General features: G+C 71.3%; 43 protein-coding genes and 1 pseudogene (2 of these 44 only partly in view). 26 read left to right on the top strand and 18 right to left on the bottom strand.

From position 1 onward, the window contains the following. The 3 genes in view from LV75_RS02480 to LV75_RS02490 are tightly spaced (at most 1 nt apart) and all read left to right on the top strand, a layout consistent with a single transcriptional unit that may run on beyond the window. A protein-coding gene (locus LV75_RS02480) for an amino acid adenylation domain-containing protein (protein WP_253884936.1) crosses the window boundary here: on the top strand, positions 1-945 show its 3' portion. Its footprint begins 501 nt before the window's first position; 945 of the gene's 1,446 nt are visible here — the last part of the coding sequence; its start codon lies off the left edge, out of view; its stop codon occupies positions 943-945. After that, positions 942-1,469 carry a mycothiol transferase gene (locus tag LV75_RS02485; protein WP_253884937.1) on the top strand — a complete coding sequence of 176 codons (528 nt, stop codon included), beginning with the start codon at positions 942-944 and terminating at the stop codon, positions 1,467-1,469. Before LV75_RS02480 ends, LV75_RS02485 begins: the two co-directional genes overlap by 4 nt. Position 1,470: 1 nt before the next feature. Continuing rightward, the gene (locus tag LV75_RS02490) at positions 1,471-1,947 is read left to right on the top strand and encodes an HAD domain-containing protein (RefSeq protein ID WP_253884938.1); all 477 of its coding nucleotides are present in this window, start codon (positions 1,471-1,473) and stop codon (positions 1,945-1,947) included. Between the two features lie 40 nt (positions 1,948-1,987). On the opposite strand, the gene LV75_RS02495 is transcribed toward LV75_RS02490, so the two are convergent. Genes LV75_RS02495 through LV75_RS02535 form a run of 9 tightly spaced genes read right to left on the bottom strand, consistent with a single transcriptional unit; the run spans position 1,988 to position 16,340 of the window. After that, complete coding sequence (locus tag LV75_RS02495) at positions 1,988-2,542, bottom strand: NADPH-dependent FMN reductase (RefSeq protein ID WP_253884939.1); 555 nt, start codon at positions 2,540-2,542, stop codon at positions 1,988-1,990. Between the two features lie 3 nt (positions 2,543-2,545). After that, entirely contained in the window at positions 2,546-5,632 is a 3,087-nt protein-coding gene (locus LV75_RS02500; protein WP_253884940.1) for a non-ribosomal peptide synthetase, read from the bottom strand. Then, positions 5,629-8,652 carry a non-ribosomal peptide synthetase gene (locus LV75_RS02505; RefSeq protein WP_253884941.1) on the bottom strand — a complete coding sequence of 1,008 codons (3,024 nt, stop codon included), beginning with the start codon at positions 8,650-8,652 and terminating at the stop codon, positions 5,629-5,631. The genes LV75_RS02500 and LV75_RS02505 overlap by 4 nt, the downstream gene beginning before the upstream one ends. Continuing rightward, positions 8,649-8,828: an MbtH family protein gene (locus LV75_RS02510; RefSeq protein WP_253884942.1), complete on the bottom strand. Its 180-nt coding sequence runs from the start codon at positions 8,826-8,828 to the stop codon at positions 8,649-8,651. Before LV75_RS02510 ends, LV75_RS02505 begins: the two co-directional genes overlap by 4 nt. Beyond that, the gene (locus tag LV75_RS02515) at positions 8,825-9,877 is read right to left on the bottom strand and encodes a MupA/Atu3671 family FMN-dependent luciferase-like monooxygenase (RefSeq protein WP_253884943.1); all 1,053 of its coding nucleotides are present in this window, start codon (positions 9,875-9,877) and stop codon (positions 8,825-8,827) included. Before LV75_RS02515 ends, LV75_RS02510 begins: the two co-directional genes overlap by 4 nt. Next, positions 9,832-11,361 carry an AMP-binding protein gene (locus tag LV75_RS02520; RefSeq protein WP_253884944.1) on the bottom strand — a complete coding sequence of 510 codons (1,530 nt, stop codon included), beginning with the start codon at positions 11,359-11,361 and terminating at the stop codon, positions 9,832-9,834. Before LV75_RS02520 ends, LV75_RS02515 begins: the two co-directional genes overlap by 46 nt. Position 11,362: 1 nt before the next feature. Further along, positions 11,363-12,319 (bottom strand): 3-oxoacyl-[acyl-carrier-protein] synthase III C-terminal domain-containing protein, encoded by a 957-nt coding sequence (locus tag LV75_RS02525; protein WP_253884945.1) that lies wholly within the window; start codon positions 12,317-12,319, stop codon positions 11,363-11,365. Beyond that, a complete protein-coding gene (locus tag LV75_RS02530; protein ID WP_253884946.1) occupies positions 12,316-16,017 on the bottom strand; it encodes a thioester reductase domain-containing protein in 3,702 nt (1,233 codons plus the stop codon). The genes LV75_RS02525 and LV75_RS02530 overlap by 4 nt, the downstream gene beginning before the upstream one ends. Continuing rightward, positions 16,014-16,340: an acyl carrier protein gene (locus LV75_RS02535; RefSeq protein WP_253884947.1), complete on the bottom strand. Its 327-nt coding sequence runs from the start codon at positions 16,338-16,340 to the stop codon at positions 16,014-16,016. The genes LV75_RS02530 and LV75_RS02535 overlap by 4 nt, the downstream gene beginning before the upstream one ends. A gap of 591 nt (positions 16,341-16,931) precedes the next feature. Here LV75_RS02535 and LV75_RS02540 point away from each other — a divergent pair. Further along, positions 16,932-18,122 (top strand): annotated as a pseudogene (locus LV75_RS02540) (AfsR/SARP family transcriptional regulator); the annotation flags it as partial. Between the two features lie 545 nt (positions 18,123-18,667). On the opposite strand, the gene LV75_RS02545 reads toward LV75_RS02540, so the two are convergent. Beyond that, on the bottom strand, positions 18,668-19,909 hold the full coding sequence (locus LV75_RS02545; RefSeq protein ID WP_253884948.1) for an MFS transporter: 1,242 nt from the start codon (positions 19,907-19,909) through the stop codon (positions 18,668-18,670). Positions 19,910-19,979: 70 nt separating this feature from the next. Between LV75_RS02545 and LV75_RS02550 the strand changes: the two genes are divergently transcribed. Beyond that, positions 19,980-20,471, top strand: coding sequence for a MarR family winged helix-turn-helix transcriptional regulator (locus LV75_RS02550; RefSeq protein WP_253884949.1), 492 nt, complete (start codon positions 19,980-19,982; stop codon positions 20,469-20,471). A gap of 1,059 nt (positions 20,472-21,530) precedes the next feature. Here LV75_RS02550 and LV75_RS02555 read toward each other — a convergent pair. Further along, positions 21,531-21,914: a hypothetical protein gene (locus LV75_RS02555; protein WP_253884950.1), complete on the bottom strand. Its 384-nt coding sequence runs from the start codon at positions 21,912-21,914 to the stop codon at positions 21,531-21,533. A gap of 312 nt (positions 21,915-22,226) precedes the next feature. On the opposite strand from LV75_RS02555, the gene LV75_RS02560 reads away from it, so the two are divergent. The 7 genes from LV75_RS02560 (at position 22,227) to LV75_RS02590 (ending at position 34,812) form a co-directional block, all read left to right on the top strand. Continuing rightward, positions 22,227-22,916: a response regulator transcription factor gene (locus LV75_RS02560; RefSeq protein ID WP_253884951.1), complete on the top strand. Its 690-nt coding sequence runs from the start codon at positions 22,227-22,229 to the stop codon at positions 22,914-22,916. Then, complete coding sequence (locus LV75_RS02565) at positions 22,913-24,277, top strand: ATP-binding protein (RefSeq protein WP_253884952.1); 1,365 nt, start codon at positions 22,913-22,915, stop codon at positions 24,275-24,277. Before LV75_RS02560 ends, LV75_RS02565 begins: the two co-directional genes overlap by 4 nt. Positions 24,278-24,389: 112 nt before the next feature. Further along, entirely contained in the window at positions 24,390-25,214 is an 825-nt protein-coding gene (locus tag LV75_RS02570) for a hypothetical protein (RefSeq protein WP_253884953.1), read from the top strand. Positions 25,215-25,236: 22 nt separating this feature from the next. Further along, a complete protein-coding gene (locus LV75_RS02575; RefSeq protein WP_253884954.1) occupies positions 25,237-25,743 on the top strand; it encodes a hypothetical protein in 507 nt (168 codons plus the stop codon). 1,174 nt (positions 25,744-26,917) lie between these two features. Further along, positions 26,918-28,540, top strand: coding sequence for a methyl-accepting chemotaxis protein (locus tag LV75_RS02580; protein ID WP_253884955.1), 1,623 nt, complete (start codon positions 26,918-26,920; stop codon positions 28,538-28,540). A 9-nt stretch (positions 28,541-28,549) separates the two neighbouring features. Further along, a complete protein-coding gene (locus LV75_RS02585) occupies positions 28,550-28,828 on the top strand; it encodes a hypothetical protein (RefSeq protein WP_253884956.1) in 279 nt (92 codons plus the stop codon). A gap of 425 nt (positions 28,829-29,253) precedes the next feature. Further along, the gene (locus LV75_RS02590; protein ID WP_253884957.1) at positions 29,254-34,812 is read left to right on the top strand and encodes a LamG-like jellyroll fold domain-containing protein; all 5,559 of its coding nucleotides are present in this window, start codon (positions 29,254-29,256) and stop codon (positions 34,810-34,812) included. A 58-nt stretch (positions 34,813-34,870) separates the two neighbouring features. Here LV75_RS02590 and LV75_RS02595 read toward each other — a convergent pair whose 3' ends face one another. Beyond that, complete coding sequence (locus tag LV75_RS02595) at positions 34,871-36,145, bottom strand: MFS transporter (protein ID WP_253884958.1); 1,275 nt, start codon at positions 36,143-36,145, stop codon at positions 34,871-34,873. Positions 36,146-36,238: 93 nt separating this feature from the next. After that, a complete protein-coding gene (locus LV75_RS02600) occupies positions 36,239-38,107 on the bottom strand; it encodes an ATP-binding protein (protein ID WP_253884959.1) in 1,869 nt (622 codons plus the stop codon). Positions 38,108-38,619: 512 nt separating this feature from the next. On the opposite strand from LV75_RS02600, the gene lanL reads away from it, so the two are divergent. From lanL to LV75_RS02610, 3 genes are all read left to right on the top strand, one after another. Next, positions 38,620-41,340, top strand: coding sequence for a class IV lanthionine synthetase LanL (lanL, locus tag LV75_RS02605; RefSeq protein ID WP_253884960.1), 2,721 nt, complete (start codon positions 38,620-38,622; stop codon positions 41,338-41,340). A gap of 24 nt (positions 41,341-41,364) precedes the next feature. Continuing rightward, the gene (locus LV75_RS34720; RefSeq protein ID WP_301318456.1) at positions 41,365-41,499 is read left to right on the top strand and encodes a hypothetical protein; all 135 of its coding nucleotides are present in this window, start codon (positions 41,365-41,367) and stop codon (positions 41,497-41,499) included. A 136-nt stretch (positions 41,500-41,635) separates the two neighbouring features. After that, positions 41,636-42,241, top strand: a complete 606-nt coding sequence (locus LV75_RS02610; RefSeq protein ID WP_253884961.1) for a malonic semialdehyde reductase — start codon at positions 41,636-41,638, stop codon at positions 42,239-42,241. Between the two features lie 81 nt (positions 42,242-42,322). On the opposite strand, the gene thrS is transcribed toward LV75_RS02610, so the two are convergent. Continuing rightward, positions 42,323-44,377, bottom strand: coding sequence for a threonine--tRNA ligase (gene thrS, locus LV75_RS02615; RefSeq protein ID WP_253884962.1), 2,055 nt, complete (start codon positions 44,375-44,377; stop codon positions 42,323-42,325). Between the two features lie 114 nt (positions 44,378-44,491). Next, entirely contained in the window at positions 44,492-45,130 is a 639-nt protein-coding gene (locus LV75_RS02620; RefSeq protein ID WP_253884963.1) for a DUF305 domain-containing protein, read from the bottom strand. A 167-nt stretch (positions 45,131-45,297) separates the two neighbouring features. On the opposite strand from LV75_RS02620, the gene LV75_RS02625 reads away from it, so the two are divergent. The 5 genes from LV75_RS02625 (at position 45,298) to LV75_RS02645 (ending at position 49,291) form a co-directional block, all read left to right on the top strand. Further along, positions 45,298-46,734 carry an LVIVD repeat-containing protein gene (locus LV75_RS02625; RefSeq protein ID WP_372504122.1) on the top strand — a complete coding sequence of 479 codons (1,437 nt, stop codon included), beginning with the start codon at positions 45,298-45,300 and terminating at the stop codon, positions 46,732-46,734. Between the two features lie 110 nt (positions 46,735-46,844). After that, complete coding sequence (locus LV75_RS02630) at positions 46,845-47,408, top strand: HIT family protein (RefSeq protein WP_253884964.1); 564 nt, start codon at positions 46,845-46,847, stop codon at positions 47,406-47,408. Positions 47,409-47,545: 137 nt separating this feature from the next. Beyond that, positions 47,546-48,499 (top strand): hypothetical protein, encoded by a 954-nt coding sequence (locus LV75_RS02635; protein WP_253884965.1) that lies wholly within the window; start codon positions 47,546-47,548, stop codon positions 48,497-48,499. Next, positions 48,489-48,926, top strand: coding sequence for a hypothetical protein (locus tag LV75_RS02640; protein ID WP_253884966.1), 438 nt, complete (start codon positions 48,489-48,491; stop codon positions 48,924-48,926). Before LV75_RS02635 ends, LV75_RS02640 begins: the two co-directional genes overlap by 11 nt. Next, complete coding sequence (locus tag LV75_RS02645; RefSeq protein ID WP_253884967.1) at positions 48,923-49,291, top strand: hypothetical protein; 369 nt, start codon at positions 48,923-48,925, stop codon at positions 49,289-49,291. The genes LV75_RS02640 and LV75_RS02645 overlap by 4 nt, the downstream gene beginning before the upstream one ends. A 40-nt stretch (positions 49,292-49,331) precedes the next feature. Here the strand turns inward: LV75_RS02645 and LV75_RS02650 are convergent, their stop codons facing one another. Continuing rightward, on the bottom strand, positions 49,332-49,898 hold the full coding sequence (locus tag LV75_RS02650) for a YceI family protein (protein ID WP_253884968.1): 567 nt from the start codon (positions 49,896-49,898) through the stop codon (positions 49,332-49,334). Positions 49,899-49,967: 69 nt separating this feature from the next. Between LV75_RS02650 and LV75_RS02655 the strand changes: the two genes are divergently transcribed. The 5 genes from LV75_RS02655 to LV75_RS02675 all read left to right on the top strand — a co-directional run bounded on the left by LV75_RS02655 (position 49,968) and on the right by LV75_RS02675 (position 54,205). Continuing rightward, positions 49,968-50,456, top strand: a complete 489-nt coding sequence (locus LV75_RS02655; protein WP_253884969.1) for a MarR family winged helix-turn-helix transcriptional regulator — start codon at positions 49,968-49,970, stop codon at positions 50,454-50,456. Between the two features lie 85 nt (positions 50,457-50,541). After that, complete coding sequence (pgsA, locus tag LV75_RS02660) at positions 50,542-51,171, top strand: phosphatidylinositol phosphate synthase (protein WP_253884970.1); 630 nt, start codon at positions 50,542-50,544, stop codon at positions 51,169-51,171. Continuing rightward, a complete protein-coding gene (locus tag LV75_RS02665) occupies positions 51,158-52,096 on the top strand; it encodes a phosphatidylinositol mannoside acyltransferase (RefSeq protein ID WP_253884971.1) in 939 nt (312 codons plus the stop codon). The genes pgsA and LV75_RS02665 overlap by 14 nt, the downstream gene beginning before the upstream one ends. A 16-nt stretch (positions 52,097-52,112) precedes the next feature. Continuing rightward, positions 52,113-53,243 carry a glycosyltransferase family 4 protein gene (locus tag LV75_RS02670; protein WP_253884972.1) on the top strand — a complete coding sequence of 377 codons (1,131 nt, stop codon included), beginning with the start codon at positions 52,113-52,115 and terminating at the stop codon, positions 53,241-53,243. Continuing rightward, complete coding sequence (locus LV75_RS02675; protein WP_253884973.1) at positions 53,240-54,205, top strand: NUDIX hydrolase; 966 nt, start codon at positions 53,240-53,242, stop codon at positions 54,203-54,205. Before LV75_RS02670 ends, LV75_RS02675 begins: the two co-directional genes overlap by 4 nt. Here LV75_RS02675 and LV75_RS02680 read toward each other — a convergent pair. Beyond that, complete coding sequence (locus tag LV75_RS02680; protein ID WP_253884974.1) at positions 54,202-56,301, bottom strand: elongation factor G-like protein EF-G2; 2,100 nt, start codon at positions 56,299-56,301, stop codon at positions 54,202-54,204. The two genes, LV75_RS02675 and LV75_RS02680, sit on opposite strands and share 4 nt — an antisense overlap. Positions 56,302-56,529: 228 nt before the next feature. On the opposite strand from LV75_RS02680, the gene pdxS reads away from it, so the two are divergent. Then, the gene (gene pdxS / locus LV75_RS02685) at positions 56,530-57,444 is read left to right on the top strand and encodes a pyridoxal 5'-phosphate synthase lyase subunit PdxS (RefSeq protein WP_308210834.1); all 915 of its coding nucleotides are present in this window, start codon (positions 56,530-56,532) and stop codon (positions 57,442-57,444) included. Between the two features lie 56 nt (positions 57,445-57,500). Here pdxS and LV75_RS02690 read toward each other — a convergent pair whose 3' ends face one another. Beyond that, on the bottom strand, positions 57,501-57,671 hold the 3' portion of the coding sequence (locus LV75_RS02690; RefSeq protein ID WP_253885013.1) for a helix-turn-helix domain-containing protein. Its footprint extends 429 nt past the window's final position; only the last 171 of its 600 coding nucleotides appear in the window; the start codon falls outside the window, past its right edge — the gene reads right to left on this strand; its stop codon occupies positions 57,501-57,503.

Raw genomic sequence — 57,671 nt, forward strand, 5'->3', positions numbered from 1 at the left:
TCGCCGAGCTACGTCGCGATCACCCCGGCCGACCGGGTCCTGCACTTCGCCCCGGTGGCGTTCGACGCGGCGACCTTCGAGATCTGGGCGCCGTTGCTCAACGGCGCGTGTGTCGTCATCGGCCCCACTTGGTTGTTGTCCGCTGGCGACATCGCGGACTTCATGCGGGACAACGGGATCACCATCGCTTGGTTGACCGCTGCCCTCTTCCACCGGCAGGTCGACGAGGCACCGACGGCGTTCGATGGACTGCACACCGTGATCGCGGGCGGTCAAGTGCTGTCGGTCCCACACGTGCTGGCGCTGCGGTCGAAGGTGCCGGACTGCCGGATCGTCAACGGATACGGCCCGACCGAGTGCACCACGTTCAGCACGTACCACCTCGTCGACGGCCCGGTGACGACGTCGGTCCCCATCGGCGCCGCCATCCAGGGGGCCACCGCGCACGTGCTCGACGTGCACGGCAACCCGGCCACGGAGGGGGAGCTGCATATTGGTGGCGCGGGTGTCACCCGGGGTTACTGGCGTCGCCCGGGGCTCACCGCCGAGCGCTTCGTGCCGGACCCGTCCGTGCCGGGTGGACGCCTGTACCGCACCGGGGACGTGGTCCGCGTGACCGGTGGCGTCCTGGAGTTCCTCGGCCGCGACGACGACCAGTTCAAGTTGCGCGGGCACCGGATCGAGCCCGGCGAGATCGAGAACGTGCTCGTCGCGCACCCCGGGGTCCGGCAGGCGGCGGTGGTCGTCGACCGCGCCGGGGTCGAACCGCGCCTGGTCGCGCACGTCGTCGCCTCGGGTCCGCTCAACACCCGTGAACTGCGGCGATTCGCCCTGGCCCGGCTGCCCAAGCACATGGTGCCGACCGTGTTCCTGCCGCGCGCCGAGCTGCCCATCACCCGCAACGGCAAGACCGACCGCGACGCGCTCTCTACAGTGGACCCATGACCGACACCCCGTGGGAACCCCCTCTGGCGGGTACCGAGGCCGAGCACCTCATCGGCTCCCTCGACCGCCTGCGCGCCACGTTCCGCTGGAAGGCCGACGGGCTTGACGCCGACGGCCTGTCCGCCCGGGTCGGCGCGTCCACCCTGACCATCGGCACCCTGCTGCGCCACTTGGCCGTCGTCGAGGACCACATCTTCAGCGTCCGGCTCTCCGGCACCGACTGGGACGGTGACCCGTACTGGGGATTCGGGCCCACCGACGCCACCCCGGCGGAGCACTACGCGCAGTGGGACCAGGCGGTCGAGCGGGCCCGCGGCCGCCTCACCGCCGCCCTCGCCGACGGCGGCCTCGACCAGCTCGCCCACCTCTCCGACGAGCACGGCACCCACGTCAGCCTCCGCCGCCTGGTCTGCGACCTCATCGAGGAGTACGGCAGGCACACCGGCCACGCCGACCTGATCCGCGAAGCCATCGACGGCCGCGTCGGCGAGGACCCACCCCCGGGCTGGCGACCGGAGTCCTGACGTGCTGGTCTTCCTCGACGTCGACGGCCCGCTCAACCCGTTCGCCGCCGATGAGAAGCCACCGGGGTTCGTCGAGCACCGCTTCCGGCTCCGGGGGTGGAGCCGCAAGCACCCGCTGCGGATGTGGCTCAACCCCGCGCACGGGCCCGCTCTGCTCGCGGCGGGCGACGTGCAGCTGGTCTGGGCGACCACCTGGAACCACCAGGCCAACACCCTGGTCGCCCCGGCGATCGGGCTGCCCGCGCTGCCGGTGGTCGATTGCGCGAACACCGGGCCGGGGTGGAAGTTCGACGCTGTGGCGCGTTATGCGTACGGGCGGCCGCTCGTGTGGTTTGACGACGACTTCGGGCTGTACCCGGCGGCGCGGGAGGGCTTCCTGGCGCGGCGGGAGGGGCTTGTGACGGAGTTGGTCTCGGTCGATCCGCGCACGGGGATCACGGACGCCCATCTGGCGACATTGCGGGAGTGCGTCCGGTAGCAGCGGGCTCGGCCGACGCTGGTCGGCCGAGCCCGGGAGGCTACGCGAGCTCCAACCGCAAGGCGGTGGTCATGCGGGCCACCTGTTCGCCCAAGGCATCAAGTTGACCAGCCGCCTCCTGCACGGCCGTTGGCGTGGTGGTGTTGATCGTGACCCCCAGCGGGGTCGGCCAGCCGCGGAGGGCGTGGGTTATGGAGCGGAGGGCGGTGAGGGTCGACCCGAGGGCTTGGGGGCCCGCGGCGGTGACCAGGCAGGCGACCGGTCTCGAGTCGAAGTACGGGCGGGTGTCGTCGCGGAGGTCTTCCAGGTAGTCGAGGGCGTTCTTGACCAGAGCGGAGACGCCGCCGTGGTAGCCGGGGGTGGCCAAGACGATGGCGTCGGCGGTGCGGACGGCCTCGATGAGGGCGTGGGCGGTGGGGTGGCGGGTGCTGTCGTCCGGGCGGTAGAGGGGGAGCTCAGCCAGGGCGGCGCCCCCGAAGATCGACGTGGCGAGGCCGTGGGTGGCCGCTGAGGCCAGCACCCTGGCCAGGGCGCGGTCGGTCGACGAGCCGGGGCGGGGGGTGCCGCCGATGCCGACGACGAGTGGGGTGGGCATGGGTCACGGCCTCCTGGTGAGCGCCGAAATGCGGCGGTGCGGGTCCCGGCACGCCGCGTCGAGCAGCCGGGTGTAGCGGGTGAGCACGCCCTGGGCGTAGTGGTCGTCGTGCACCGCGGTGCTGTACTCCACGAGCGCCTCGCCGCCGGTCGCGTCCGCCACCACGTCGATGGTCAGGTCGAACTTCGCCGTCGTGCTCCGCAGCAGCCGCTCCTGCGAGCGCCGGTAGGTGAGCACCACCTGCATCAGCGGGGGCCGTGCCCGGTCCAGCGGTCCGGCGAACTCCTTGACCAGCACCTCGAACGGGATGTCGGCCACGTCCTGCGCGGCGATCGCGGCCCGCCAGGTCGACTTGACCAGGGTGCCGACGTCTGGGTCGGGCGCGGTTCGCACCGGGACAGGCACCGTCCGCGCGTAGAACCCGACGACCTCAGCGTCCCCGGCGGTGTCCCGGCCTGCCATCGGGGTGCCCACCAGCACGTCCGGCTGCCCGGACTCGGCGGCCACCAGCGCCCCGAACAGCGCCAGGTACACCGCGAACGGGCTCACCGCCAGCCCCGTCGCCAGCGCGGCGACCCGGGCGGGCAGGTCTCCGAGGTCCACGGTGTGCTGGGCCCCGTCGAAGCCCTGCGCCGCCGGTCGCGCCTTCGCCGCGGGCAGGGTGACGACCGGGGGAGTGCTACCGATCAGGTCCCGCCACGCCTCGACCCGGCTCGCGACGAACGCCGGGTCCGCAGCGCGCGCCCGTTCCCGGGCCGCGTGGTCGCGGTACCGCGCGGTCGGCGCCGGTCCGGTCGAGCCCGACCAACGCCGCCGGAAGTCGGCCGCGAACACGTCCGCCGACAGCCCGTCGAACACCGTGTGGTGCACCGCGACCAGCAGCCGGTACCCGCCGGGCGCCAACCGCAGCAGCCGAGCCCTCCACAGTGGACCAACCAGCGGCGTGTCCGCGAACTCGGCCTCCGCCGCGGTGATGGCCGCCGGTTCCGAGCCTGCCAGGTCCAGCAGGTCCAACGGCACCTCGACCGCCCGGGTGTGCACGACCAGACCACCGCGCCCCGGCACGAACTCCGACCGCAGCGACTCGTGGGCCGCCGCGAGCTGACCCAGCACCCGCTCCACCGCGTCGTGCGCGGCCCGCGCGGGTTCCGGGGCGCTCAAGTCGATCGCGAAACTCACGGTGTACGCGAGGTTCCCGCGCCCGATCTGCGACAGCACCCACAACCGCGACTGCCCAGGTGCCGCCGGATACGGCCCATCGCCTGCGACGACAACGGGTGCGGTCTTACCGACCCGAGCCGTCACCAACGCCGCCAGCTCACGAACCGTTGGGTTGGCGAAGAACTCGGCCAACGTGGCGTCCACGCCGGACGCCGCGCGGATCGCGGCCAACACCCGCGCCGCCAACAACGAGTCGCCGCCGAAGCCGAGGAACGGGCGATCCCGGTCCACCACCGGCACACCCAGGTGATCGGTCCAAATCCCGGCGACCGAGACCTCCGCCTCGCCCGACGGCGGCTCACCGCCACCGCCGAGGTCCGGCACCGGGAGCGCGCCCCGGTTGAGCTTCCCGCTCGGGGTGAGGGGCAGCCCCTCCACCTCGGTCAGCACCGGCGGCACCATGTGCTCGGGCAGCTTCGCCGCCGCCGCGGCCAGGATCGCCGCGTGGTCCAGGACGGCTCCCGGTCGAGCGACCAGGTACCCGGCCAGGTAGCGGTGACCCGGTGTGTCCTCCCGTGCCGCGACCGCGGCGGCCGCCACACCGGGCAGGGCGCGCAGCACGGCCTCGATCTCGCCGAGTTCGATGCGCAGCCCCCGGATCTTGACCTGGTCGTCGATCCGGCCCTCGAACGCCAGCCCGCCGTCGGGGCGGCGGGTGACCAGGTCGCCGGTGCGGTACATCCGCTCACCCGGTGGCCCGAACGGATCCGGCCGGAACCGCTGCCCGGTCAACCCGGGCCGGTTCAGGTAGCCCCGCGCCAGTTGGATCCCGGCCAGGTAGAGCTCACCGGTCGCGCCGTCGGGCACGGGGAGCAAGTCCGCGTCCAGGACGTAGAGCCGGGTGTTCGAGACCGGGTAGCCGATCGACATGCGGTCGCCCGGGGCCAAGTCGGCGGGGCACTCCCACGAGGTGACCGCGACCGCTGCTTCCGTTGGCCCGTAAAGGTTGAACAGCCGCGCCCCGGTGACTTCCCGCGACCGCACGGCCACATCGGTCGGCAATGCCTCACCGTTGCACACGATCCGCCGCAGCACGCCCCGGCAGCGCGTCGCGGTCGGCTCGGCGAGGAACACCCGCAGCAGCGACGGCACAAACTGGATCCAGGTGATCCGCTCGACCGCGACGAGTTCGGCCAGGTAGACCGGGTCCCGGTGCCCGCCGGGCCGGGCGAGCACCAGGGTGGCGCCCATGCTCAGCGGCCCGAAGAACTCCTGCATCGACACGTCGAAGCTCGACGGCGACTTCTGCAGCACCCGGTCCTCGGGCACCATCACGTCGGCCTCGCGCAACCAGCGGATCTGGTTGACGATCGCCACCTGCGGCACCACGACCCCCTTGGGGCGTCCGGTGGAACCCGAGGTGTAGAGCAGGTAGGCGGGGTCGTCGGGCTCGGTGTCCCTGGCGATCCGGGAACCGTCGTGCCCGTCGATCCGTTGTCGGACAGTCGGTTCGTCGAGCACCAGCCGCGGTCGGTCCGGCGGTGCGGTGCCTGCGGCGGTGGTCAGGACGAGCAACGCCGCTGAGTCGTCGAGCATGTAGGCGACGCGGTCGGCCGGGTAGTCCGGGTCCAGCGGAAGGAACGCGGCGCCCGTCTTCCCGACGGCCAGCAGCGCGACCACCAGTTCGACCGACCGGGGCAGCGACAGCGCCACCACGGTGCCCCGGCCCGCGCCATGGGTGATCAGCTCACGGGCCAGCCGGTTCGCCGCCGCGTCGAGCTCGGTGTAGCTCAGGGCGGTTCCCTCGAACACCAGGGCCTGGTGCTCTGGTGTGCTGTCCACCTGGGACTCGAACAGGTCGGACAGGGTCCCACTCGCCGCGGGTGCCAGAGTTGCGGGTGCCAGACTCGCGGGTGTCAGGGTGGTCATGACGCCACCGCCTCGGTCAGGCAGGCGACGATCTCCTCGGCCAGCCGCCGCCCGAACGCGACGGTGGTGTGGCGGGGGTCGACCCGCGCGGTGAGCTCCCACGCCGACCCGGCGGTGACCTGGCCGACCTCGACCGACAGGCCGAAGTCGTTGCGGTCGCTGAGCCACCACCGCACCGGCACCACCCCGTCCAGTGCGGACAGTGAGTCCAGCGCGTGGAAGGCGGTGAAGTTGAACAGCACCCCGAACGGCGCCCCACCGCCCGGCTTGCGCATCTTGGCCAGCGGGAACCGCCGGTGGGCGAACAGGTCCCGCTCGGCGGTGAAGCACTGCCGCACGAGTTCGGGCCAGCTCAACCCGGCGAGGTCGACGCGCACCGGCACGCTGTTGAGGAACAACCCCAGCGTGCGCTCCGCCCCCGGGGTCTCCGGCCTGCCGTTGACGACCAGCCCGCTGACCACCTCCTTGCGGTCGGTGAGCCGACCCAGCGCGGCCAGGTGGGCCGCGAGGTACACGCTCTTGAGCGGCACCCCGGTCGACCCGGCCAACTCGCGCGCGCCGGTGACCACCGCGTCGGGCAGGGTGAGCACGACGTCCGGGTCGACACCGGGCTTGGCGGCGGCCGGGTCCGGCGGGTCCAGGCGCGGCTGCTCGACGCCGTCGAGCAGGTCGGCCCAGAACGCGGCGGACCGCTCGTCCTTGCCCGCCAAGCGGTCCAGCACCACGAACTCCCGGTACCGCGGGCTGGGTGCCACCGAGCTCGCCCGGCCAGCCAGGGCGTCGGCGTAGCGGGTGATCAGCTCCTGTGCCACCAGCGCGAAGCTCCAGCCGTCCAGCACGGCGTGGTGGGTGGAGATCATGACGGTGAACTCGCCATCACCGTGGTTCATCACGTGCCCGCGGATCAGCGGCGCGGCGGTCAGGTCGAACGGGGTGCCGGACTGCTCGGCCCACCACGCGCGCAGGTCGCCGTCGGGGACCTCGACGACCTCGACCGGTGCCGACTCGTGCACCTGTTGCACGACCTCGCGGTGGGTGCCGAGGTCGAACGACGTGCGCAGGACCTCGTGCCCGGCCACGACCGCGTTCAGCGCGGTGTTCAGCGCGGCGAGGTCCAGCCTGCCGCGCAGCCGGACGCTGAGCAGGTCGTGGTAGAGCCGGGGATCGCGGCTCACCTTGCTGTGGAAGATGATCCCCTGCTGCATCGACGACGCCGGGTAGACCTCGACGACGTCCTCTGGCGCGCCTTCACTCAGGTCGCCCCACGGCAGCGCGACCTCGACTTCTTGGGGCGCAGGCGACGCGGCGGCGAGCAGACCGTTGACGGTCGGGTTGGCGAACACCTCCGCCACGCTGAACCGAAGCCCGGCCTCGGCCGCCTCGGCGACCATCGGGATCACCAGGATCGAGTCACCGCCGATGGCGAAGAAGTTGTCCTCCGGCCCCACCGACGGCACGCCGAGCAGATCCGCCCAGATGGCCGCCAACCGCTGCGCCGGTGTGCCACCAGAGATGTCCACAGTGGACCTCTCGGTGACCGGGGCGGGAAGCGCGGCCCGGTCCAGCTTGCCGTTCACCGTCATCGGCAGCTCGTCCACCGCGACGAACGCCGAAGGCACCATGTACTCCGGCAACCGGTCGACCACTGTGGCGCGCAAGTCGGTCGCGGGCGGCGAACCGGCGGGCGGTACGTGGTAGCAGACCAGCCTGGGGTGCTCCGGGTCGTCCTCGCGCAGCAGCACCACCGCCTCGCGGACCCCCGGGTGCGCCAGCACGGCCGCCTCGACCTCGCCGGTCTCGATCCGGAACCCGCGCAGCTGCACCTGGCCGTCCTCGCGGCCGTGGAACAGCAGTTCGCCGTCGTCGGCGATCTCGGCCAGGTCACCGCTGCGGTAGCGGCGCGACCCGGGCGGTCCGTCCGGGTCGGGGACGAACCGGCTCGCGGTCAGGCTGGGGCGGTTCAGGTAGCCCCTGGCCACCCCACTCCCGCCGACGTACAGCTCGCCGCGCCGGGCCGGTCCGAGGTCCGCGTCCAGCAGCCGCGTGGTCAGGTCCGGCAGCGCCACGCCGATCGGGCTGCGGGTTCCCGCCAGGTCGGCGTGGGTGAGGTCGCGGATCGTCACGTGGACGGTCGTCTCGGTGATGCCGTACATGTTCACCAGTCGGGGCGCGTCGACCCCGTAGTGCTCCACCCAGCGGCGCAGGGCGGACGGCTCCAACTTCTCCCCGCCGAACACGACGAACCGCAGCGGCAGCTCCGGGTACCCGGCCTCCTCAGCGGCCGCCGCGAGCCTGCGGAACGCCGATGGGGTCTGGCTCAGCGAGGTGACTCCCTTTGCGCGCAACAGATCCAGGAACGCGGCCGGATCGCGGCTGATGTCGTGCTCGACCACGACGACCTGGCCGCCGTGCAGCAGCGCGCCCCAGATCTCCCACACCGAGAAGTCGAAGGCGATCGAGTGGAACATCGTCCACACCTGGTCCGGCCCGAACCCGAACGCCGCCTCGGTGACCTCGAACAGCCGCACCACGTTGCGGTGCGAGACCACCACACCCTTGGGGCGCCCGGTCGACCCGGACGTGTAGATCACGTACGCCACGTTGTCCTCGCCGGCAGCGGTCCGCGGCGCGGTGCCCGGCTCGTCCGCCCACGCGGCCGGGTCGAGCGGCACCCAGGCGGGCCCGTACCCCGGGTCCTCGTCGGCGAGCACCAGGCGCGCCCCCGAGTCCAGCACGGCGTCGCGGGACCTGGCCCGCGGGTGGCGCGGGTCCAGCGGCAGGTAGCCAGCACCCGCCTTGAGCACGCCAAGCACCCCCACCAGCAGGTCCACCGACCGGCGGGCGGACAGCGCGACCAAGGTCTCCGGCCCAGCGCCGGAGGCCGCCAGCCGGTTGGCCAGCCGGTTCGCCGCCGTGTCCAGCTCGGCGTAGGTCAGCGACCGCCGCGCGTCCGACACCGCGACCGCGTCCGGCCACTTCGCCGCGGCCGCGGCGAACAGCTCGTGCAGCAGCCCGCTCACCGCGCACCGCCGCGCAGGCTCAACGGCCGCATGTCGGTCCACAGCTCGTCGATCCGGCGCAGGCACGCCTCCTCCTCGGCCGGGTCGCCCACCGGGGCCCAGCCCGGCGGCACCGGCCGCGCGGACGGCCAGATCGAGTACTGCTCCTCGTGGTTGACCACCACCAGGTAGGTCATCGCGACACCCCCAGATCGGCACCGCTGAGCTCGCGCAGGCGGTTGAGGTACTTGAACCCGGCGATCACGTCGTCGGTCGGCAGGCCGAAGTCGACCAGGCAGGCGAGTTCGTCCACCCCGAGCGCGGCCAGCCGCTCGACCGTCCGCACGGCCCGGTCCAGCGACCCGAGCAGGCCGCCGTTGTCGTAGTAGCGGGTGAAGGAGCGCTCCAGCAGGAACTGGATGTCCTTCTCCCGCAACGTCGCCGGGTCGATCTTGCGAGCGCCCTTCTCCAGGGAACCCAGCAGCAGGCCGAGCGAACTGCGCAGGTACCCGTGCAGCGGCGGTCGGACGGTCTCGCGGATCAGGTCGTCGTCCTCGCCGAGGAAGGCGTGCACCATCAGCACGACGTGCCCGGGGTGACCCGCCTCGCGCGCCGCGGCCCGGTACTCGGCGATCCGCTCGCCCAGCTGCTCCGGTTCCTGCCCCAGCAGGTGGGTCAACAGGCCCGCGCCGATCCGGCCCGCCGAGCGGAAGGTCTCCACATCGCCGCCGCTGGTGATCCACACCGGCAGCTCGGGGCGCACCGGCTCCGGGTGCGCGCGCACCGCCGTCTCCCGGCCCGCGCCGTCGAGCGCGGTGATCTCCGCGCCGCGCCACAGCTGCCGGACCTGCTCGACCTGCTCGAACATCAGCGACCGGCGGTCGGCGTAGTTCTCCGGCCGCAGCACGAAGTCGCGGGCGTGCCAGCCGCTGGCGAAGGAGATGCCCACCCGGCCGCCGGAGATGTTGTCCACAACGGACCACTCCTCGGCGATGCGCAGCGGGTGGTGCAGCGGGGCGACCACGCTGCCCGCCCGCACCTGCACCCGCGAGGTGACCGCGGCGATCGCGGCCCCGGTGACCGACGGGTTCGGGTAGGTGCCGCCGAACTCGTGGAAGTGCCGCTCCGGGGTCCACACCGCGGTGAACCCGTGCTCGTCGGCGAACCGCGCGCCCGCCATGAGCAGCCGGTACCGGTCGGTCACGCTCCCGTTGTCGTTGCCGAAGTAGAAGAAGCTGAAGTCCATGGTTCTCCTCGGACGAGATCGCGCAGCGCGCGCCGGTCGGTCTTTCCGTTGGGGGTGCGGGGGAATTCCTCGAGCGGGTGGAACCGGCGCGGGATCATGTGGATCGGCAGGTCCGCGCGCAACTCCCGGAGCACGGCGTCCGGGTCGACCGGGCCACCGGTGTGGCAGGCGACGAGTTCCAGGTCGGTCGCGCCGGGCACCGCGAGCACGACGACCTCGCCGATGCCCGCCCGGCCGCGCAGGGCGCCCTCGATCTCGCCGAGCTCCACCCGGTAGCCGCGCACCTTCACCTGGTCGTCGAGCCTGCCCAGGTGCACCAGTTCGCCGTTCTCAAGCCGAACCCGGTCGCCGGTGCGGTAGTAGTGCTCGGCGCTCAGCGGCCCACCGGTGTGCGCCGCGCCGTCCCCGGTGACGAACCGGCCCGCGTCGTCGGCGGACTCCAGGTAGCCCTCGAAGCGTTGCGCGCCGCGGACAACCAGCTCGCCGTCGGTGGCGGGCGCGCCGTCCTCGTCGAGCAGCAGCCAGTCCAGGCCGGGGTGCACCGCGCCGATCGGCACCGTGCCGTTCCCGGTCACCGGCCAGGAGTCCACATGCGACGGGAGCCGGTAGTCCGAACACGCCACCGTGAGCTCGGTCGGGCCGTACACGTTGGTGATCCGCGCGTTCGGCGTCACCGCCAGCCAGGCCCGCGCCTGGTCGAGGGTGAGCGGCTCACCGATGAACAGGCTGTGCCGCACGGAGGGCACCGACCCGGTCAACTTGCCGAGCCGGGCGCTCACCGACACCACCGACGGCACCGAGAACCAGTGCGTGATCTCGTTGCGCACCAAGTAGTCCACCGGGCTGAGCAGCTCGACCCGGTTCGGCACCACCACCGCGGCCCCCGCGGCCCAGGTGACGAACAGGTCGAACACCGACGGGTCGAAGGTCAGGTCGAACGAGTGCGACACCCGGTCGCCCGGCCGCAGGTCGAACCGCTCCACCGCGTAGGAGATGTAGGCGTCGAGGTTGCGGTTGCTGATCGGCACGCCCTTGGGACGCCCCGTCGAGCCGGAGGTGAACAGGATGTAGGCCAGCTCGTCCGGCCCGGTGCGGACAACCGGCGCGGCGCCGCCGTCGGTCGGTTCGATGACCAGCGACGGCGCGCCCAGGTCGGGTTCGCCGGTCACCGGGTCGATCAGCACCAGGTCCGCGCCCGCCGCGGCCAGCACGGACTTGTTGCGCGCCAACGGGAACCTCGGGTTGAGCGGGATCACCGCCGCGCCGAGGTGCAGGGCAGCCAGGTAGCCGGTGTAGGCGGTGAGGCTGCGCATGCCGTGCAGCGCGATCCGCCGCGGTGCCCCGGTCCGGCTGATCCTCTCGGCCAGACCCGCCGCGGCCCGCGCCAGGTCCCGGTAGCTGTGCTCGACCCCGTCGACCACGATCGCGGGGCGGTCCGGGTGCCGCCCGGCCGAGTCGGTGAACCACTCGTACAGCGAGCGCACCTCACACCTCCCACAGGGTCGCCGACCACGCAGCGGTGGGGCTGTTGTTGATGACGACGACGAGATCGCCTCGGCCGACGTCGCCGGTCGCGAGCAGGGCCTGGAAGTTGAGCACCACGTCCATCGCACCGATGTGGCCGTAGTCGACCAGGTGGCGCTCGCACACCGGGTGGATCGGCAGTCCCAACAGCGTCGAGTAGAACTTGAACGCGTTCGCGGTGACGTTCTGCATGATCGTCGCGGCCACGTCGGCCCGGCTCGCGCCGACCTCGGTCAGCACCTCGTCGACCATCCGGTTGAGCCTGCCGCGGCTCTCCATCGCCAGTTCGAACTTGTAGCGGTCCGGGTCGGCGCACACCTCGCGCCACTCGTACCAGGGCGCCTGCTTGTAGTCCACGGCGAACAGGTCGTGGAACCGCCCGTCGGACTCCACCCGGTGCGCGCGCAGCACCGGTCGCCCGCCGCGCACCAGGCTCATCGCGTAGCCGCCGTCACCGATCACCGACACCGGCGGCCGGATCCGGTCGACCCCGGTCGGTCTGCTGCCGAACGCCACGACCACCGACTCGCGGCCGGGGTCGGCGATCAGCAACTCCTTGGCCAGACCCCACGCCGCCGACGAGCCGGTGCAGCCGAGGCCGTCGACGGTGAAGGCGAACGCGCCGTCCAGCTTCGCCTCGTGCTGCACCCGGCTCACGTCCGAGCCCAGCAGCACGTCCGGTGACCGCGGGCCGACCAGCAGCAGCACGTCCGCGCTCGCGCCCAAGCCGAGGCAGGCCCGCGCGGCGAGGTCGGCGTGGGTGAGGTCGGCGAACTCGCCGACGGTGTCGATGCCGCACGAGGTCGCGAACGCGGCCTCCTCGGCGCCCAGCATCCCGAACTCCGGCAGGTCCGCCACCGGCACCAGGACCTCGGGCAACACGCAGTGGATCGCGCCGATCCCGATCTCCGCGCTCACGCGGGCACCTCCTCGCGCAGCTTGCGCACCAGCGCGGCCGCGGTGCGCACGGTCCGGAAGTTCTCCCGGTCCAGGTCCTCGCCCGAGACCCGCACCCCGTAGGCGGTCTCGATGTGCACCACCACGTCCAGCGACAGCAGCGAGGACATCACTCCGCGGTCGAACAGGTCGGTGTCCACGGTGATCGGCTCCTCGGCCAGGCTGGTGATCACCCCGAGCAGGTCACCCAGCACGGCGTCATCACCATCGGTCCCCGCCTCAACGTCCACAGTGGACACTCCGTCCAGGTGGACGGGTGGTGGGGCGAGATCGGTGAAGCGGGCCTCGTGCTCGGCGAGGAAGCGCAGTCCGCGGTCGAGCACGTCGCCGGTCGGTTCGGGGGAGAGCCCGGTCGCCGCCAACCACGGCTGCCACGCGGCCGCCTCGACGTCGTCCTCGTTGAGGTCGTTGGCCTCCAGGTCGTAGAGGGCGGCCGCGGTGGACAGCAGGGCGCTGCCGGTGGCCACCGCCCGCTCGGCCAGTTGCCGCTTCCACTCGCCCAGCTCCATCGGCTTGGTCGCCCGGCCCGCGTCGGCGAGCGCGGTGAACAGCCGCCGCTGCCGCGGTGAGCGCGGCGCGACCAAGTGGTAGGCCCGGCCGACCGACACCTCCGACAGGGACAGCTCGGCGATCGCCCTGGTCACCACGTCGATCGGCGCCATCGGCAGGATCCGGTCGTCCACCGGGTGCGCGCCCAGCACCAGCCCGGCCCCCAGGATCGGCCAGATCAGGTCGCTGGCGTTGCAGGCGCCGGTGCTGGTCGAGCCGAGGATGAACCCGGGCCGGAACACCCGCACCCGCATCCCGTCGCGCTCGGCCCGCTCCAGCAGCCGCTCGCCGACCCACTTGCTGGTGCCGTACCCGCCCTGCTTGGGGTCCAGCGGCTGGTCCCGGGTCTCCAGGTGCAGCCGGTCGGACCCGAGGGCGTAGTGCGTCGCGGCGAGCGTGGAGACGAACCCGATGTCGCGGATCCCGTGCCCGCGCATCCACCGCACCAGGTCCAGCATCGGCAGCACGTTGTCCTCGCGCAGCACCCGGTACGGCTCGGTGAAGATCACCCGCGCCGCGCCGTGCACCACCCGGCCGACCCGCGCCACCAACTCACCGCCGCGGTAGCCGTCGCCGAGCGTCCCGAAGTCGGCCAGGTCACCCGGGACGACGTGCACCCGGTCGCGGTCGGGCGTGGGCAGGGCGTACTTGGCCGCGCTCGCGCGCAACCGCTCCCAGCCCTCGTCCTCGGTCTTGGCCCGCACCAGGCAATACACCCGGCCGGTGCTCGCCAGCAGCAACTCGTGCAGCAGGAAGGACCCGACGAACCCGGTGGCGCCGGTGAGCAGCAGGTCCGGTCGCGGGTGGTCCGGCTCGGCGGCCAACTCGCCCAGGGGCAGTGCGAGGTCGGCGTCGATCAGGGCGGCGTCGGTCTGCTCGCTCTCGCCCGCGCCGCCCGCTGTGAGGGTCCGCACGATCTCGGCGACCCGGCGCACAGTGGCCTGGCTGCCGCCCGCGCGGTGCAGGTTGACCAGCACGCCGTGGCGCTGCTGCACGGCGAGCACCATGCCCACCGACATCAGCGAGGTCCCGCCGAGCGCGCCGAACTCGTCGTCGAGGCCCACGGTCGGCACCCCGAACACCTCGCGCCACACGTCGAGCAGGTCAGCCTCCACCGGGTCGCCGGTCTCGGTGACCCGCGCGGCGGCGGGCTTGGGCGCCTCGGCCGCGGGCGCGACTCCGCCGTCGGCCAGGGTGGTGATCCGGTCCAACGCCCAGTAGCGCTTGCGGACCATCGGGTAGCCGGGCAGTACGACCCGCCTGCCGGTGTCACCGGCGATGGCGGACCAGTCGACGTCCACGCCGAACAACCACGCCGCGGTGACCAGTTCGTCCACCGCGTCCTCGGTCGCGGGCAGGGCGAGCGCGTGTCCGTTGGCCTTGGTGATGGGGTTGGGGTAGCCGATGAACGCGGTGAAACCGTTGGCGGGAGCGACTTCTGGGTCGCCGTGGAGCACCTCCGGCGCACTCCGGAAGGCGATTGCCAGTCGTGCCAACAGGTCTGCGGGCAGGTCGACACCCTCGGGTGCGACCACGGCCACCCGGACCCCGGCGGTCGCGCGCTGGGTGCGCACCAGGGGCGGGCGCGGCAACCGCAGCGCGGCGGCGAGCCTGCCAGGCTCCGCGGTCACGACCCGCCGCTCGTCGAACGACGCGCGGCCGACCCGCAGCGTGTGGGCGACGTCGCCGACGGGCAACCCGCCCTCGGCGAGGACATCGGCCAGCCGCTTGCTCATCGCGTCCAGCTCGGTGCGGGTCCGCGCCGAGAGCACCAGCCGCACCCGGTCGGTCGCCGGGGCCGAGGGGCGGGTCGGCGCGGGCGGCGGGCCGAGCACGACAACGGCGTTGGTGCCGCCGAAGCCCATCGAATTCACCAGGGCGTGCGGGTCCGGTGCCGCGGTCCCCGGCTCCGCCGAGAGGTGGAACGGGCTCTCGGCGAGCAGACCCGGGTGCCGGGGCGTCTCGAACAGCGGGTGCGGCGGCAGCGCGCCGGTGCGCACCACCTCGACCGCCTTGATCAACCCCGCGATGCCCGCCGCCGGACCGGTGTGGCCGATGTTCGCCTTGACCGAGCCGAGCCGGGCGAACCCGGTGCGCGAGGTGCTCGCCCGGGTGCCCTCGATGAGGCCGCGCAGCTCGATCTGGTCGCCGAGCGCGGTTCCGGTGCCGTGCGCCTCCACGTAGGCGAGCTGGTCGGCGGACACCCCGGCCACCGACAACGCCGCCGACACCACCGAGGCCACACCGCCGGGACTCGGCGCGGTGAACCCGGGCCGGTCCGCGCCGTCGTTGCCGACCGCGCTGCCCTTGACCACGGCCAGCACCGGGTCACCGTCGGCGAGCGCGTCCCCCAGCCTGCGCAGCGCCACCACCCCGACGCCGGAGCTGAACACCGTGCCGGTGGAACTGGCGTCGAACGCGCGGCAGTACCCGTCGCGGGAGAGCACCCCGCCCGGCTCGTACCGGTACCCCACCATGGGGTCCAGCACGGTCGCGCCGCCCGCCAGCGCGATGTCGGTCTCGCCGGACAGCAGGCTCAGCACCGCCAGGTGCACCGCGTACAGCGCCGACGAGCACGCCGTCTGCACCCCGACGGTCGGTCCGCGCAGCCCGAGCTTGTAGCCGACCCGGGCGGTCAGGAAGTCCCCGAGCCCACCCAGGTGCAGCGCCATGTCGTCGAAGGCGGCCAGCCACCCGTCGCGCCCGGCCTTCGCCGCGAGCAGCGCCGCCGAGTACGGCGTGGTGTGGCAGCCCGCGAACACCCCGGTGACCGGGCCACCCGGTCGGCTCGGCTGACCGGCCGCCTCCAGCGCCTCGTGGCAGACCTCCAGGAACAGCCGTTGCTGCGGGTCGATCGTCTCGGCCTCGGCGGGGGAGTAGCCGAAGAACTCGGCGGCGAAGTCCGCGGCCGAGGGCAACCGGGCCGCCACCGGCACGAAGTCCGCGGTCCGCTCGGCCGCCCGGATCCCCGCCGCGGCCAGGGCCTGCTCGTCCACCTCGCGCATCGCGACCGCGGCCGCGGCGATGTTGGCCCAGAAGGTGGTGGCGTCCGGGGCGTCGGGGAACCGGGCGCCGACGCCGATCACCGCGATGTCGGTCGGCGCGCTCATGCCCCGCCCTCCCGACCCGCGCGGCCGAGCAGCCTGCCCCGGTCGGCCACCGGGCGGGGCGCCTGCCGCGCCGCCGACCCGGCCGCCGGGTCCAGAAAGCGCGCCTGGGCGCGCACCGTCGGGTGCTCGAACAATTCCGCGGCGTCGATGTCGCGCGCGTAGCGCCGGTTGATCCGCTCCACCAGCACGATAAACAGCAGGGAATCGCCGCCTGCTTCGAAGAAATTCACGTCGTCGCCGACATCGGCGCTGTCGAGCACATCCGACCAAATCCGCCGGACTTCGTCGTGCGCGGTCAGGGTTGAAGTCGATCCGTTATCCAAGGCTGACTCCTGGTGACGAACTCGGGCAGGGGATATCCGATCGAGTAGCAAGTCTGTTCGACCGGGTTGGAAGACAACCTTGAGGAAAACTTGACACGATCAAACAACGTTTAGCGACGCTCCGCACCGGGGTGCCGACGTCCCCGAGACCGCTCGGCGGAGTGGGCTGTTCAGCGGTATGCGTGGCCGGAGCTGGTGTGATTCAGCACCGGTGCGGTTTGTTTGACAAGCGCGGATGGTTGGGTATTTTTCACCAGCACCGAATTCGCAGGTCTGGAGGCGGAGCGCCGGTCCACTTCGCGGTGGCGCGGCCGCCCGGCCCGAGAATCCCTCGACAACCGGCAGATCGGCGCGTGCCGCATCCGGGGGAACATCACCCTGGTGGAGTAATGGGATCGCTTGCCATGCCGAGCGGCGGGTGTCGACAAGACGTCTGACCAGTCCTGATTCACGTCAATGCCGCCATAGGGCGGGTCCGCGGGGAAAGCCCGCGGAACAAGGATCGGTCCGATTTGCCGCGCTTCTGGTTGACTGGGCCGCGCGACAACGGAGTACCGGGGGGATCAAGTGGAGTTCAACCTCTTAGGACCGGTGGAATGCCGGTCCGGTGAACAGCGCGTCGATCTAGGACCTGCCCGCCAGCGCGGCGTGCTCGCCGCCCTGCTCTACGAACCCGGTCGGGTCGTCCCGACCGAACAGCTCATCGATCGCGTGTGGGGTGAGGACCGGCCACGGGGGGTGCGCAACGTCCTCTACACCTACCTCACCCGCCTGCGCCGCGCACTGCGCCAAGCGGGCCCGGCGGTCTCCCCGCGCCGCGAGTCCGGCGGGTACCTGCTCGACGTGCCGGAGCGCGACATCGACCTGCACCGGTTCACCGCCATGGTGCGCGCGGCCCGGGTCCCCGACCTCGCCCAGGAGCGGCGCGCGGAACTGCTGCGCTCGGCGCTGGACCTGTGGCGCGGCACCCCGCTGGAGAACGTGGCGGGCGCCTGGGCCGACCGGGTCCGCACCAGCCTGGGCCACCAGCGGGTCAGCGCGGCGGTGGAGCTCGCCGAGATCAACCTGCGCCGCGGCCGCGGCCGCGACGTCGTGCAGGACATGACCGAACTGCTGCCCGCGCACCCGCTGGCCGAACCCCTGGTCGGCGCCATGATCAAGGCGTTGGCCGCGGAGGGCAGGCAGGCCGAGGCGCTCGACGTCTACCAGAGCGCCCGGGTGCGCATCGCCGACGCGCTCGGCGTCGAACCGGCCGCGGAGCTGCAGGAGCTGCACCTGTCGCTGCTGCGGTCGCGACCACCGCGCCCGAGCGGGCCCACCGCGGCGTCGGCGCGGTCCAGGTGCCCGCGTCCGGCGCAGCTGCCCGCGGCGATGGGCCCGTTCGTCGGGCGGCTCGAAGCGTTGCGGGGCTTGGACTCCGTGCTGCCGGACCAGCCCGGGGCGGCCGTCGCCGTGCTCACCGGGATGGCCGGGGTCGGCAAGTCGGCGTTGGCCACCCGGTGGGCGCACTCGGTGCGGCACCTGTTCCCCGACGGCCAGCTCTACGCCGACCTGGGCGCGCACACCGGCGCCCCCGCCGACGTCGTCGGCGTGCTGACCGCTTTCCTGCGCGCGTTGGGCATCCCGGACAACTGGATCCCGACCGGGCTCCCGGAGGTGGCCGCCCTGTACCGCACCGCGCTGGCCGACCGCCGGATCCTCGTCCTGCTCGACGACGTGCCCGACTCCGAGCTGGTGCGGCCGTTCGTGCCGGGCGGCCAGGTGTGCGCGGTGGTCGCCACCAGCCGCAACCGGCTCGACGGCCTGTGCGCCCGCGACGGCGCCGTCCGGCTGACCCTGGGGCCGCTGGACCACTACGAGGCGACCGAACTGCTCAGCAGGCTGATCGGCCCGGTCGCCGAGCGCGACACCGCGGCGCTGACCGACCTGGCCCGCCTGTGCGACGGGCTGCCGCTGGCGTTGCGCTGCGCGGCGAGCCGCGTCTCGGCCAACCCGCGTCGCGCGCTGGCCGACCACGTGCGCGAGTTGCGCGCGGGCAACCTGCTCGACCTGCTCGCCCTGGACGAGGCGCACGCGGGGATCCGCGCGGAGTTCCGGCGCTCCTACGACCTGCTCGCCCCGCTGGAGCAGCACACCTTCCGGCTGCTCGGCTGCGCGGGCCCGGTCGGCCTCACCGCGCGCGAACTCGCCGAACCGTTGCGCGCCAACGCTTTGGTGGCGGCCAGGTGCGCGGACCGGTTGGCGGCGGCCAACCTCGTGGAGGTGACCGCGGCAGGCCGGTACCGGTGCCGGGCGCTGCTGGCCGAGTTCGCCGAGGAGCTCGCCGATCACGCCTCCTTGGCCAGGACGGGCACCAGTGAGGTCGGCTCGGGTTCGGGCATCCGGAAGGCCCGCACCGCGGGGACCGCCGTCACCCCGACGCAGGCGAGCGCGACCAGTCCCGCGGCGACGAACAGCGGGGTGGCGCTGCCCCACGCCGAGGCGACCACGGGCGCCATCGCGTAGCCCAGCGGTTGGGCGGCGAGGGAGAACAGCCAGTCGTAGGAGGAGACCCGGGCCAGCACCGGCCCGGGTACCGCCGACTGCAGCACGGTCTCCCAGGTCGGGTTCAGGTAGCCGAGCATGCCGATCGCGACGAAGTAGGACACCAGCAGCCACGGCACCGGGGCGGTGACGGCCAGCAGCACCAACGGGATCGTGTAGGTCAGCAGCATGAGGTTGGTGACCAGCACCGGGTTGCGCGGCCGGTACCGGCCCGCCGCGAGGGAACCGACCAGCAGCCCGAGCCCACCGGCCTGCAGCACGCCGACCCACACCTGCTCGCCGCCGAGTTCGCGCACCGCCAGCAGCGGCCCGAGGGTGAGCAGCACGCCCGCGGCGAAGTTCCACACCGCGTGCACCACCAGCGTCGACCACAGCCAGCCGCGCGAGGCGACCTCGCGCCACCCGGTCGTCAGGTCCCGCCGCAGCGACGACCGCGGCTGACCGTCGTTGATCCGGCGCACCCGCAGCCCGGCCAGCAACGCCGCGCTGAGCGCGAACGCCGCCGAGTCCAGCACGAACACCCAGCCCGCGCCGACGGTGAAGATCAGCAGCCCGGCGAGCGCGGGCCCGGCGAGCTGCGCGACGCTCTTGGACACCCCCATCAACGAGTTCGCCCGCTGCCGCTGCTCCGCGCTCACCACCCCCGCCACCAGCGGCGACACCGTCGGCATCGCGCACGCCGACGCCGCCCCGGCCAGCGCCTGCGACAGCGCGATCACCAGGATCCGCGGGTCACCGCTGATGATCTCGACCGCGACGACGGCCTGGGTCGCGCACCGGACCAGGTCCGCGACCAGCGCCACCAACCGGGGCTGCAGCCGGTCGGCCAGCACGCCGCCGAGCGGGAGCAGCACCAGCTTGGGCACCAGCGCGCACACCAACACCGTCGCCAGCGCCCCCGCCGACCCCGTGGCCAGCACGATCGCCAAGCTCAACGCCGCGGGGACCAGCGCGTCGCTGATCGTGGAGAGACTGCGCCCCACGAACAACCGGCGGAAGTCGCGTTCACGCAAGGGGTGGGCCATGCGCCCATAGTATTTCGGTACCGAACTATTCGGCAACTAACTACCGGGTTCCCGACGTAAGCTCTGCCCCATGACCCAAGACGCGGTGGACGCCCACCTCACCCGGTGGCGAGCCGTCCTCCCGGACCTCGACCCCGACGTCGAGGCCGTGGTCACCCGCATGGAACACCTGGTCCGCCACCTGCGCCGGGTCAAGGAGCGCACCCTGGCCGAGTACCGCTTCGCCCCCTACGAGTACGCAACCCTGCACGCTTTGGCTGGTCGCGGCGGCAACGCGACGCCGTCTGAGTTGACTGCGGACCTGACGATCTCGGCCGCGGCCATGACGGGGCGGCTGGATGCGCTGGAGCAGCGCGGGTATGTCCGGCGAACGCACTCGGCCGCCGATCGACGGCGGGTGGACGTGGAGCTGACGGAATCGGGACGCGCGGCGTGGGTGTCGGCGCTGAACGTGCAGGGGGTGGAGGAGCAGCGGATCTTGGGGGTGTTGTCGGAGGGGGAACTGGTGGACTTGGCGAACACGTTGCGGCGGGTGTTGTTGGTGGCGGAGGCGGGGGAGTAGCTGGCGGGGCTTGTGCGGGGTACTGGGGTTTCGGGGTTGAGCGGCTGGTTGCTCGGCTGGGACTGGTTGTGGCGAACCCGGACTGGTCGAAGCTGTTTGTCCACAATGGTTTCAGCTGTCCACAGGGAACCTTCGGTGTCACCGTCTTGTCGGTCCTCCTCGGTAGGCTGTGTATTGGGGGCTTCTCGATCAGTTGATCTTTCGCGTGGGCTGGTTGGCTTGGCTCGCCGAGGTGGTGGTCCGCGCGACTGTCCACAACGCCCGCGGCTGTCCACAGGGTGCTGGTTGATGCTCCCGTTGTGTTGGTGTGCGTCGGTAGGCTGTGTATTTGGGGGCTTTCGATCAGGTTGATCTTGACGCATGCCCGGGCTGGGAGTGCGGGGCAAGGGATTGGGTCGGCCTCGTCGCCTGGCGGCGAGCTCGGCGACCCGGGGATCGGACGCCTCGTTGCCTGGCGGCAACATCGGGCCCGATCCGCGACAATGCGTAAAAGCTCGATGGGGTGGACCTGTTTTGTGCGGGGCCCCTGCGACACCCGTGGCAGGACCGCAAAGCAGGGGCCGAAAAGACTGGCCCTGTCCGCTACCGACGCTACGGGTGCCGTCCCCCCCACACAAAACAGGTCCACCCCATCGAGCATTTGGCACCAGCGAGTCCGACTGTCCAGGCGCTGGGAAAGTGGGCTGGGGCGGACCTGACGGGGCGCGAGATGGCACTGCAGGGTCTGAGTGTCCAGGCGCTGAGTAGGTGGGTTGGGGCGGACCTGACGGGGGGCGAGTTGGCACCGACGGGTCCGAGTGTCCAGGGGCTGGTGTGGCGGGCGGTTGTCCACAACATGTTCTAGTGTCCACAAGCCATGATCGCTGCCGTGGTTCTGTCGGGCTTCCTCGTTAGGCTGTATATCGGGGGCTTCTCGACTAGTTGATCTTTGGTGTGTGGCTGGAATGGGCCTGAGGCTTAGAGCGTTCAGCTGTAGCCAAAAGTGTGTTGGGGGATAGAGGAGCCACCGGGACGGGCGGAGGGGGTGCCGCGGATCCCGGTGGCAGGTAAGAGGGGGAATCAGTCCACGGGTAGGACGTGGTGGAGTTGTTGGCAGCCTTCGATGGGGACGCAGCCTTCGCCTTCGAAGACGAGTCGGCTGGGGTCGGTGATCAGGTCTGTTTCCAGGGCGAGTTTGAAGCCCGCGATGCTGGCCGCGGCTCGCATGGTGGGGTGGTCGGCGTTGACCGTGTACTGGAAGAGGCGGATGCCGACGGCGTAGGCGGTGATGAGGGCGGTGATGCTGTCGCCGGTGGAGATCTGGGCGTCGATCTTGAAGGCGCCCATGAAGGTGAAGCTGTGGTCCTGGGTGTTGCGGGCGGAGGGGTGGATCAGGGTCTCGGGCAGCGTCCTCGCGGACAGCGTCAACGCGGCGTTCGCACTCGAGAGGTTGGTGGCCGACATGATTCCTCCTGCGCTGAATGGGGTCCCCCGACCGGACGGATACCGTCACACCGAGTCTCATCACCGCGGGCGTTTCCCTCAATGGCACTCGCTCGACCGGGGAACCACTACCCACCTGTGGGTGACCCCGACCGGCGCCGGCAGCTGGTCTCCGCGCACAGGACAGTCCACATCGCACTCGACCGGGTCCGGTCAACCCCCCGCAAGCCCGGTCTTCGCCGACACCGGGTGGGTGCGCCGGGCCGCGATCACCGGGGACCGCGATCACCCGGGGGCGTGGGCAGGGCGGTCGCGGTGTGCGACCGTAGAGCGGTGCACCTGGTGATCGTCGACGACGAGGCGGCTGTGCGGGACTCGCTCTCGCGGACCCTGCGGTTCGAGGGGTACACGGTCTCGACCGCGGCCGACGGGGCGGCCGCGCTGGGGGTGATCCGCGGCGAGCGGCCGGACGGGGTGATCCTGGACGTGATGATGCCGGTGCTCGGCGGCCTGGACGCGTGCCGGGTGCTGCGCGCCGAGGGCAACTACGTGCCGATCCTCATGCTCACCGCGCGCACCGGGGTCGACGACCGGGTGGCCGGGTTGGAGGCGGGCGCCGACGATTACCTGGTCAAGCCGTTCGCGCTGCAAGAGCTGCTGGCCAGGGTGCGGGCCCTGCTGCGCCGCGCCGAGTACCACGTCGACACCGCCGCGGACACCTCCCTGCGCTTCGCCGACGTCGTGCTCGACCCGGCCACCCGGGAGGTCAGCCGCGGCGGCCGGTCGCTGCGGCTGACCAGGACCGAGTTCGCGATCCTGGAGGTCTTCCTGCGCAACCCGCGGGTGGTGCTCACCCGCACCGTCATGTTCGACAACGTCTGGGGCTACGACTTCGGCGCCGCGTCCAACGGCCTCGACGTCTACGTCGGCTACCTGCGCCGCAAGCTGGAGGCCGAGGGCGAGCCGCGGCTGCTGCACACGGTGCGCGGCGTCGGCTACGTGCTGCGGGAGGACCCGCTGTGACGCTCTCGCTGCGGTCCCGGCTGACCGTGCTCGCCGTCGGCGCGGTCGCCATCGCCGTGCTCGGGGTGGCGCTGACCTCGTGGTTGCTGGTGCGCGGGAAGCTCAACCGGGACTTCGACGACCGGCTGCAGTCGGCCACCCGCTTCGCCGCGACCGCCCGCACGCCCGCCGTCGCACTCGGGCTGCTCAGCGGCGACGCCACCCCCCGCGGTCCCCGCCGCGACCCCTACGGCGTGATCGTGCAGTTCCTCGACGTCCAGGGCCAGGTCCAGGGCACCGCGGGTGGCCCGCCGATCCCGGTCACCAGCCGCGCGGTCCAGGCGCTGTCCGGGGTGGTGCCCAGGGCCAGCGAGGAGGTCCTGCTCAACGACGACCGCTACCGGGTGTTGGCGTTGCCGCGCAAGGGCGGCGCCGTGCAGGTCGCGATGGACGCCGAGGACGTCGAGCGGACCCTCGCCGAGCTGGGTCTCTGGCACGGCCTGGTCGGGCTCGTCGGTGTCGCGCTCGCCGCCGTGGCGGGGTGGCTGGTGGCGCGCACCGCGCTGCGCCCGGTCGACGCGCTGACCGCCGCCGCCGAGGAGGTGGCCAGGACGCAGGACCTCTCGGCCGGGATCGCCGTGCGCGGCACCGACGAGATCGCCCGGCTCGGTGGCGCGCTCAACGCGATGCTCGCCGCCCTGGCGGGCTCCCGCGAGGCGCAACGCCGCCTGGTCCAGGACGCCGGGCACGAGCTGCGCACCCCGCTGACCAGCCTGCGCAACAACGTCGAACTGCTCGTGCACGCCGCCGGGAACGCCCGTGACCTGCCGGAAGAGGACCGCACCCGGCTGCTGGCCGACCTGCGGTCGCAAGCCGAGGAGCTGACCACGCTCATCGGCGAACTCGTCGAGCTGTCCACCGGCGACCGCTCCCCGGAGACCGAGGAGCTCGTCGACCTCGCCGACGTGGTCGGTCCGGCGGTGGAGCGGGCGCGCGCCAGGACCTCGCGGGTGCGCTACGCCACGGAGTTCGCGCCAGCCGCCGTCCGCGCGCGCCCGGTGTCGCTGGAGCGGGCCGTGCTGAACCTGCTGGAGAACGCCGCCAAGTGGAGCCCCGACGGCGCCACCGTCACCGCCCGGATCAGCACGGTCGGCGGCTGGGCCAGGGTCGACGTGGACGACGAGGGGCCGGGGATCGCCGAGCACGACTTGCCGCACGTCTTCGAGCGCTTCTACCGGGCCGAGGCCGCCCGCGCGCTGCCCGGCTCCGGCCTGGGACTCGCCATCGTCGCCCAGGTCGCCGCCCAGCACGGCGGCACCACTGACGCGGGCACGGCCCCGACCGGCGGTGCCCGGGTGTCGATCCTGCTGCCGCTTTCTTAACCAAGCGGGGCCGAGTTCTCATCGAACCTTCATGATCGTCAGCCACTGTTCCTGGTGTGCTGACCACCCACCTGCCCGCTGACGCGTGCGCCGTCCACTGTGGATGTGCGACGTGCTGACGCTGATGGCGGTCTTGTGCGCTGTGGCCGCGGCGTGTTGCTTCGCCGCAGGTGTTCTAGCGCAACACCGGGCCGTGCGAACCACGGTGCCGATCGGGGCGTTGGGTTGGCGCGCGATGGCCGACGTTGTCCGCGCTCCCGGCTGGCTCGGCGGCGTCGGGATTGGCGTTGTCGGCAGTGGGTTGCACATTGTGGCGCTGGCGTTGGCTCCTGTTGCGATCGTCCAGCCGATCGGGGTGCTGGGGTTCGTGCTGATCGTGGTGCTCGGCTGGGGCTCGGTCGACGCGCGGACGCGCAACGCGGTGCTGGCGGTCTGCGCGGGCGTTGGCGGGTTCGTCATCCTCGCGGCCGGTTCCCAGGTGGCCCAGGAGATCCCGGTGTGGCAGGCGCAACTGCTGGTGGGCCTCGCTGTGGTCGTCGCGCTGCGGGCCAGGGGCGGGTGCACCCGGTTGAGCGCGTCCGCCGCCGTGGTGTCCGGACTCGGCTCGACCGTCGTCCACGTCGCCGCCGGGTACTGGGGCACCACCGCAGGCCTGCTGCTGGGCGCCCAGGCGATGGGGTTGCTGGTCACCGGCGGCTGGTTGTTGCAACGGGCCTACGCGGGCGGACCGGCCACCGTCGCCATCGGCACCACCACCATCGTCGACCCCGTCACCGCCGTCACCGTGACCCTCCTGCTGGGCACCGCGCTCCCGAGCGCGAGCACCCTCGCCGCCCAGGTCGTGCTCGCCCTGGTCGCCGCCGCGGGTGTGCGCGCGCTCGCCGTCCCCGACAGCCACCCCCAAACCACCCGCGACCGCGACGCCGTCGCCGCGTGATCCCGAAGGAAAGGCGCAGTAGATGACCACACCGCAGGACCCGGACGGCCCACGACCGCAGGTGCCGCCCACCGAGCCCGAGCAGCCCACGGCCCGCCTCGAGCACCCCGCGGTCGGACAAGAGCCAGCGGCGGAACCCGCCCAGCCGACGGTCGAGCACCCCAGCGCCGAGCAGCCCGAACACCCGGCAGCGGGACCCGGTGCCGAGCAGCACACGTCCGCGTTCGCCACGCCCGCACCCGCCGTCCCCCGGTCGCGCTGGCGCGGCGCCGGTGCCACCGCGGGCCGGGTCGCCCGCCACCGAGCCACCCTCCTGGTAGCCGCACTCCTCATCGGCGGCGTGATCGGCGCCGGGACCATGGCCCTAGTGCAACACGGCGACCGCGACAGCCGCCCCGCCGTGAGCGATTCCCGCGACCGCGTAGGCCCCGGCGGCCCCCGCGGCCGTACCGAACACCGCCACGGCGACGACCACGACCGCGGCGACCGCAACCGAGGCGGCGACCGCCAAGGACCCGGGCACGGCTGAGCCGCCGCCCACCCCCGCGGGTCCCCAGGACGTGTCCCCCAGACGTCCAGGGGACCCGCGGCTACCCCACCCCGTCGCCCACGTCTCGCCCCCGCCGCTCGCAGAACCCCGCTGGCGCCAACCCAGCCCCTGGCCCTGCAGAGATCCCGCGCAAGCAAGTTCGCCCCATCGAGCTCGTCGAACTATTGCGTTCGGAAGTCCACCGCAGCCGAGGGCGAAGCCCGAAATCCTTGCCCCGCAACCCAAACCCCGGCATGCGCAAGATCATCTGCTCCAAGAGCCCCCGATATACAGCCTACCGAGGGAGCCTGACAGAACCGGGGCAGCGATCATGGCCTGTGGACAACAGAGCACGTTGTGGACAACCACCTGTCAGGCCAGCCAACCCGGCCCCTGGACGCCCGGGACATGCTGGTGCCACCTCCAGTCCTCCGCCAGGTCCAGCCCAACCCACAAATCCAGCCACTGGACACTAAGAACAGTTGGTCCCATCCCAGCCCCCGGACACTCGGCCACCCGGTGCTATCCCAACTGCCGTCAGGTCTGCCCCAGCCCACCTGATCAGCGCCTGGACACTCGGAACCAACGGTGCCAACTGGCCTTCCGTCAGGTCCGCCTCAGCCCACCTTCTCAGCACCTGGACAGTCTCAGCACCTGGACAGTCGAACCTGGCGGTGCCACCCGCCCCCCGTCAGGTCCGCCCCAACCCACCTACCCAGCACCTGGACAGTCGGACCCGGCGGTGCCATCCCAGCCCGCTCTCGTCAGCCCACCTTCCCAGCGCCTGGACAGTCGGACTCGCTGGTGCCAAGTGCTCGATGGGGTGGACCTGTTTTGTGTGGGGGGACGGCACCCGTAGCGTTTCCGCGCGGCAGGGCCAGTCTTTTGGGCCCCTGCTTTGCGGTCCTGCCACGGGTGTCGTAGGGGCCCCGCACAAAACAGGTCCACCCCATCGAGCAAAGCTCGAAAATCGCGGATCGGGCCCGATGTTGCCGCCAGGCAACGAGGCGTCCGATCCCGGGTCGCGATGCCGAAGGCGAGCCGACCCCGAAGCCGACCGCAGAAGCACCACGCACCCGCAACCACGCAACCACGCAGTCTCCTCAGAACGACGCCCCCCACGCCGATTGTTGTCGTCAGCGAGCCCCTGCGCGGGCTGACGGAAGGGGCTTCGGTGGGTGAGCACGGAACCGGGCGACCGGTGCGCAACCCGGTCGCGCGTTGGTTGGCCAATCGCAGGGTCGGGACGAAGGTGCTGGGCACCGTCGGGTTGCTCGCGGTGGTCGCGGCCGGGGTTGGCGTGCTCTCGATCGCGCGGATGGGGTCCATGGACGCCTCCGCCGACAAGCTCTACACGCACGGGCTGCTGCCGGTCGAGCAGATCTACGAGGTTCGCGTCGACATGGAGAGCACGCGGCGCAATGTGCTCAACCACGCGCTGTCGACCACGCCCGAGACGCTGGCCAAGTACGAGCAGGCGCTGCGCGACGACGACGCCGCCTTCACCGAGGACCTCGACGCCTACGCCAAGTACACCGCCGACCCGTCGCTGGTCGAGCAGGTCCGCTCGAAGTGGGCCGAGTACCAGCGCATCCGCGACGAGCAGGTGCTGCCCGCCGGGCGCGCCCACGACGTGGAGAGGGTCGGTGCACTGCGCGACACGCTGCTGGTGCCCGCCGCCAAGGCCGCCGAGGACCTGGTGGTCCAGATGGTCACCCGCGAGGTCGCCGCGGCCGAGCAGCGCCGCGAGCAGGTCACCGACGATTACCAGTCCTCCCGCACCACGATCATCATCGTCCTGGTCGTCGGCATCCTGCTCGCGCTGGGTGTCGGGTACTACGTGGTGCGCGGCATCCTGGGCAGCCTGCGCAAGGTCGGCACCGCCATCGCCGCGCTGGCCGACAAGGACCTCACCGGGCACGCCGGTCTGCGCGGCCGCGACGAGCTCGCCGTGATGGGCCGCGACCTGGACACCGCCATGGGCACCGTCCGCGAGACCGTGTCCGAGCTCGCCGGGACCGCCATCGCGCTGTCCTCGGCGTCGGTGCGGCTGTCGGAGGTCAGCGGCACGTTGAGCGTCGGGTCGGGGCAGGCCGCCGAGCGCGCCGGGTCCGCGGCCGACACCGCGGGCCGGGTCAGCGAGAGCGTCCGGTCGATGTCGCTGGGCGCCGAGGAGATGACCGCCTCGATCGCCGAGATCGCCAGCAGCGCGGGCAAGGCGGCCGACGTGGCGCAGCAGTCGCTGGAGGCGGCCACCGACACCGGCAGCCAGATCGCCGCGCTGGCCCAGGCCAGCGCCGAGATCGGCCAGGTGGTCAAGATGATCAACGACATCGCGGGCCAGACGAACCTGCTGGCGCTCAACGCCACCATCGAGGCCGCGCGCGCCGGGGACGCGGGCAAGGGCTTCGCCGTCGTCGCGGGTGAGGTCAAGGACCTGGCCCAGGAGACGGCCAAGGCCACCGGCGACATCTCCCGCCGCGTCGAGGCGATCCAGGCGGGCACCGCCGGGGCCGCCCGCTCCGTGCAGCAGATCCAGGACGTCGTCGGCCAGATCACCGACCACTCCACCACGGTCGCCTCCGCCGTGGAGCAGCAGTCGGCGACCACCGCCGAGATGAGCCGCGCCATCGCCGAGGCCGCCAAGGGCAGCGGTGAGCTCTCCGCCACCTTCGGCGCGGTCGCCGAGGTCACCACCGCCACGACCGACAGCGCCCGGGCGAGCCAGACCGCCGCCGACGACCTGTCCACGTTGGCCACCAAGCTCAACGCCCTAGTCCGCGTCTTCCACTACTGAGGCCACCCGATGACCGCCGCCTACGACTTCGCCCGCCCCACCCTCGCCGACGCCGAACGCGCGATCCACCGCCTCTACCCCAACACCGGCGGCGAGGTCTGGTCCACGCTCCTCGCCCAAACCGCGCTGGCGGGCACCGAGACCGATGACGGGGCGCTGCTGGTGCTCATCGACACCATGGACCGCTCCGACCCGGTCCTGTCCCTGTGCGCCCAGGCACTGCGCATCCGGGTCGACACCCACACCGCCCTCACCGCCGCCCACGCCCTCGTCCGCGGCGCCGAGTAATCGATCACGCCGCGGCCGTACCGCGTTCCGTCGAGCATTTTCGACTTGTCCGCAGCAGTTAGTGGGGACGCGGCACGGGAGAATGTCCACCGGGAATCGACACCGCCGGTTGGGGTGTTACTGAGACAACAGTCACCGGGTCGGGTGCCGACCCGGAATACAAGATCAATAGTGCCCCGCCGTCGCCTTTCGCGGCGGCTTGACCTGCGTTGATCTATCCGTCGGCGGGTGCGCACCCCTGGAAAAGCCACCTTTCGGCCGCGCTGGTACCAGTCTTTGGCGCGATGGAAGACCTTCTTGTGGGGCACTGCCATAAGTTGCTCCAAACGGTCCACTGGACAATCTTTGTGCCCTCAGCGTCCTTCCCCGGGCGGCATTCGGCGGCTAGTGTCCTCGCGTCAACGCGCTTTCCTGGGGGTTACACCATGCGCCGAAGTTCCCGCTTGTCCTCATCCGGTCCGCTGGTACGCGGAGCCGCCTTCGCCGGGCAGGCGTTGCTCGCCGCCGCGCTGGTGGTGACCGGGTTGTCGGTGCCCGCCACGGCGGCGCCCGCGAAGCAGGCCGCCGCGCCCGCGCCGATGTCGGCGACCGAGAAGGGGGCCTTCGCCGAGGCCCGGGCGACCGGCAAGCCCGTCGCCGTCGCCGATCAGGTGACCGAGTCGACGCAGGTCCTGGCGAAGCCGGACGGGTCGTTCGTCTACGAGTCGAGCGCGGCCCCGCAGCGGGTCAAGCGCGGCGACCGCTGGGTCGGCATCGACCCCGCGCTGCGCACCAACGCCGACGGGTCGCTCTCACCCGCGGCCACCCCGCTCGACGTGGCGTTCTCCGCTGGTGGGACGGCGCCCTACATCACGCTCAAGTCCGCTGAGGGGCAGGTCGCGCTGCACTGGCCGACGCCGCTGCCCGCGCCGCAGGTCGAGGGCTCCAAGGTCACCTACGCGGGCGTGCTGCCCGGCGTCGACCTGGTGCTGACCGCCTCCGCGCTGAGCTACCAGCAGGTCCTCGTCGTGCACGACGCCGCCGCCGCGGCGAACCCGGCGCTGCGGCAGGTCAAGGTCACCGCGCGCACGACCGGCCTCGAGCTGAAGACCGGCGCCGACGGCGCCCTCTCGGCCGTCGACAGCGCGGGCAAGACCGTGTTCACCGGCTCCACCCCGACCATGTGGGACTCGAGCAAGCCCACCGCCACCGACGCCACCCCCACCGCCGCGGACCCCAAGGCGGGCCGGGTCGACAAGGTCGCCGTCAGCTCCCGCGCGATCGCCGTCGAGCAGCCCGCGGCCAAGGTCGCGGGCAAGGCGGCGGCCGCGAAGCAGGTCATCGTCCGGGCGGCCGAGGTCGCCATCGCGCCGGACATCACGGCGCTGACCAGACCCGGCGTGAAGTACCCGGTGTTCGTCGACCCGTCGCTGACCGGCAGCCAGCTCGCCTGGGGTGAGACCACCGCGAACGGCTACAGCTACTTCAACGCCGCGATGGACGCCCAGGTCGGCCGCTGCTACAACGGTGCGGGCGCTTGCGGCTCGCTGACCACCGCGCGCTCGTTCTTCCGGCTCAACACCGAGCCCATCAAGCCCCGCTCGGGCTGGGCTGCCGTGGTCTGGACCGCTGGCGTGTACGTGACGCAGACCCACGGCGCGCACGCGTGCACCGCTGAGCCGGTCCGCCTGTGGAGCACCGGGCCGATCTTCTCGGGCATGTCCTGGAACAACCCGGGTCTCTCCGGCAACCTGGACACCAAGTCCTCCGCCGCGGGTGACCAGTGCGGTGGCGCGGGTGGCGTCGTGTTCGACGCGGCGCCGGTCAAGGACTTCGTGCAGACCGCGGCCAACGGCGGGTGGAACGACATCACCGTGGCCCTCGCGGCGCCCGATGAGAACCAGCAGCTGCAGTGGAAGAAGTTCGCCACCTCCGGTGCCGCCGCGCCGAAGCTGGTCGCCGAGTTCAGCTACCGCCCCAACCAGCCGACCGGCCTGGACATCCCGGCCGCGGCCAAGTGCACCCCGTACCCGCAGGTCGTCGGCACCTCGACGCCCGCGCTGCAGGCCACCGCGACCGACAACAACAGCCCGACGCTGCCCATCGTGCTGCGCTACGAGATCTACAACCGCGCCACCAACGCGCTCGTGGTGCACTCCGGTGAGAACCCGGTGATCGCGTCGGGCACGATGGGGTCCTGGTCACCGCCTGCCCTGCCGGACGGCGACTACCGGTACCAGGTGGGTGCCATCGGGCTGTACCCCGGCTACCCGGCCCGCTACCTCTGGGGGCCCGCGTACTCGTCCGTCCTCGACTTCAACGTCCGGTCGGCGCCGTTGACGCAGACGCCGACCATCAGGACGAGCTCGGACTACCCCAAGCTCGCTTGGGGAGCACCGTCGAACTCGCCTGGCTCAGTTATGGTCAACGACCCGGGCAACGCCGAGGTCGAGGGCTTCACCTACACCTTCAACGGCCCCGGCACCGAGGTCATCCCAGGCCCGACCGACTGTGTCTACGACCGCGTGTTCGGCACTACGGGCGGTTGGGTCTCCGGTAGGTCCAACGTGAACGTGCGCCTGCCCGCGGGTCTTAGCGCCGGCTACCACACGATGCACGTCCGCAGCTTCGACCGCGCGCACAAGCTGTCGCCGGAGTCGCAGGCCTACGAGTTCTACGTCGCGCCCGCGGTCGCCTCGCCGTCCACGGTGATCGAGGCCGAGACGATGACGATCTCGCAGCCCAATGGCCAGAACTCGACCGTTGGCGTCCAGGCGGACTGCTGTGGCGTCGACTGGTCGGGCACCGGGCAGGTCCACTTCGTCGGCAACGCGGTGAACCAGACGTTCACCCTGGGCTTCAACGTTGGCGCTGAGCGGGACTACGACCTCGGCGTCGGGATCACGAAGTCTTACGACTACGGGATCGTGTCCTACAAGATTGACGGACAGTCGGTAGGACAGCCTTCGCCGACAGGGCCTGTTGGCTCCTACGACACGTACGACGTCGTTGTCCGATATGGACAGGTGTCGCTAGGTACCCGTCGTCTGACGGCTGGGGCGCACACGCTCACCGTCACCATGACCGGTACCAACGCCGCTAGCGTCGGTAGCCGCTACCACGCTGGTGTGGACTACCTGGTGTTGGCGCCCACCGGTCGTTTCGAGGCCGAGCAGCCCAGCCAGGTCACCGTGACCCAGCCCCCTGGCCAGACCGTGGCTGTCGGGCGGCAGGACCAGACCGCGGGGACCGCCAGCTGGTCCGAGGGAGCGCAGCTCGCCTTCGACGCCACCGCCAACGGTGCCTCGGTCGACCTCGCCATCCGCATCCCCACCGAGGCGGACTACGCGCTGGGCATCAACCTCACCACCGGTCCGCAGCAGGGCAACGTGGGCGTCCAGGTGGACGGCGTCGCGGTCGGCAACACCGACGTGGTGCCCCTCAAGGGCTACCAGGCGGCGGCGGGAACCGAGTACTTCCGACTCGGTGGCGCGCACCTGACCGCGGGCGTCCACACGCTGAAGCTGACGGTGGCGGGCAAGGAGTCCTCGTCCACCGGCTACAAGATCGGCATCGACCACGTCAACGCCGTGGCGTTCGCCAACTCCACCATCACCGACTTCACCTCGGCGATGAACAACAACGGCATCGCGCCTGATGGCACCGCCGCCGACTTCGACACCAACGGCATCGCGGGCATCTCCGCGCAAACCCTTGCGGCGGCGGGCATGGCGCCCGGGCAGTCGGTCAACGTCGATGGCGCCACCTTCGTGATGCCCGCTCACCGCGCCGACGGCAACGACAACATCATCGCGTTCGGCCAGACGATCTCGCTGCCGGTGGCGCAGCAGGTCAAGGCCAGCGCGGTCGGCTTCCTCGTCGCCGACACCTGCGACCCGGTGTCCGAGCGCACCGGCTCGGTGACCTACCAGGACAACACCGTCGACAAGCCGCGCTTCCCGTCGGTGCCGGACTGGTTCCAGGGTCCCAGGGAGTCCGCGCAGGTAGTGCTGCCTTACGTCACGTGGGGCACCTCGACCAACAACGCCTACCAGCCGAAGATCTACGCGGTCTTCATCCCGACCGATCCGACCAAGACGCTTAAGAACGTCACGCTGCCCAACTACGGCACCCCGTACCTGCCGGGCTGCGCTGGTAAGTCCGCCCTGCACGTGCTGGCCATGGCTCCGCGCCCGGTCCAGGCCGGGTGGCTGGGTGCTTGGGCTTCACAGCCGGACACTGTGACTGTGCCGCCGGGTGGGGCGAACTTCGCCAACCAGACCGTGCGTACCGTCGTGCACCCGAGCCTGACCGGCTCGCAGGTCCGGATCACCCTCTCCAACAACGGCAACCACTCGCCTCTTACCGTCAACAAGGCATCTGTCGGCGCCCAGCAGGGCACCGGAGTTGACTCTGTCGCGGCGCCGGTCGCGCTCGCCTTCGGTGGCAGCGCCTCGGTGACGATCCCGGCGGGCGGCGAGGTTGTCAGTGACGCGATCGCGTTCCCGTCGACCTCGGGTGGTTCCGGCAACCTCGTTGTCAGCGTCTACCACTCCGCGGCCGTTAGCAGGGTGCCCGCGCACTCGGCTGCCACTGCTGCTGTGCGGCTCGGTGCTGGTGACCTCACCACCACCGCCTCCGGTACCGGATTCACCACGACTCTTACCGGTACCTACGTCCTGACCGGTCTTCAGGTCTCCACCTCTGACAACTCGCTCGGCACGGTTGTGGTGCTGGGTGACCAGCAGGCCGCCTCGGCCGGTAGTGATGTCAGCGCTGGGCACCGTAAGACGTGGGTGGACAAGCTGCCTGACGCTTTGAACACGGCAGGCATGCCTTTGCCCGGCAGCATCGTCAACGCCAGCCGCTCTGGGCTGCCGACCGCCGCCTCTTGGCAGATGAACGAGGCCAGCGGCACTGCGCTGATCGACGCTAACGGGTCGAACCAGGCGACCCTGGTCGGCAGCTACGCCCGTACCGCCGAGCGCGGCGGAGCGGTCGACTTCGACGGCAGCACCGGTCACGCCACCGTGCCCGGCAGCCCGATCAACACCACGCAGAGCTACACGGTGTCGGCTTGGGCGAAGCTGGAGTCGACCGCCGCGTCGGCCACGGTGTTCAGCCGCGGTGACAGCTCTACCGGGTCGCTGCAGTTGCTGTACTCCAAGCCGAACAACGCTTGGGCGCTGACCAACCCCGCGGGCGGTGCGTCTGCTCTTGTCGTCGGCCCCGCGCCCACGCTCAACGCTTGGACGCACCTGGTCGGCACCTACGACGCGGCGTCCAAGGAGATGAGGCTCTACGTCAACGGCGCGCTCGTGGCGTCTGGCTCGAGGAACACCGTGGACGGCGCCGGTCCGTTCGTCATCGGCGCGGGTAAGTCTGCCGGTGGCACCGTGTCCGGTTACTTCAACGGGTCCATCAGCGAGGTCCGCGTGTTCCAGAGCGCCGCGGTCGCCAACGACGTCTCCGTGCTGTACCGGGGCAACGCGGTCACCGGTCAGCGGGCGGGGGTGAACGCGCCGTCGCTGGTCGACGCCGCGACCACCCTGAGCAGGAACGTCTACGACCAGCCGAACCTCCGGACCGTCGTGGTGGCACTCGGCGCCAACGACGTCTTGGCCGGGCGCAGCAAGACCGACATCCTCGCGGGCTTCCGCCAGGTGATGCACCAGGCCAACGCGGGCGCGTTGCGCAACACCCGACGCTCCGACGGCGACCTCACCCACGTCATCGTGTCCACCATCCCCGCGCTGGGCTTGGCCGCGAACGACCCCCGGGAGATCGTCCGGCAGCAGGTCAACAACGACCTGCTGTTCAACTACACCGACCAGGGTGCTGACGAGATCATCGATATCGCGGGCACCGTCGCCGACCCGAGCAACGCGAATCTGGTGAACCCGAGCTACCTGACCGGTGGGGTGCTCAACGACGCGTACTTCACCGCGGTGGCCGACGCCATCGCGATGGCAGCGTCGACCTTCCCGCCGACAGCGCAGTTCTAGTCCGCTAGCCCCAGTGCCCGCAGTGGTGGTCTTCTCACTACTGCGGGCACTGGGCTGTCTAACGCAAGTCTGAGCCCTTCGTCTCCGGCAGGGTAAGGATCACCACGAAAGCGATTGCGGCAGCCGCCGCCAGGTACCAGAAGAACACCGTCGAGGCGCCCGCGTCTGCCAAGGCTGTCACCACAAGAGGGGCTGTGCCGCCGAAGAGGGCGACGGTGAGGTTGTACCAAGCGCCGATGCCGAGGCCGCGTAGCTCGGTAGGGAACAGCTCGCTCATGATGGCTGGCGCGATGGACGTCATCGCGGTGTAGAAGCCCAAGCCAACGCAGAACACCACGACCAGGTTGCCCAAGCCGGGCCGCACCAATGTGGACAGTGGGTAGCTCAGGATCGCTATGGCCGCTGCCCAGACCAGCAGCTGCGGCTTGCGCCCGAACCTGTCCGCGATCGCTCCCATCGGGTACTGCAAGACCACGAACAGCGCTGTGCCTATAGACAACGCAAGGAACACGTCGCTGTCATCGGCCTTCCTCGTGTTGATCGCGAACGGCGTCAGTGCGCTGAAGAACGTGTAGTAGCACAGGGTCGACAACATCGTGAAGCCGACAAGGTGCCCGACCGCCTTGGGGTGCTCTCTTAGCGTCAACAGCAGCGGGTTGGTCAACCGCCGGGCCTTCTCCTTGTTGTCCTCGAACTGCTCGGTCTCGTCCAACGCCCGCCGCAAGACAAGCCCGACGAGGCCCAAAGCGCCGCCGACGATGAACGGAATCCGCCAGCCGTAGTCCTGCATGGCCGCCTTGCCCAACCCGCTGTTGAGGAAGTAGCCCAGCAACGACGCGATCAACACCGCCGACCCGGTCGAGATGTAGAAGAACGCCGAGTACCGCCCCCGCCGATCCGAAGGCGCGATCTCCGCGAGGTACGCCGACGCGTTAGACACCTCGCCGCCCATGGACAGCCCCTGCGTGATCCGCGCCAGGAGCAGCAAGATCGGCGCCAGCCACCCCACCTGGGCGAACGTGGGCAACACCCCGATCGCCAACGACGCCCCCGCCATCGCCACGATCGTCAGGATCATCGCAGGCCGCCGCCCCCGGGTGTCGGCGAACCTGCCGAGCAGATACCCACCCAGGGGCCGGAAGAAGAACGCCAACGCATAGGTCGCGAACGTGGCGATCAGCGCCTTGCTACCCGGCTCGAACAACGCGGTGGCAATGTAGGTACTGAACGTCGCATAGACAGTCCAGTCATACCACTCGACTGCGTTTCCGACGCTGGCGGCGATGAGCTTTCGTACGGGTAAGCGGTGTTTCTCGGTGACGGCCCCAACCACGACCCACCTCCTGGTGCGTGTCTGTCGTTGGACAGTGCCACAGTAGGGGCTAGATGTGTAGGGTTATTTCCACCTTGCTAAGTGGGTATCCGGTTAGGCCAGCTTCCGCTGGATTGTGTCGGTGTCCGGGTCGGCGAGCTTCTCCAGGAGGACTAGCGCGGCCTCCCAGTGCTCCCGGGCCTCGGCGGGCCTGCCGAGGCCTGCTAGGGCGGCTCCGAGGGCGTCGTGTGTGCGGGCCTCGGTGTGCCAGTCGTCCAGGGATTGGGCTAGGGGGAGGGCTTGGGTGGCGTAGTCGAAGGCCTTGGTGGGGTCGTCCATGCTGTTGTGGACCCCGCTGAGGGCCGCGTAGACCATCGCCACGTTTCGCTGGTCGCCGTGCTCCTTGCGGATCTCCAGGGACCGCAGCAGGCTCGCGATGGCGGCGTCGTACTCGCCGAGGCTGTGTTGGGCCGCGCCGAGCAGCCTTAGGGCCGTGGCCTCGCCGAACGAGTCTCCCTCGGCGATGTGCAGGTCCAGAGCTTCGGTGAGCGTCGTGACGGCTGAGGCGACGTCGCCGAGTAGGTGTTGGACGTCGCCTATGTCGCGGAGGGCCCACGCTTGAGCCCAGCGCTCGCCTAGTCCTTGCCAGCCCGCGCGAGCCAGGTCGAAGTGCTCAAGAGCGGTGGCGTAGTCACGCAATCCCCGGTAGGCGAGCGCGATGCTCGTGTGCAGCCACGCCAGTGCGCTCTGGTTCCCCGTTGCCCGCGCCGCGCGCAAAGCCACCAAGTGGGTGTCCACCCAGTCGTTCAGCGGACGGCGGACTAGGAACTCGCCGAACATGGTCACCGGCAGCTGCCATGCCAGCGTCAACTCACCCGCGCGCTCGGCTTGTGCGACCGAGTCCACCAGGTTTGCCCGCTCTTGGTCGCACCAGTGGAGGGCCTCCGCCCTGTCTGCGAACGTCGGTAGTTCTGCCGTTGGGTCGGGCAGACCTATGTCGATACGGGTGAAGTTCGGCGCGAACACCCGAGCGGCAGCGTCGGCCACTTGCGCGTACCAGGTGAGCAAACGTCGTAGTGCTTGTGCGTGTTCTGGGTCTTCGGCGGCTCGTTCGGCGGCGTATACGCGAAGGAGATCGTGGAACCGGTAGCGCTTGGGGGAGTCTTCGCGAACCAGGTGGGCATTTACGAGCGCGTCCAGCAATCGACGGGTCGTTGCCACGGGGAGATCCACCAGTGCCGCGACAGCACCAACGCTGATGTCTGGTCCCGGGGCTACGCCGAGGAGGCGGAACAGCCGGGCCGCTTCAGGCTGCAACGTCCGGTAGGACAAGGAGAACACCACGCGCACTGCGGCAGTGGGGTCCTCATCATCGGTGAGAGCGTCTAAGCGCTCTTGCCGCAACTCCTCGGCGAAGTCGGACAGGCTCAACGACTCGTTCGCGGCGAGCCTGCCGCCGACGATGCGCAATGCCAGAGGCAGGTAGCCACAACTGCGCGCCAACTCCGCGGCCGCATCGGGTTCGGCCGCCACTCGGTCGCTGCCCGCGATCCGGGCCAGCACCTCGACTGCCCGCTGCGGGGGCAGCACGTCCAAAGCCATCCGTTGAGCCCCCTCCCTGGTCGCCAATCCCGTCAGTCTACTGCGACTGGTGATCAGCACGCGGCACGTAGGCGAGCCGGGCAGCAGCGGGCGGACCTGCTGCGGGGTGGCCGCGTTGTCCAGGACGATGAGGATTCGCTTGCCATACACCAGGGATCGGTACAGAGCCGCTCGCGGCTCAGTACCCACCGGGATGCGTTCGCCAGGTATGTCTAACGACCGCAGAATCTGCTCTAACGCGTCCTCGGCAGGCACAGCGTCGTCGGCATGGTAGCCGCGGAGGTCAAGGTAGAGGTCTCCGTCAGGAAAGCTGTCCCGTACCTGATGGGCCCAATGCGTTGCCAATGAAGTCTTCCCGACGCCACCGATCCCCACAATCATCGTTGGTACAACCGGAGTAGGGCTCTCCAGCCAGTTGCCCAACGACGCCAGGTACTTCTCTCGATCGTTGAAGTGTGCGGTATCTGCCGGTAGCTGCCGGGGGACCGGCAGTGCTACCTGCGTGGTGGAGAAGTGAACGCCGCCGGCGATAGTGTGCGCCTGGACGACGTTCGATGATGTTGCGGCCAAATGGTTCTGGGTCGGTTCGTCGGCCACGGGTGTCCCTCGGCGGGTGATCAACGGATCGGCAGGCGGCCACTGTAGCGGTCCCGGGCTGGTGGCGGGCGGGATTCACGGCCGGTGGGCGGGAACTCGCCCGCCGGGCGCCCGCAGCCCGTTCGAGCAATCGGGTCGGGGCCTGTTCACCGGCGGTCACCTCCGGCAATCCTATTGATGGAACCCACTGCACCTACCGTGTTATCTAACGGTGAACGGCTTGTTTCAGGGCGGACAAAGGAGTCTAGTTGCGAACGGGCCCCTCGTCGGGCCCGAGATCATGGGGGATGGTCGCGATGACGTTCGAGGACAACGCTTTGCTCGCCGACTGCGCCGCGGCGGTGCTCGCCCGCCACGAGCCGCGGCAATGGCGGCACGCCGTCGACGAGCGTTGGCACTACGTGCTGCCCGCCGACCACCAGCGTCGTGACCAGGGCTGGAAGTTGCACGTTCCCGCGACTCCGCTGTCGGCGTGCTTAGTGCTGTCCCGCGCGGTGGAAGTGCTCGCCCGGCACCGGTGCGCGTTCAAGTTCGCCGCCACCCTGCGCCAGTTGCACGAACTCGTTGGCCCCAACGCCGATCGCAACGCGGCGGGCAAGTTCCTCACCGTGTACCCCAACGACGATGCCCACGCGCGTGCGGTAGCCGAAGATCTCCACGAGGCGACTCTTGGTCTACCGGGCCAATGGATCCTCACCGACCGCCGGTTTCGTCCGCATTCCCAGGTCTTCTACCGCTACGGCGGATTCACCCCGCCGATGGTGCTGACCGACGACGGCGAGTACCGCTCCGTGCTCCGCGCACCGGACGGAACGGTCATTCCGGACCAGCGCGGTGTTGGTCGAGTGGCCCCCTCGTGGGCGGTCGACCCCTTCGTCCACGCGACGGCCGAACCGTCCACTGTGGCCTCCACCGCCCCCGCGGCCCGCACTGCCCCGTCGGTCTCGGCGCCCCCGTCGGCCTCTGCGGCCACTGCGGCCACTGCGGCTTCGGCGGTGCTCATCGGCGGCAGGTTCACCGTCCGCACGGCGATCCGGCAGAACAACCGGGGCGGGGTGTACCTGGCCGAGGACCCCGCGGGGACCCGGGTCGTGCTCAAGCGCTTCCGCGAACACACCGGCGCCACCGTGGACGGCGGCGACTCGCGCACCCGCGCCCGCGCCGAGGCGCGCATGTTGTCGCTGCTCGGCCCGCAGGGCGCCGCGCCGGAGTTCATCGACATCTTCACCTCCGGCACCGACATCTTCGTGGCCCAGCAGTGGATCGACGGGGTGCCGCTGCGCCGGTTCGTCGCCCGCGAGCTGCGCCCCAGCGGCACCGCGCTCGCCCTGGACCTGGACCTCGTCGTGGACCTCACCGAGCAGCTGCTCAGGTTGCTCGCGAAGGTCCACGCCGCCGGGTACGTGCTCGGTGACCTCACCCCGAACAACGTGCTCGTCACCCAGCAGCGGCGGCTGGTGCTGATCGACCTGGAGTCCGCGCTGCGGCCGGACGACATCGCTCCCCGGCTGCTCACGCCCGGCTACGCCGCCCCGGAGGAAGAAGGGCGGGCGAGGATGATCGCCGTGGCGCCCGACCGGGCCACCGACCTCTACGGCCTCGGCGCGACCCTGTTCCACCTCGCCTCCGGCGCACACCCGCCCGCGTCCAAGGGCGCCCGGGTGCGCGAGATGGTCCGGTCGATGGCACTGCGCAACCCCGTCGCGGCCAGACTCGCCCCGGTCATCACCGAGCTCCTCGCACCGGAACCCGCGCGACGGCCGGGTATCGAAGACGTTCGCGCGATCCTGGCCAGGCCGGTACCCGCGCCCGAGGTGCCCGCCCAGCCCGACATCGCCGAGCTCATCGACGGGATGCTCGACGACGTCGTCACCACCGCGGACCCGGCGGGTGCCTCGATGTGGCGCAACTCGGAAACGGCGAGCCGGTACGACCCGTGCTCTGTGCACGTCGGCGCTCCCGGGGTGATGCTGGTGCTGTGCCAAGCGGCGCGGGCTGGCTATAGCGAAGTGCTCGACACCATTGACACCGCGGCCCGGTGGACGATGCGCAAGCTGCCCGACGAGCCACGCGTGCTGCCCGGTCTGATGTTCGGGCGCGCAGGCACCGCCGTCAGCCTCTATGAGGCAGGCGTGGTGTTAGGCGCAGAGGACGTCTCCGCGGCGGGCCTGGACTTAGCGCGGATCCTGCCCACGCAGTGGCACGTGCCGGACGTCTTCCACGGTGTCGCGGGCGCCGGGCTGGCACTGGTCCGGCTGTGGCGGCACACCGGCGACGACGACCTGCTCGCGCGGGCCCGCCGGTGCGCGGACGGCCTGCTCGGCAGCGCGACCCAGGACAGCGCCACCGGTGGTCCACAGTGGACCGCGACCGGGAACTTCCTGCTGGCGGGCACCCGGCACTGGGGCTTCGCGCACGGCACCGCGGGCATCGCCACCTTCCTGCTCGACATCGCCGAGGCCACCGGTGACGACCGCTACCTCGACGTGGCCCGCGCCGCGGCCGAGTCCCTGGGGCGCGTCGCCATCCTCGACGGCGAGGCCGCGTTCTGGCCCAGCGGTGAGGACGACGAGCACGCCGACACGGTCCGCCTCACCGGGTTCTGCAGCGGCGCCACCGGCGTCGGCACGTTCCTGCTGCGGCTGCACCAGCTCACCGGCGACCGGGCGGCCCGCGACCTGGCCGAGCGCGCGGCCACCGCCGTGCACCACGCCAACTGGACGTCCCCGCCGCTGTGGTGCCACGGCCTGGCCACCGACGGCGACTTCCTGCTCGACTGCGCAGGCCTGGCCGACTTGGCCACCACCCACCGCGACCGGGCGGCCGACACCGCCCGCGTCATCGCCGCCCGCGCCGTGCGCCGCCGCGGCCGCCTGCTCACCCCGGACGACACCGGTGACGTCGTCGCCTCGTTCGCCAACGGGTACGTGGGCGCCCTGTCCTTCCTGCTCCGCCTGCACCACGGCGGCGCCCGTCCCCTCCTGCCCGACTACGCCCGAGACGTCGTCTCGGCCTGACCCCAGCGAAGGGAGGTGCCCAGGATGGAACTGACCGTGAACGCGCTCGACCTGCTGCCCGCCGTCGAGCAGACCGGCGACGAGCCGCAGCTGCTCTCCAGCTGCTGCAGCCACTGCTTCTCGTCCATGATGCTCGTCACCAACGGCTGCGAGTGGTGACCCATGTGATCGGTGGTCGTGCCCGACAACCGGACCGACCACCGGTCATGTGACCGTCGGCATACCCGATCCCGGAAATAGTCAAGCGCTCAATCAAGTTCTCCCGAGTGCCATCCGCGATCGAGGGAGACCTGCCATGACCACCATCCAGACCGCCGCGCTGCGGTTGGCCGAGGACGCCCAGGACCTGCTGTTCCGCCAGGCCCGCACCGCCAACGAGTTCGCCGCGGAGCCGGTCACCGAGGAGCAGGTCCAGGCCATCTACGACCTGGTGAAGTGGGCGCCCACCGCCATGAACAGCCAGCCCCTGCGCGTCGTGCTGGTCCGCACCCCCGCCGCCCGCGCGCGGCTGGCGGACCACCTGTCCGAGGGCAACCGCGCCAAGACCGCCGCCGCCCCGCTCACGGCGATCCTGGCCGCCGACACCGACTTCCACGAGCACCTCCCCACCACGTTCCCGCACGTCCCCGGCGCCAAGGACTTCTTCGCCGACCCCGCGGCCCGCGCCGAGTCGGCCCGCTTCAACGCCCTGCTGCAGGCCGGGTACTTCGTCCTGGGCGTGCGCGCCGCCGGTCTGGCCGCGGGCCCGATGACCGGCTTCAACGCCGCGACGCTGAACGCCGACTTCTTCCCCGACGGCCGCTTGAGTGCCCTGGTGGTGGTCAACATCGGCAACCCCGTCCCCGCCGAGTTCCCCCGCAACCCCCGGCTGTCCTACGCCGAGGTCGTCCACACCGTCTGACCAGGCCCGGCGAAAGCAGACAAGCCGACAAAGACGAAGGGGCCGAGGCGGTCATCCGCCCCGGCCCCTTCTCGCGTGCGCTTACCCCACGACGAACGTCTCGGCCGACGGCGACCCGTTCTCCCGCCGCGCGATCCAGTCCTCGATCGCCGCCACGGCCAGGTCCACCGGGATCCCGTTGAGCTGCGACCCGTCGCGGAACCGGAACGACACCGCGCCGGACTCCACGTCCTTGGCGCCCGCCATCAGCAGGAACGGCACCCGCTGCAGCGTGTGGTTGCGGATCTTCTTCTGCATCCGGTCGTCCGAGGCGTCCACCTCGACCCGCACCGCCTTCGCCCGCAGCGCCTTCGACACCTGCAGCAGGTGCTCCACGTGGTCCTCCGCGATCGGGATCCCGACCACCTGCACCGGGGCCAACCACGCCGGGAAGGCGCCCGCGTAGTGCTCGGTGAGCACGCCGAAGAAGCGCTCGATGGACCCGAACAGGGCCCGGTGGATCATGACCGGGCGCTGGCGGGTGCCGTCACCGGCGGTGTACTCGAGCTCGAAGCGCTCCGGCAGGTTGAAGTCGACCTGGATGGTGGACATCTGCCAGGTGCGGCCGAGGGCGTCGCGGGCCTGCACGGAGATCTTGGGACCGTAGAAGGCCGCGCCACCGGGGTCGGGGACCAGGTCCAGGCCCGAGTCGGTGGCCGCGACCCGCAGCGCCTCGGTCGCCTTCTCCCAGACCTCGTCCGAGCCGACGTACTTCTCCTCGTTGCGGGTCGACAGCTCCAGGTAGAAGTCGTCGAGGCCGTAGTCGCGCAGCAGGTTCAGCACGAAGGTGAGCAGCGACTTCAGCTCCTCCTGCACCTGGTCGGGGGTGCAGAAGATGTGCGCGTCGTCCTGCGTCATGCCGCGGACCCGGGTGAGGCCGTGGATGACGCCGGACTTCTCGTAGCGGTAGACCGAGCCGAACTCGAACATCCGCAGCGGCAGCTCGCGGTACGAGCGGCCGCGCGAGCGGAAGATCAGGTCGTGGAACGGGCAGTTCATCGGCTTGAGGTAGTAGTCCTGGCCGGGCTTGCGGACCGTGCCGTCCTCGTTGTACTCCGCGTCCAGGTGCATCGCCGGGTACATGCCGTCGCGGTACCAGTCGAGGTGGCCGGAGGTCTCGAACAGCGTGCCCTTGGTGATGTGCGGGGAGTAGACGAACTCGTAACCCTCCTCCTCGTGCCTGCGCCGCGAGTAGTCCTCCATCGCGCGCCGCACGATGCCGCCCTTGGGGTGGAACACCGCCAGGCCGGAGCCGATCTCGTCGGGGAAGCTGAACAGGTCCAGCTCGGTGCCCAGCTTGCGGTGGTCGCGCCGCTCGGCCTCGGCGATGAGCTCCAGGTGCGCGTCCAGCGCCTCCTGCGACTCCCACGCCGTGCCGTAGATCCGCTGCAGCTGCGGGTTCTTGTCGTTGCCGCGCCAGTACGCCGCCGCGACCCTGGTCAGCTTGAACGCCGGGATGTGCTTGGTGGTCGGCACGTGCGGGCCGCGGCACAGGTCGCCCCACACCTGCTCGCCCGAGCGCGGGTCGAGGTTGTCGTAGATGGTCAGCTCGCCGCCGCCGACCTCCATGATCTCGCCGGTGTCGACGTCGCCCTTGATGTCGACCAGTTCCAGCTTGAACGGCTCGGTGGACAGCTCGGCCTTGGCGGCGTCGAGCGAGTCGAACACCCGGCGGGAGAACCGCTGCGCGCCCTTGATGATCTGCTTCATGCGCTTCTCCAGCGCCTGCAGGTCCTCCGGGGTGAACGGGGTGTCCACGGCGAAGTCGTAGTAGAACCCGTCGCGCACCGGCGGGCCGATGCCCAGCTTGGCGTCCGGGAACTGCTGCTGCACCGCCTGCGCCAGCACGTGCGCGCAGGAGTGCCGGATCACCGACCGGCCGTCGTCGGTGTCCGCGGCGACCGCGGTGACCTCGACGTCGACCTCCGGCGCCCAGGACAGGTCGCGCAGCCTGCCGTCGGCCTCGCGCACCACCACGACCGCGTCCGGGCCCTTGCCGGGCAGGCCAGCCTCACGGACGGCCGCGCCAGCCGTAGTGCCCGCCCGCACCACCACGCTCGAGGCGGGTGCGACGGCTGGGGACTGTGGCTGGGACACGGGTGCTCCTCGGTGCTCGGCGGCCACAACGGCTGTGACCTCGACACCGGGGATGCTAGCGATCGCCGACCGGCGCCCGCCCGCCGGTTTCCCCCGCCTGTGGACAACTCGCGATCAGGTGCCCAGGATGGTGCGCAACCGCTGGATCTCGTCGGTCTGCTCGGCGACGATGTTGTCGGCCATCTCCTGCACGGTGATGTCCGCGCCGTCCTTGCGCACCACGTTCGCCATCTGGATCGCGCCCTCGTGGTGGCGGGTCATCAGCCGCACGTAGAGCTCGTCGAACCCGGCCCCGGTCGCGGCCTCGAGCCGCGCCAACTCCTCGGCGGTCGCCATCCCCGGCATCGGGTGCCCGGAGTGGCCGCTGTGGCCCTGGTGCGCCGGGTCGATCGCGGGCCTGCCGTTGGCGCGCAGCCAGTTGTTCATCGCCCCGATCTCGGGCCCCTGGGTGTCCGCGATGCGGCTGGCCAGCCCCTTGAGCGAGGTGTTGGCGGCCCGCTGCGGCGCCAGCGCCGACATCTCGATGGCCTGCTGGTGGTGGGCGATCATCATCTCGGCGTAGCTGAAGTCGGCGGCGTTCGGCGGCACGGCGGGCACACCGGACTCGATCTCCTCCGGCGAGAGGGTGTGGTTGGCCTCGCCCGGTCGACCCGGCTGGATGACCGGGTTCACCGCAGCGGGGTCGGTCGAACAGCCGCCGATCCCGATCGTGAAGACGACCGCGATGGCCGCCCCAGCCACCCGCAGCACCATGCTCGAACTCCCCTCACCCCGCGTCCGACCGCCGAACGTACCTGACCGGATCGAGTGGCAACAGGGCGTACCCAAATGGTGAAAAGCAGCAACAAACGGGGCTGGTTGCGATCTTGCGCCCGGGTCATACTGCCGGTTCCAGGGTCTTCACGAGAGGGGTGCGCAGGGTGGCTCTTTCCCATCGCGGCAGGCGCAGGGCGTCGTCGTTCGCGGTCGTCGGGGCGGCGGTGCTGACGATCTCGGCGCTACTGGGGGTGCCCTCGGCCGCGGCGCAGAACCAGTTCCCGGGGCCGGACGAGATCGTGACCAGCCCGAACGTCAAGCACCTCGCCAACATCCCGGCGACCGCACCGCTCAAGGGCGCGGGCGCCACCGGGTCCGACCTCGCGTTCACCGGCGACTACGCCATCGCGGGCAACTACCTCGGCTTCACCATCTACGACATCAAGAACCCCAAGGCGCCGACCATCGCCAGCCAGGTGCTGTGCCCCGGCTCGCAGAACGACGTCTCGGTCAGCGGGAACCTGGTGTTCCTGTCCACCGACTCCAGGCGCAGCGACGACTCCTGCTCCTCGGTCGCCCAGAACGACGGCACCAAGCCCTACTGGGAGGGCATGAAGATCTTCGACATCAGCGACAAGCGCAACCCGCGCTACATCAAGGCCGTGGAGACCGACTGCGGCTCGCACACCCACACGCTGGTGCCGGACAAGCGCGGCCGCGACGTCTACATCTACGTCTCCTCCTACGCCCCGGCGAGCAACATCAGCAAGTGCCTGCCGCCGCACGACAAGATCACCATCATCAAGGTGCCGCTGCGCAACCCGGGCGCGGCCGAGATCGTGGCCACGCCGAACCTGTTCCCCGACGGCGGCAACCCCGGTCGCGGCAGCTCCGCCGACATCTACGTCCCGTACGTCGTCCCGACCTCGGGCTGCCACGACATCACGGTGTTCCCCTCGAAGAACCTCGCCGCGGGCGCCTGCATGGGTGACGGCGTGCTGCTCGACATCGCCGACCGGGAGAAGCCGCGGGTGATCAACCGGGTGCAGGACGACGACCACTTCGCGTTCTGGCACTCGGCGACCTTCAACAACGAGGGCACCAAGGTCATCTTCACCGACGAGCTCGGCGGCGGCGGTGGCGCGACCTGCAACGCCAAGATCGGCCCGACCCGCGGCGCCAACGGCATCTACGACATCACCGGCCGCGGCGACCAGCGCGCGCTGGAGTTCCGCAGCTTCTACAAGATCGGCCGCTACCAGACCGAGAACGAGAACTGCGTGGCGCACAACGGGGCCCTGCTGCCGGTGCCCGGTCGCGACATCATGGTCCAGGCCTGGTACTCCGGCGGCATCCAGCTGGTCGACTACACCAACTCCGCGCAGCCCAAGGAGATCGGCTTCTTCGAGCGCGGTCCGGCGGCCGTACCCGGCGAGGGCGGCGGCGTGTGGTCGGCGTACTACTACAACGGCTACATCTACGCGAACGGCCTCGGTAAGGGCTTCGACGTCCTAGAGGTCAACGACCCCGCGACGGACCCGGCCAAGTCTTACCGGTGGACCGAGTTCAACGCTCAGACACAGACGACCTACGGCAAGTAGCGGTACGGCAAGAGGCCCCACCTCCGGGTGGGGCCTCTTGTGCTGTCGTAGGGGCCCGAGTCCCTGTCCAGGGGCGATGCGGCGTCAGGGGGCGCCACTAGGATCAGAGCATGGCTGGATCCATCCCCACCGAGGGGCCCGAGTTCGTTCCCCAGGAGGGGGTGGGGATCCCCGATGCCCTCCAGCGGCTGTGGACCCCCCACCGGATGGCGTACATCAAGGGTGAGAACAAGCCCGAGGGCGACAGCAGCGCGGGCTGCCCCTTCTGCGCCCTCGTCCACCTCGACGACGCCGAGGCCCTGGTCATCGCCCGCGGCGAGACGGTGTACGCGGTGCTCAACCTGTACCCGTACAACCCCGGCCACCTCATGGTCGTGCCCTATAGGCACGTCGCCGACTACACCGACCTGACCCCCGCCGAGACCGACGAGCTGGCCAGGTTCACCCAGCAGGCGATGCGCGTCGCCCGCAAGGTCGCCGCTCCGCACGGGTTCAACCTCGGCATGAACCAGGGCGTGGTCGCGGGCGCCGGGATCGCCGCCCACCTGCACCAGCACCTGGTGCCGAGGTGGGGCGGGGACGCCAACTTCATGCCGGTCATCGGCCACACCAAGGTCCTCCCGCAGTTGCTCGGCGACACCCGCGCCCTGCTCGCCGACGCCTGGGACGACTGACCGCGCCCGACTGGCCACACCCGAGCGACCGCGTCGCGCTGGACCCGCCGCGCTGGACCCGCCGCGCTGGACCGGGGTCCGGTAACACCGCCCGGCCACCCCGCGATCATGTCCGTGATCAACCGGTGGGAGGCGTGGTGGACATCTGGCACGCCGCGCGCGCCACCTGGGCGGCCAACGCCGAGCCGCTGCTGGGCAAGCTCGGTGGCCGCCCGGCCAGCCTGGTGATCAAACGGCGGTACAACTTCCTGGTCCGGCCCGCGGTGGGCATCGCGATCACCGGCATGCGCGGCACCGGCAAGTCCTTCCTGCACCAGGCGCTGCGGCAGCGGTTCCAGCTGGGCCAACCCGTGCTGGAGGGCGAGAGCGCCGACTACGAGCGCGACCGGTTCGTCACCGCGACCGGCGGCGGCAAGCGGCACGTCGAGCTGGTCGTGGTCCCGGGCCAGAAGGACTCCGAGCAGGGCAGGCGCACCAGGGACCGCTACTTCGCCAACGGCAACGCGCCCACCGGCGTCGTGCACGTGGTGTCCTGGGGGTTCAGCAAGATCTGGGACGAGGACCTGCAGCGGGTCGCCATCGCCGAGAGCGCCGCGCTGCCCGCCACCGACCCGCGCGCCATGGCGCACCTGCCCGAGCTGGTGGAGCAGGCCCGCGCGCACAACCTGCGCGGCGAGCTGGACGACCTGCGCCAGACCCGGTCCTGGCTGGAGAGCAGCTGGGAATCCCGCTCCGGGCCGTTGTGGCTGGTCATCGTGCTGGCCATGCCCGACCTGCTGCACCGGAACCTGCCCGACCCGGCCGCGGCGCGCGCTGCCGACGCGGCGACCCTGGCCGCGGTCGGCGGCCACTACCTGCCCTCGGCCGACCCCGGCCGCGACAGCGAGTTCGCCAGGGAGGTCCGGGCGCTGGTCAACTTCGTGGGGGAGAACCGCTTCGGCGCGCGGGTGGCGATGATGCCGGTGATCTCGTTCCGCAAGCCGTTCACCGTGGGCGGGGTGGCGATACCGTCGCACGGCGACGACGAGCTGGTGGCGACGCTGATGAGCAGGTTCTCGAACCGGATCGGGGTGTTCTGCGATGGCGGATGAGTCGACGTGGTCCGCGGAACCGGGGCGCCTGGGCGCTGAGCTGGAGGACGCCCTCACGCACGCCGAGCACGCCCTCGAAGGGCTCGACCGCGCCGAGAGCCGCATGCAGACCGTGCGCCTCATCGGGCTGGCACTGATCGTGCTGTTGGCTGCCGCGACCGTGGTGACCTGGGCTTTCGCCCCGGGGAACGTGGCCGCGGGCGTGCTGTTGGCGGGGTTGGCCGGGATGAGCGCGGTGCTGGTCGCCCGCGACTACGCGCAGACCAAGTCCACCAGGGAGCGGGAGCGGCGCGCGGTGGTGCAGCTCTCGCGGCTGGCGCGCGACCTGCTGCCGGTGGTCGTCGAGCAGGAGGCCTGGAGCGAGTTGCGGCACGTCACGACCCGGGCCCGGATCGCCCGGTTCCCGATCTCGGAGCGGTCCAGGTGAGCGCCGAGGCGCCCGGCTGGACCGCGCTCGGCAGGACCGCCGACGCGCTCGCGGTGGCCGCCGCCCTCGGCGGCCTGGTGCTGCTCGGGTTCAAGGCGGCCGGGATCGACCTGCTGTCCGACCCCGACACGCAGGCGCTGACCTGGACCACCGTCGGCTTCGGCGCGATGGGCGTCGCGACGATGGTCACCGCGATCGTGCGGGTGCAGCGCGACGGCGCCGGTTTCGCGGCCGACCGGGGATCGGCGACCCGCTTCCTCTACAGGATTAGCGCGGCCCTGCTGATCCTCGCCGTGACCACCGGTGGGATCGCGGTGCTGCGCCCGGCCCCCGAGCCGCCCTGCGTGATCGTCGCGGGGACCTGACACCGGCCCACGCCCGAGGGGGCGTGGGCCGGGACCCGGCTCAGCCCTGGCGCAGGACGGCCTCGAGCTCGATGTGGATGGAGATCTTGTCGCCGACCACGGCGATTCCGTTCTGCACGCCCTCGAAGTTGACGCCGAAGTCGCGGCGGTTGATCTCGGTGGTGCCCGAGAAGCCGACGCGGGTGCCGCCGTAGGGGTCGGGGCCGAAGCCGTTGAGCTCGAAGCGCAGCGGCACGGTCTTGGTCACGCCCTTGAGCGAGAGCTCGCCGTCGAGCACGTACTCGTCGCCGTCGGCGCGCACGCCGGTGGCGGTGTAGGTCAGCTCCGGGTAGGTCTCGACCTCGAAGAAGTCGGCCGAGCGCAGGTGCCCGTCGCGCTGCTCGTTGTAGGTGTTGATGGTGTTGAGGTCGATGGCGACCCGCACCGACGCCGCGGTCGGGTCCTCGGTGGTGACGATCTCGCCGCTGACGCCGTCGAAGCGGCCCTTGACCTTGCTGACGACCATGTGCCGCACGGTGAAGCCGACGTCGGAGTGGACCGGGTCGATGTCCCAGGTGCCTGCGACGAACCCGGGGAGCTGGGCGAGGGTCATGGCGAATCTCTCCATCGGTTGATTGAACTCTCAACCGGAACCCTACCCGCTGCAAGTTGAGAGCTCAACTAGTAAAGTGGTGGGATGGACGACACCCGGTGGCTCTCCGCCGCCGAACTCGAGGTGTGGCGGACGTTCGTGACCATGTTCGGCGCGCTCGGCGAGCACATGGACCGCCAGCTGCAGCGCGACTCCGCGATGCCCTACACCTACTACGAGATCCTGGTCGTGCTGTCGCACGCCCCCGACCGCGCGCTGCGGATGAGCGAGCTGGCCGGGCTGCGCGGGTCCAGCCGCAGCAGGCTCTCGCACGCCGTGGCCCGGCTGGAGGCCCAGGGCTGGGTCGAGCGCCGCGAATGCCCGACCGACAAGCGCGGCTCTATCGCGGTGCTCACCGACGCCGGTTTCGCCGCACTTGAGGCTGCCGCGCCCGGGCACGTCACCACAGTGCGTGAGGCCGTCTTCGACCGGCTGACCCCGGAGCAGGTCCGGGCTCTTGGCGCCATCAGCGCCGCGATCCTCGACGGCATAGATCCGGACAAGTCGCTGCCCGGGTGTCGGGAGCTGGGCTGACCAGCCCGGGCGCACCAACGGTCACCCGCGGCGGTTACGCTGCCCGGGCCAGGTCGTCCCGCGGTTAGGTGCGTCTCACAGCCCCATGCTCAACATCTTCGCCCGTGCCTCCGTCTCCCGCGTCACCGATCCGATCGGGGCGCGGTTGGTCCGCCTCGGCCTGACCCCCAACGCCGTCACCCTCCTGGGCACCGCCGCCGCCATCGCCGGCGCGCTGTGGCTGTTCCCCACCGGGCACCTGCTCGCCGGGACCTTCGTGGTCTGGGGCTTCGCCATGTTCGACCTGCTCGACGGGGCCATGGCGCGCGCGCTGGGCGGGGGCACCCGCTACGGCGCGGTGCTCGACGCCACCTGCGACCGCCTCGTCGACGGCGCCCTGTTCTGCGGCATCACCTGGTACCTGTTCGACATCGGCGACCGCACCACCGCCGTCGCCGCCCTCATCTGCCTGGTGTTGGCGCAGGTGATCTCTTACGTCAAGGCGCGCGCGGAGGCCTCCGGGCTCGACGCGGACGGCGGCCTGGTGGAGCGCGCCGAGCGGCTGATCACCACCCTGGTCGGCGCCGGGCTCACCGGCCTCGGCGTGCCCTACGCGCTGGAGGTCGCGCTGTGGCTGCTCGCCGCGGGCTCGGTGATCACCGTGGGGCAGCGGCTGCTCGCGGTGCGCCGCAGCGCCCTGGAGCGCACGGAGGAGAAGGCCCATGAGCTGGGGTGAGCGCCTGGCCGACCTCGGCTACGGGGCCGGGTGGCGACTGGTCCGGACCCTGCCCGAGGGGGCGGCCGCCGGTCTCTTCCGCGGTGTCGCCGACCTCGCCGCACGCCGCGAGGGCCCGAGTACGCGGCAGTTGAGGGCCAACCTCGCGCGCGTCGTGCCACTCGCAGGGCCCGCCGAGCTGGACGACCTGGTGCGGCAATCGCTGCGCTCTTACGCGCGGTACTGGATGGAGGCGTTCCGCCTACCGAGCATGGATCACGCCGCCGTGCACGCGGAGATCGGCGCCACCATGACCGGCAACGAGTACATCGTCGCCGCGCTCGCCGAGGGCAACGGCGCGGTCATGGCCTTGGCGCACTCGGGCAACTGGGACGCGGCCGGGGTGTGGATGGTGGGCGAGCACGGCAAGTTCACCACCGTCGCCGAACGCCTCAAGCCGGAGTCGCTCTATAACCGGTTCGTCAGTTACCGGGAGTCCCTGGGCTTCGAGATCATCCCGGCGACCGGTGGTGACAAGAACCCAGCCGCCGTATTGGCCGAACGACTGCGGCAGAACAAACTGATCTGCCTGCTCGCCGACCGTGATCTGACTCCGGCAGGCATACCGGTCAACTTCTTCGGCGAGAAGACCAGGATGCCGGGCGGGCCCGCTTACCTTGCCGCGCGCACTGGAGCCCCTCTTATCCCGGTCGGCTGCTGGTACACCGACCACGGTTGGGGACTTCGAATCCACCCGCCGGTGAAGGTCGACGGCGTGCGTGGGATCCCGGCCGCCACTCAAGCACTGGCGGACGTCTTAGCCGCCGACATCGCAGCGCACCCGGCCGACTGGCACATGCTGCAGAAGCTTTGGATCTCCGACCTGACCGAGCAGGGACAGCGGGAGTTGGCGGTCGAGGAGGCACCTCGAGGACGCCGTCGGTGAGCGGGTGGGGGTCGGCATGAGGGTTGGCATCGTCTGCCCGTATTCCCTCGACGTGCCCGGCGGGGTGCAGGCGCACGTCTTGGACCTGGCCAAGGCATTGCGCGGACTCGGGCACGACGTCGACGTGCTCGCCCCGGCCGATGAGGACACTCCACTGCCCGACTACGTGAGCCCCGCGGGCAAGGCACTCGGTATCCCTTACAACGGTTCCGTCGCGCGTCTGTCCTTCGGTCCGGTCTCTTACGCGAGAGTGCGTCGTTGGGTCCGCGAACACGACTTCGACGTCTTGCACCTGCATGAGCCCACAGCGCCCAGTCTGTCCATGTTGGCGCTAATGGTCGCCGATGGCCCTATCGTCGCCACCTTCCACACTTCGACGCCTCGCTCCCGCACGCTAAGCGCCTTCCACTCCGTCCTACAACCGTTCCTGGAGAAGATCACCGCCCGGATCGCGGTGTCGGCCCTGGCCAGGCGTGTCCAAGTGGAACACCTCGGCGGCGACGCGGTGGAGATCCCCAACGGCGTGGACGTGGACTTCTTCCGCTCCGCCCAACCGATGCCCGGGTACCCGCGCGCGGGCGGCACCATCGGCTTCGTCGGCCGCTACGACGAGCCCCGCAAAGGCATGCCGGTGCTGCTCGACGCGCTGAACCTGCTCGTCGACGACCACCCGGACCTGCGGCTGCTCGTGGTCGGCCGCGGCGACGAGGCGGACCTGCTCCGGGCGGCCGGACCCCGCGTGGCGCCGCGGATCGACCTGCTCGGGCAGGTCGACGACGCCGAGAAGGCCAGCATGCTCGGCAGCGTGGACGTCTACTGCGCGCCCAACCTCGGCGGCGAGAGCTTCGGGATCATCCTCACCGAGGCCATGTCGGCGGGCGCGGCCGTGGTCGCCAGCGACCTCGACGCGTTCCGCCGCGTGCTCGACGACGGCCGCGCGGGCGTGCTGACCCCGGTCGGCGACCCGGCAGGCCTGGCCGACGGCCTGCGCGCGGTGCTGGCGGACAGGTCGCACCGGGCCTCCCTGGTCGCCGAGGGGGAGCGCCGGGTCGCGAACTACGACTGGTCGGTGGTCGCAGCGCAGGTCCTGCGGGTCTACGAGCAGGCGGTCGCGGCGGTCCCACGCGCGGTGGGGGAGGTGCCGTGACCGTCTGGGTGGTGGTGTTCACGGCCATGGCGGTGCTGGTGCTCGTCGGCATCTGGCTGGTCGGGGTGGCCAACCGGCTCGACCGCCTGCACGTGCGCACCGACGCTGCGTGGGCCGCGCTGGACGCGGCCCTGGCCAGGCGGGCGGTCGTCGCCCGCGCGGTCTCCGGCGGCATCGACCCGCTCGCCGGTGACCGGTTGCGGGTGCTCGCCGACCGCGCCGAGCACGCCGCCCGCCCCGACCGCGAACCCGCCGAGAACGCCCTGACCAGGGAACTCGCCTCGGTCGACCGCCGCTGCCTGCCGCTCACCCTGGTCGCCGAACTCGGCGACGCCGAGCACCGGGTCGTCATCGCCCGCCGCGTGCACGGCGACGCCGTCCGCGACACCCTGGCCATCCGCCGCAGGCGCCCGGTCCGCTGGCTCAAACTGGCCGGTACCGCGCCCAGCCCGCAGTACCTGGAGATCGCGGAGCCCTCGCTCGCCGAGGACGTCGCGCGCCCCGCCGCCCGGGTGGTCCTGCTCGACGCGGCTGGCCGGGTCCTGCTGTTCCGCGGGCACGACCCGGCCCGGGCCGACGAGCACTACTGGTTCACCCCGGGCGGGGGCGTGGAGCCGGGCGAGGACCTGCGCTCGGCGGCCCTGCGCGAGGTCCGCGAGGAGACCGGCATGGAGTTCGCGCCGGACTCGCTCACCGGCCCGGTCTGGCGCCGCCGCGTCGCGTTCAGCTTCGGCGGCCGCAGCTACGACGGCGAGGAGTGGTTCTACCTCGCGCGCGTCCCCGACGGGTCCACAGTGGACACCTCGGGGTTCACCGAGGTGGAGGCGGCCACCATCGCCGAGCACCGCTGGTGGTCCGAACCGGACCTGCGCGCCACCGGCGACACCGTCTACCCCGCGCAACTCGCCGAACTCCTCGCCGACCTCCAGCCCTGGGACGGGACCCTGCGCGCGGTGCGCTAGGCGTACTGGCCCGCCAACGCGGTGGGCAGCGGGTCGAAGCGGCTGAAGGCGCGGGTGAACGTGCCGGCGCCGGAGGTCAGCGAGCGCAGGTCGATGGCGTAGCGGACCAGCGCGGCCGCCGGGACCTCGGCCTGGACGGTGGTCCGCCCGCTGTCGTCGGTGGTGGTGCCCAGGACGCGGCCGCGGCGGGCGGACAGGTCGCCCAGGACGGTGCCCAGGTGGTCGTCGGGGATCGTGATGTGGACCTCGTCGACCGGCTCCAGCAGCGAGATCCGGGCCTTCTCGGCCGCGTCGCGCAGGGCCAGCGACCCGGCGGTCTGGAAGGCGGCGTCGGAGGAGTCGACGCTGTGCGCCTTGCCGTCGGTGAGGGTCACCCGGATGTCGACGACGGGGTGGCCGTCGTGCAGGCCGCGCTCCAGTTGGGCGCGCACCCCCTTCTCCACGCTGCCGATGAACTGGTGCGGCACCGCCCCACCCACCACCCGGTCGACGAACTCGACACCGGACCCGGTGGGCAGCGGTTCGACCTCGATGTCGCACACCGCGTACTGGCCGTGCCCGCCGGACTGCTTCACGTGCCGCCCGTGCCCGCGCGCCCGCGTCGCGAACGTCTCGCGCAGCGACACCCGCACCTGCTCGGTCGCCACCTCGGCGCCCCCGGCGCGCAGCCGGTCGAGCACCACGTCGGCGTGCGCCTCGCCCATGCACCACAGCACCAGTTGGTGGGTCTCGGCGTTGCGCTCCAGCCGCAGCGTCGGGTCACCGGCGACCAGCCGGGACAGGTTGCGCGCCAACGCCTCCTCGTCGGTGCGGGTCTTGGCGGTCACCGCGACCGGCAGCAGCGGCTCGGGCATCGCCCACGGCGCCATCAGGACCGGGTCCTCCGGCGCCGACACGGTGTCCCCGGTCTCGGCCGACCCCACCTTCGTCAGCGCGCACAGGTCGCCGGCCACGCAGTAGGGCACCTCGCGCAGCGCCGCCCCCAGCGGCGAGTAGATGTGCGCCACCCGCTCGTCGGTGTCGTGGTCCTCGTGGCCCCGGTCGGCCAGGCCGTGGCCGGACACGTGCACCGCGCGCTCCGGGCGCAGCGTCCCGGAGAACACCCGGACCAGCGACACCCGACCGACGTAGGAGTCCACCGCGGTGCGCACGACCTCGGCGACCAGCGGGCCGTCCGGGTCGGCGCTCAGCGCGGCGTGCGCGCGGCCTGCCGGATCGGTCACCGCGGGCAGCGGGTGCTCGAGCGGCGACGGGAACGCCCTGGTCAGCGCGTCCAGCAGCGCCGAGAGCCCCAGGCCGGTGCCCGCGCACACCGGGAACACCGGGTGGAACGCGCCGCGCGCGACGGCCGTCTCCAGGTCCGCGATGATCGTCGCCGGGTCGACCTCCTCGCCCGCCAGGTAGCGCTCCAGCAGGGTCTCGTCCTCGCTCTCGGCGATGATCCCCTCCAGCAGTTCCGCCCGCGCCGCGGCCATCGAGTCGACCTCGTCGGGGCTCGCGGGCTCGACCCGCTGCCCCGTGATCCGCCGCTGGGTGATCAGGCCGAGCAGGCCGTCCCCGGCGGGCAGGTACACCGGCAGCACGTTCGCCCCGAACGCCGCTTGGCACGCGGCCAACTCCGCGGCGAAGTCGGCCCTGGCGTGGTCGAGCCGGGCGATCACCAGCGCCCGGGGCATGCCCACCGCGGCGCACTCGGCCCACAGCGCGGTGGTCGCCGCGTCGACCCCCTCGGCGGCGCTGACCACGAACAGCGCGGCGTCGGCGGCGCGCAGACCGGCGCGCAGCTCACCGACGAAGTCGGCGTACCCCGGGGTGTCGATCAGGTTCACCTTCACCCCGTCGTGCAGCAGCGGGGCCACCGACAACCCCACCGACCGCTGCTGGCGCACCGCGGCCGGGTCGTGGTCGCACACCGTCGTCCCCTCGGTGACCGACCCTGCCCGGCTCAGCACCCCCGAGGCGGCCAGCAGCGCCTCGGTGAGCGTGGTCTTCCCGGACCCGGACGGCCCGACCAGCACGATGTTGCGCACCTTCGCCGGGTCGCTGACCGCGACGCCGGACTCGGGTTGGCCGTGCTCGGAGTGCTTGGACCCCACGGTGCCCCACCTCCCTGGGTCGGGAAGCCGCCGGGGCTCCCCATCGGCTGCTGCGGGCTGGTCAGCCCGTGTGTTCGATCTCACACCGATATCGGCGGGTGGACAACCCCACCGCGGAAGTGGTCTGCCGAGATAGCCCTCGATTGGCCGCCCCGATCGGACCACCTGGGACGTAGCCTGTGGTCAGCGCCCTTCCCGGCGCGCCGACTCGACCCGAAAGGCCGCACCGTGTCCGAAGCCACGCAGAACGCCAGCCCCGCCCCCGAGACCGGCACCACCCGGGTGAAGCGCGGCATGGCCGAGATGCTCAAGGGCGGCGTGATCATGGACGTGGTCGACGCCGCGCAGGCCAAGATCGCCGAGAACGCGGGCGCGGTCGCGGTCATGGCGCTCGAGCGCGTCCCCGCCGACATCCGCACCCAGGGCGGCGTCGCCAGGATGAGCGACCCGGACCTGATCGACGGCATCATCGAGGCCGTCTCCATCCCGGTCATGGCCAAGGCCCGCATCGGGCACTTCGTCGAGGCCCAGGTCCTGCAGTCGCTGGGCGTGGACTACATCGACGAGTCCGAGGTGCTCACCCCGGCCGACTACGCCAACCACATCGACAAGTGGGCCTTCACGGTGCCCTTCGTCTGCGGCGCGACCAACCTGGGTGAGGCGCTGCGGCGGATCACCGAGGGCGCGGCGATGATCCGCTCCAAGGGCGAGGCGGGCACCGGCGACGTGTCCAACGCGACCACGCACATGCGCAAGATCCGCGGCGAGATCAAGCGGCTGTCGTCGCTGCCCGCCGACGAGCTCTACGTCGCGGCCAAGGAGCTGCAGGCCCCCTACGACCTGGTCGCCGAGGTGGCCCGCACCGGCAAGCTGCCGGTCGTGCTGTTCACCGCGGGCGGCATCGCCACCCCGGCCGACGCGGCGATGATGATGCAGCTCGGCGCCGAGGGCGTGTTCGTCGGTTCCGGCATCTTCAAGTCCGGCAACCCCGAGCAGCGGGCCGAGGCCATCGTCAAGGCCACCACCTTCCACGACGACCCGGACGTGATCGCCAAGGTCAGCCGGGGTCTCGGCGAGGCCATGGTGGGCATCAACGTCGAGGGCATCGCCGAACCGCACCGGCTCGCCGAGCGCGGCTGGTAGTCCCCGGGGGTGTGCTCGATCGGGCCCGGACCCCGCCCGATCGAGCACCACCGGGCTCACACGTGCTCGGACACCATGCAGGCCACCGTGCCCGCGACCAGCGCCTCGAACACGTGCGGCAGGTCGCCCGGGTAGCAGACGTAGTCGCCCGGCTCGACGGTGACCGGGTCGTCGGTCAGCCCGATCAGCGCCCGGCCCGAGCACAGCACCACGTGCTCGACCACGCC

The organism is Actinokineospora diospyrosa (genome assembly GCF_024171925.1).
Lineage (GTDB): Bacteria > Actinomycetota > Actinomycetes > Mycobacteriales > Pseudonocardiaceae > Actinokineospora > Actinokineospora diospyrosa.

Excerpts from the sequence above, each read along its gene's own strand:
- lanL (WP_253884960.1), top strand. The coding sequence starts at position 38,620 with ATGACGTTCGAGGACAACGCTTTGCTCGCCGACTGCGCCGCGGCGGTG.
- LV75_RS02590 (WP_253884957.1), top strand. The coding sequence starts at position 29,254 with ATGCGCCGAAGTTCCCGCTTGTCCTCATCCGGTCCGCTGGTACGCGGA.
- LV75_RS02510 (WP_253884942.1), bottom strand. The coding sequence starts at position 8,828 with ATGACCTACCTGGTGGTGGTCAACCACGAGGAGCAGTACTCGATCTGG.
- LV75_RS02485 (WP_253884937.1), top strand. The coding sequence starts at position 942 with ATGACCGACACCCCGTGGGAACCCCCTCTGGCGGGTACCGAGGCCGAG.
- LV75_RS02550 (WP_253884949.1), top strand. The coding sequence starts at position 19,980 with ATGACCCAAGACGCGGTGGACGCCCACCTCACCCGGTGGCGAGCCGTC.
- LV75_RS02640 (WP_253884966.1), top strand. The coding sequence starts at position 48,489 with ATGGCGGATGAGTCGACGTGGTCCGCGGAACCGGGGCGCCTGGGCGCT.
- LV75_RS34720 (WP_301318456.1), top strand. The coding sequence starts at position 41,365 with ATGGAACTGACCGTGAACGCGCTCGACCTGCTGCCCGCCGTCGAGCAG.
- LV75_RS02515 (WP_253884943.1), bottom strand. The coding sequence starts at position 9,877 with ATGGACTTCAGCTTCTTCTACTTCGGCAACGACAACGGGAGCGTGACC.
- LV75_RS02620 (WP_253884963.1), bottom strand. The coding sequence starts at position 45,130 with ATGGTGCTGCGGGTGGCTGGGGCGGCCATCGCGGTCGTCTTCACGATC.
- LV75_RS02650 (WP_253884968.1), bottom strand. The coding sequence starts at position 49,898 with ATGGAGAGATTCGCCATGACCCTCGCCCAGCTCCCCGGGTTCGTCGCA.
- LV75_RS02575 (WP_253884954.1), top strand. The coding sequence starts at position 25,237 with ATGACCACACCGCAGGACCCGGACGGCCCACGACCGCAGGTGCCGCCC.
- LV75_RS02555 (WP_253884950.1), bottom strand. The coding sequence starts at position 21,914 with ATGTCGGCCACCAACCTCTCGAGTGCGAACGCCGCGTTGACGCTGTCC.
- LV75_RS02600 (WP_253884959.1), bottom strand. The coding sequence starts at position 38,107 with ATGATTGTGGGGATCGGTGGCGTCGGGAAGACTTCATTGGCAACGCAT.
- LV75_RS02670 (WP_253884972.1), top strand. The coding sequence starts at position 52,113 with ATGAGGGTTGGCATCGTCTGCCCGTATTCCCTCGACGTGCCCGGCGGG.
- LV75_RS02585 (WP_253884956.1), top strand. The coding sequence starts at position 28,550 with ATGACCGCCGCCTACGACTTCGCCCGCCCCACCCTCGCCGACGCCGAA.
- LV75_RS02630 (WP_253884964.1), top strand. The coding sequence starts at position 46,845 with ATGGCTGGATCCATCCCCACCGAGGGGCCCGAGTTCGTTCCCCAGGAG.
- LV75_RS02655 (WP_253884969.1), top strand. The coding sequence starts at position 49,968 with ATGGACGACACCCGGTGGCTCTCCGCCGCCGAACTCGAGGTGTGGCGG.
- LV75_RS02545 (WP_253884948.1), bottom strand. The coding sequence starts at position 19,909 with ATGGCCCACCCCTTGCGTGAACGCGACTTCCGCCGGTTGTTCGTGGGG.
- LV75_RS02610 (WP_253884961.1), top strand. The coding sequence starts at position 41,636 with ATGACCACCATCCAGACCGCCGCGCTGCGGTTGGCCGAGGACGCCCAG.
- pgsA (WP_253884970.1), top strand. The coding sequence starts at position 50,542 with ATGCTCAACATCTTCGCCCGTGCCTCCGTCTCCCGCGTCACCGATCCG.
- LV75_RS02500 (WP_253884940.1), bottom strand. The coding sequence starts at position 5,632 with ATGACCACCCTGACACCCGCGAGTCTGGCACCCGCAACTCTGGCACCC.
- LV75_RS02530 (WP_253884946.1), bottom strand. The coding sequence starts at position 16,017 with ATGAGCGCGCCGACCGACATCGCGGTGATCGGCGTCGGCGCCCGGTTC.
- LV75_RS02495 (WP_253884939.1), bottom strand. The coding sequence starts at position 2,542 with ATGCCCACCCCACTCGTCGTCGGCATCGGCGGCACCCCCCGCCCCGGC.
- LV75_RS02665 (WP_253884971.1), top strand. The coding sequence starts at position 51,158 with ATGAGCTGGGGTGAGCGCCTGGCCGACCTCGGCTACGGGGCCGGGTGG.